The 56,087-nt window shown below is 37.6% G+C and carries 53 protein-coding genes and 2 riboswitches; of the genes, 34 read left to right on the top strand and 19 right to left on the bottom strand.

Annotated features, from left to right (window positions below; translation table 11 throughout):
* Window positions 1–646, top strand: a 646-nt coding sequence (locus AB1444_07540; protein MEW6526500.1) for a hypothetical protein, incomplete at its 5' end; no start/stop codon positions are given.
* Here AB1444_07540 and AB1444_07535 read toward each other — a convergent pair.
* Together AB1444_07535 and AB1444_07530 are read right to left on the bottom strand one after the other, a co-directional pair.
* Window positions 643–1,047 (bottom strand): hypothetical protein, encoded by a 405-nt coding sequence (locus AB1444_07535; GenBank protein ID MEW6526499.1) that lies wholly within the window; start codon window positions 1,045–1,047, stop codon window positions 643–645. The genes AB1444_07540 and AB1444_07535 overlap by 4 nt on opposite strands.
* Window positions 1,048–1,073: 26 nt before the next feature.
* A complete protein-coding gene (locus tag AB1444_07530; protein ID MEW6526498.1) occupies window positions 1,074–1,667 on the bottom strand; it encodes a hypothetical protein in 594 nt (197 codons plus the stop codon).
* A gap of 350 nt (window positions 1,668–2,017) precedes the next feature.
* Here AB1444_07530 and AB1444_07525 point away from each other — a divergent pair, with 350 nt between their 5' ends.
* From AB1444_07525 to AB1444_07485, 9 genes are all read left to right on the top strand, one after another.
* On the top strand, window positions 2,018–2,215 hold the full coding sequence (locus AB1444_07525; GenBank protein MEW6526497.1) for a hypothetical protein: 198 nt from the start codon (window positions 2,018–2,020) through the stop codon (window positions 2,213–2,215).
* Window positions 2,208–2,870: a hypothetical protein gene (locus tag AB1444_07520; GenBank protein MEW6526496.1), complete on the top strand. Its 663-nt coding sequence runs from the start codon at window positions 2,208–2,210 to the stop codon at window positions 2,868–2,870. Before AB1444_07525 ends, AB1444_07520 begins: the two co-directional genes overlap by 8 nt.
* Before the next feature lie 155 nt (window positions 2,871–3,025).
* Window positions 3,026–4,171 carry a trypsin-like peptidase domain-containing protein gene (locus AB1444_07515; GenBank protein MEW6526495.1) on the top strand — a complete coding sequence of 382 codons (1,146 nt, stop codon included), beginning with the start codon at window positions 3,026–3,028 and terminating at the stop codon, window positions 4,169–4,171.
* 54 nt (window positions 4,172–4,225) lie between these two features.
* Window positions 4,226–4,435, top strand: coding sequence for a hypothetical protein (locus tag AB1444_07510; GenBank protein MEW6526494.1), 210 nt, complete (start codon window positions 4,226–4,228; stop codon window positions 4,433–4,435).
* A 537-nt stretch (window positions 4,436–4,972) separates the two neighbouring features.
* Window positions 4,973–7,375, top strand: coding sequence for a PBP1A family penicillin-binding protein (locus AB1444_07505; GenBank protein ID MEW6526493.1), 2,403 nt, complete (start codon window positions 4,973–4,975; stop codon window positions 7,373–7,375).
* Window positions 7,376–7,514: 139 nt separating this feature from the next.
* Window positions 7,515–7,994 carry a CarD family transcriptional regulator gene (locus tag AB1444_07500; GenBank protein ID MEW6526492.1) on the top strand — a complete coding sequence of 160 codons (480 nt, stop codon included), beginning with the start codon at window positions 7,515–7,517 and terminating at the stop codon, window positions 7,992–7,994.
* 135 nt (window positions 7,995–8,129) lie between these two features.
* The gene (locus tag AB1444_07495) at window positions 8,130–9,131 is read left to right on the top strand and encodes a PIN domain-containing protein (GenBank protein ID MEW6526491.1); all 1,002 of its coding nucleotides are present in this window, start codon (window positions 8,130–8,132) and stop codon (window positions 9,129–9,131) included.
* Window positions 9,109–9,693, top strand: coding sequence for a flavodoxin family protein (locus tag AB1444_07490; GenBank protein ID MEW6526490.1), 585 nt, complete (start codon window positions 9,109–9,111; stop codon window positions 9,691–9,693). Before AB1444_07495 ends, AB1444_07490 begins: the two co-directional genes overlap by 23 nt.
* A gap of 11 nt (window positions 9,694–9,704) precedes the next feature.
* The gene (locus AB1444_07485) at window positions 9,705–10,949 is read left to right on the top strand and encodes a hypothetical protein (protein MEW6526489.1); all 1,245 of its coding nucleotides are present in this window, start codon (window positions 9,705–9,707) and stop codon (window positions 10,947–10,949) included.
* A 5-nt stretch (window positions 10,950–10,954) separates the two neighbouring features.
* Here the strand turns inward: AB1444_07485 and AB1444_07480 are convergent, their stop codons facing one another.
* Window positions 10,955–11,683 carry a hypothetical protein gene (locus tag AB1444_07480; GenBank protein MEW6526488.1) on the bottom strand — a complete coding sequence of 243 codons (729 nt, stop codon included), beginning with the start codon at window positions 11,681–11,683 and terminating at the stop codon, window positions 10,955–10,957.
* Window positions 11,684–12,156: 473 nt separating this feature from the next.
* Here AB1444_07480 and AB1444_07475 point away from each other — a divergent pair, with 473 nt between their 5' ends.
* Window positions 12,157–13,161, top strand: coding sequence for an AraC family transcriptional regulator (locus AB1444_07475; protein ID MEW6526487.1), 1,005 nt, complete (start codon window positions 12,157–12,159; stop codon window positions 13,159–13,161).
* Window positions 13,162–13,169: 8 nt separating this feature from the next.
* Here AB1444_07475 and AB1444_07470 read toward each other — a convergent pair whose 3' ends face one another.
* Both AB1444_07470 and putP read right to left on the bottom strand, forming a co-directional pair.
* The gene (locus AB1444_07470) at window positions 13,170–14,561 is read right to left on the bottom strand and encodes a CoA-binding protein (protein ID MEW6526486.1); all 1,392 of its coding nucleotides are present in this window, start codon (window positions 14,559–14,561) and stop codon (window positions 13,170–13,172) included.
* A gap of 241 nt (window positions 14,562–14,802) precedes the next feature.
* Window positions 14,803–16,254, bottom strand: coding sequence for a sodium/proline symporter PutP (gene putP, locus AB1444_07465; protein ID MEW6526485.1), 1,452 nt, complete (start codon window positions 16,252–16,254; stop codon window positions 14,803–14,805).
* 442 nt (window positions 16,255–16,696) lie between these two features.
* Here putP and AB1444_07460 point away from each other — a divergent pair, with 442 nt between their 5' ends.
* The 5 genes from AB1444_07460 to nadC all read left to right on the top strand — a co-directional run bounded on the left by AB1444_07460 (window position 16,697) and on the right by nadC (window position 22,198).
* A complete protein-coding gene (locus tag AB1444_07460) occupies window positions 16,697–17,026 on the top strand; it encodes an STAS domain-containing protein (GenBank protein MEW6526484.1) in 330 nt (109 codons plus the stop codon).
* 256 nt (window positions 17,027–17,282) lie between these two features.
* Window positions 17,283–17,386: riboswitch (SAM riboswitch) on the top strand.
* Between the two features lie 73 nt (window positions 17,387–17,459).
* Window positions 17,460–18,620 (top strand): homoserine O-acetyltransferase, encoded by a 1,161-nt coding sequence (locus AB1444_07455; protein MEW6526483.1) that lies wholly within the window; start codon window positions 17,460–17,462, stop codon window positions 18,618–18,620.
* Window positions 18,617–19,240, top strand: a complete 624-nt coding sequence (gene metW, locus AB1444_07450) for a methionine biosynthesis protein MetW (protein ID MEW6526482.1) — start codon at window positions 18,617–18,619, stop codon at window positions 19,238–19,240. Before AB1444_07455 ends, metW begins: the two co-directional genes overlap by 4 nt.
* Before the next feature lie 90 nt (window positions 19,241–19,330).
* On the top strand, window positions 19,331–21,337 hold the full coding sequence (uvrB, locus tag AB1444_07445) for an excinuclease ABC subunit UvrB (protein ID MEW6526481.1): 2,007 nt from the start codon (window positions 19,331–19,333) through the stop codon (window positions 21,335–21,337).
* Window positions 21,338–21,358: 21 nt separating this feature from the next.
* Window positions 21,359–22,198, top strand: coding sequence for a carboxylating nicotinate-nucleotide diphosphorylase (gene nadC / locus AB1444_07440; GenBank protein MEW6526480.1), 840 nt, complete (start codon window positions 21,359–21,361; stop codon window positions 22,196–22,198).
* A gap of 1 nt (window position 22,199) precedes the next feature.
* Here the strand turns inward: nadC and AB1444_07435 are convergent, their stop codons facing one another.
* The 7 genes from AB1444_07435 to AB1444_07405 form a co-directional block, all read right to left on the bottom strand.
* Window positions 22,200–23,039 (bottom strand): 3-hydroxyacyl-CoA dehydrogenase NAD-binding domain-containing protein, encoded by an 840-nt coding sequence (locus AB1444_07435; protein ID MEW6526479.1) that lies wholly within the window; start codon window positions 23,037–23,039, stop codon window positions 22,200–22,202.
* An 11-nt stretch (window positions 23,040–23,050) separates the two neighbouring features.
* The gene (locus AB1444_07430; protein ID MEW6526478.1) at window positions 23,051–24,016 is read right to left on the bottom strand and encodes a D-2-hydroxyacid dehydrogenase; all 966 of its coding nucleotides are present in this window, start codon (window positions 24,014–24,016) and stop codon (window positions 23,051–23,053) included.
* A gap of 56 nt (window positions 24,017–24,072) precedes the next feature.
* Complete coding sequence (locus AB1444_07425) at window positions 24,073–24,552, bottom strand: GNAT family N-acetyltransferase (GenBank protein MEW6526477.1); 480 nt, start codon at window positions 24,550–24,552, stop codon at window positions 24,073–24,075.
* Between the two features lie 67 nt (window positions 24,553–24,619).
* Window positions 24,620–26,248 carry a glycerol-3-phosphate dehydrogenase/oxidase gene (locus AB1444_07420; protein ID MEW6526476.1) on the bottom strand — a complete coding sequence of 543 codons (1,629 nt, stop codon included), beginning with the start codon at window positions 26,246–26,248 and terminating at the stop codon, window positions 24,620–24,622.
* A gap of 4 nt (window positions 26,249–26,252) precedes the next feature.
* Window positions 26,253–26,966 (bottom strand): FadR/GntR family transcriptional regulator, encoded by a 714-nt coding sequence (locus AB1444_07415; protein ID MEW6526475.1) that lies wholly within the window; start codon window positions 26,964–26,966, stop codon window positions 26,253–26,255.
* Between the two features lie 87 nt (window positions 26,967–27,053).
* Window positions 27,054–28,229 carry a galactokinase gene (gene galK, locus AB1444_07410; GenBank protein ID MEW6526474.1) on the bottom strand — a complete coding sequence of 392 codons (1,176 nt, stop codon included), beginning with the start codon at window positions 28,227–28,229 and terminating at the stop codon, window positions 27,054–27,056.
* Window positions 28,230–28,234: 5 nt separating this feature from the next.
* Complete coding sequence (locus tag AB1444_07405) at window positions 28,235–29,098, bottom strand: hypothetical protein (protein MEW6526473.1); 864 nt, start codon at window positions 29,096–29,098, stop codon at window positions 28,235–28,237.
* Between the two features lie 719 nt (window positions 29,099–29,817).
* Here AB1444_07405 and AB1444_07400 point away from each other — a divergent pair.
* From AB1444_07400 to AB1444_07390, 3 genes are read left to right on the top strand one after another with little or no spacing between them, the layout of a single operon-like run.
* Complete coding sequence (locus AB1444_07400) at window positions 29,818–30,738, top strand: M28 family peptidase (GenBank protein ID MEW6526472.1); 921 nt, start codon at window positions 29,818–29,820, stop codon at window positions 30,736–30,738.
* Complete coding sequence (locus AB1444_07395) at window positions 30,735–31,283, top strand: flavin reductase family protein (protein ID MEW6526471.1); 549 nt, start codon at window positions 30,735–30,737, stop codon at window positions 31,281–31,283. Before AB1444_07400 ends, AB1444_07395 begins: the two co-directional genes overlap by 4 nt.
* Before the next feature lie 4 nt (window positions 31,284–31,287).
* Window positions 31,288–31,491 carry a DUF6485 family protein gene (locus AB1444_07390; GenBank protein ID MEW6526470.1) on the top strand — a complete coding sequence of 68 codons (204 nt, stop codon included), beginning with the start codon at window positions 31,288–31,290 and terminating at the stop codon, window positions 31,489–31,491.
* A 12-nt stretch (window positions 31,492–31,503) separates the two neighbouring features.
* On the opposite strand, the gene AB1444_07385 is transcribed toward AB1444_07390, so the two are convergent.
* Complete coding sequence (locus tag AB1444_07385; GenBank protein ID MEW6526469.1) at window positions 31,504–32,397, bottom strand: LysM peptidoglycan-binding domain-containing M23 family metallopeptidase; 894 nt, start codon at window positions 32,395–32,397, stop codon at window positions 31,504–31,506.
* Between the two features lie 108 nt (window positions 32,398–32,505).
* The gene (gene nikR / locus AB1444_07380) at window positions 32,506–32,925 is read right to left on the bottom strand and encodes a nickel-responsive transcriptional regulator NikR (GenBank protein ID MEW6526468.1); all 420 of its coding nucleotides are present in this window, start codon (window positions 32,923–32,925) and stop codon (window positions 32,506–32,508) included.
* A gap of 333 nt (window positions 32,926–33,258) precedes the next feature.
* On the opposite strand from nikR, the gene AB1444_07375 reads away from it, so the two are divergent.
* From AB1444_07375 to AB1444_07345, 7 genes are all read left to right on the top strand, one after another.
* The gene (locus AB1444_07375; GenBank protein MEW6526467.1) at window positions 33,259–33,654 is read left to right on the top strand and encodes a hypothetical protein; all 396 of its coding nucleotides are present in this window, start codon (window positions 33,259–33,261) and stop codon (window positions 33,652–33,654) included.
* Between the two features lie 12 nt (window positions 33,655–33,666).
* The gene (locus tag AB1444_07370) at window positions 33,667–34,344 is read left to right on the top strand and encodes a DUF2148 domain-containing protein (protein MEW6526466.1); all 678 of its coding nucleotides are present in this window, start codon (window positions 33,667–33,669) and stop codon (window positions 34,342–34,344) included.
* Between the two features lie 173 nt (window positions 34,345–34,517).
* Window positions 34,518–35,168 carry a DUF2148 domain-containing protein gene (locus AB1444_07365; protein MEW6526465.1) on the top strand — a complete coding sequence of 217 codons (651 nt, stop codon included), beginning with the start codon at window positions 34,518–34,520 and terminating at the stop codon, window positions 35,166–35,168.
* A 15-nt stretch (window positions 35,169–35,183) separates the two neighbouring features.
* Complete coding sequence (locus tag AB1444_07360; GenBank protein ID MEW6526464.1) at window positions 35,184–36,797, top strand: AMP-binding protein; 1,614 nt, start codon at window positions 35,184–35,186, stop codon at window positions 36,795–36,797.
* A gap of 155 nt (window positions 36,798–36,952) precedes the next feature.
* Complete coding sequence (locus tag AB1444_07355) at window positions 36,953–38,197, top strand: acyl-CoA dehydrogenase family protein (protein MEW6526463.1); 1,245 nt, start codon at window positions 36,953–36,955, stop codon at window positions 38,195–38,197.
* Window positions 38,190–39,431, top strand: a complete 1,242-nt coding sequence (locus AB1444_07350; protein ID MEW6526462.1) for a thiolase family protein — start codon at window positions 38,190–38,192, stop codon at window positions 39,429–39,431. The genes AB1444_07355 and AB1444_07350 overlap by 8 nt, the downstream gene beginning before the upstream one ends.
* Before the next feature lie 18 nt (window positions 39,432–39,449).
* Window positions 39,450–40,259 (top strand): SDR family NAD(P)-dependent oxidoreductase, encoded by an 810-nt coding sequence (locus AB1444_07345; GenBank protein ID MEW6526461.1) that lies wholly within the window; start codon window positions 39,450–39,452, stop codon window positions 40,257–40,259.
* 10 nt (window positions 40,260–40,269) lie between these two features.
* On the opposite strand, the gene AB1444_07340 is transcribed toward AB1444_07345, so the two are convergent.
* Complete coding sequence (locus AB1444_07340) at window positions 40,270–41,814, bottom strand: glycosyltransferase (GenBank protein MEW6526460.1); 1,545 nt, start codon at window positions 41,812–41,814, stop codon at window positions 40,270–40,272.
* Between the two features lie 175 nt (window positions 41,815–41,989).
* On the opposite strand from AB1444_07340, the gene AB1444_07335 reads away from it, so the two are divergent.
* Window positions 41,990–42,640 (top strand): hypothetical protein, encoded by a 651-nt coding sequence (locus tag AB1444_07335; protein MEW6526459.1) that lies wholly within the window; start codon window positions 41,990–41,992, stop codon window positions 42,638–42,640.
* On the opposite strand, the gene AB1444_07330 is transcribed toward AB1444_07335, so the two are convergent.
* Both AB1444_07330 and AB1444_07325 read right to left on the bottom strand, forming a co-directional pair.
* A complete protein-coding gene (locus tag AB1444_07330) occupies window positions 42,634–43,215 on the bottom strand; it encodes a molybdenum cofactor guanylyltransferase (protein MEW6526458.1) in 582 nt (193 codons plus the stop codon). The genes AB1444_07335 and AB1444_07330 overlap by 7 nt on opposite strands.
* Before the next feature lies 1 nt (window position 43,216).
* A complete protein-coding gene (locus AB1444_07325) occupies window positions 43,217–44,074 on the bottom strand; it encodes a formate dehydrogenase accessory protein FdhE (protein ID MEW6526457.1) in 858 nt (285 codons plus the stop codon).
* Between the two features lie 141 nt (window positions 44,075–44,215).
* Window positions 44,216–44,340: riboswitch (molybdenum cofactor riboswitch) on the top strand.
* A gap of 161 nt (window positions 44,341–44,501) precedes the next feature.
* Here AB1444_07325 and fdnG point away from each other — a divergent pair.
* Both fdnG and AB1444_07315 read left to right on the top strand, forming a co-directional pair.
* The gene (fdnG, locus tag AB1444_07320) at window positions 44,502–47,501 is read left to right on the top strand and encodes a formate dehydrogenase-N subunit alpha (protein MEW6526456.1); all 3,000 of its coding nucleotides are present in this window, start codon (window positions 44,502–44,504) and stop codon (window positions 47,499–47,501) included.
* Between the two features lie 16 nt (window positions 47,502–47,517).
* A complete protein-coding gene (locus AB1444_07315; GenBank protein MEW6526455.1) occupies window positions 47,518–48,342 on the top strand; it encodes a 4Fe-4S dicluster domain-containing protein in 825 nt (274 codons plus the stop codon).
* A gap of 230 nt (window positions 48,343–48,572) precedes the next feature.
* On the opposite strand, the gene AB1444_07310 is transcribed toward AB1444_07315, so the two are convergent.
* Window positions 48,573–49,901: a family 1 glycosylhydrolase gene (locus tag AB1444_07310; protein MEW6526454.1), complete on the bottom strand. Its 1,329-nt coding sequence runs from the start codon at window positions 49,899–49,901 to the stop codon at window positions 48,573–48,575.
* A 217-nt stretch (window positions 49,902–50,118) separates the two neighbouring features.
* Between AB1444_07310 and AB1444_07305 the strand changes: the two genes are divergently transcribed.
* The 3 genes from AB1444_07305 (at window position 50,119) to AB1444_07295 (ending at window position 53,514) form a co-directional block, all read left to right on the top strand.
* The gene (locus AB1444_07305) at window positions 50,119–51,555 is read left to right on the top strand and encodes a diadenylate cyclase (protein ID MEW6526453.1); all 1,437 of its coding nucleotides are present in this window, start codon (window positions 50,119–50,121) and stop codon (window positions 51,553–51,555) included.
* A gap of 15 nt (window positions 51,556–51,570) precedes the next feature.
* The gene (locus AB1444_07300) at window positions 51,571–52,881 is read left to right on the top strand and encodes an ATP-dependent 6-phosphofructokinase (protein ID MEW6526452.1); all 1,311 of its coding nucleotides are present in this window, start codon (window positions 51,571–51,573) and stop codon (window positions 52,879–52,881) included.
* A 114-nt stretch (window positions 52,882–52,995) separates the two neighbouring features.
* Window positions 52,996–53,514: a hypothetical protein gene (locus AB1444_07295; protein MEW6526451.1), complete on the top strand. Its 519-nt coding sequence runs from the start codon at window positions 52,996–52,998 to the stop codon at window positions 53,512–53,514.
* Window positions 53,515–53,517: 3 nt separating this feature from the next.
* On the opposite strand, the gene AB1444_07290 is transcribed toward AB1444_07295, so the two are convergent.
* Window positions 53,518–54,675, bottom strand: a complete 1,158-nt coding sequence (locus tag AB1444_07290) for a 1-acyl-sn-glycerol-3-phosphate acyltransferase (GenBank protein MEW6526450.1) — start codon at window positions 54,673–54,675, stop codon at window positions 53,518–53,520.
* A gap of 406 nt (window positions 54,676–55,081) precedes the next feature.
* On the opposite strand from AB1444_07290, the gene AB1444_07285 reads away from it, so the two are divergent.
* Window positions 55,082–55,825 carry a TetR/AcrR family transcriptional regulator gene (locus tag AB1444_07285; GenBank protein ID MEW6526449.1) on the top strand — a complete coding sequence of 248 codons (744 nt, stop codon included), beginning with the start codon at window positions 55,082–55,084 and terminating at the stop codon, window positions 55,823–55,825.
* Window positions 55,803–56,087: TolC family protein (locus tag AB1444_07280; protein MEW6526448.1), on the top strand; the 285-nt coding region annotated here is incomplete at its 3' end. The genes AB1444_07285 and AB1444_07280, both read left to right, overlap by 23 nt.

The following is a 56,087-nucleotide window of genomic DNA, read 5'->3' as shown; positions in this document are numbered from 1 at the left end:
GGCGGCGGGGATGTACACTATATTCATTATGAAATTTTTTAAGGAATTATTGCTGAAATTTAATTATTTTTCCGATAGTATAGTGATATTAATCAATACAATTTACAATATAAAAGGTAAAGCTATGAGAGTACGTAATGTAGCGATAGTCATGTATATAAGTGTCATCATGGCATTGGGCATGGCCATGGGAATGGTGTATTCAAATGATAATTCACTTTTTTCTAATTTAGCGATAGCTCCTGAAGATGTGCCCCAGGGTTTTATATTTGGGAAAATACCTAATTTTGCAAAGAAGGTGTTCACGGGAAATCCATGTATTGTGAACCCGGATGGCATACGATTTCTTGCTTCCAAACTATATCCGGAAGGCAATGCCGCAAATATAAAGAGCATGTACGTTGCCATCATGGCTGCGGAATCAAGGCCTTATGGGGATGATCTGGTGTACTATCTGCTTGTATTCAAAGACAGCAAAGCAGCATCAGTTGAGATAAAAAAGCTTCAGGATTATTATCAATTTAACAAAGACAGGATAGTTCTCATTACAAAAGACAACATTGCACTATTGCTTTTTGCTGATGATGTTGATAATTATAAATATATTGCAGAGTTGGGCCAAAAACTGCAGGAAAGACTCAACTAATAAATATTTTTTGAAATGAGCATCTCTTCTAATTCATCAGCTTTTGCAGCAATATAAAACAGTGATTTCATAAATCGCTGTGGATCACAATCTTTCAGCAATAGTGAATTCCTAAGAATCAATGTATCATTGAGCAATGCCAGTGCGCCATAATCCAGTGTACTGTTGAGTTTCAGGGCAAACTTATACAGCTCAAATGATTCATTTTTTATTGTTCCAATAATCGAATAGTAATTTACAATCCTATCTCCCGACTCATCTTTGTTCAGAGTAATTAATATTTCCTGAGATCTGTCATTCTCAAATTCAACGGTTGTGGTATATGCACCCTCTTTTGTTTTATGAAATTTTAACTGAAATTCGGATGCAATTGCTGCAATAAATCCATCAAACAATTCCATACATCACCTTTTACTGTAAAAATTTTTCAGGCCAGCAGTTTTTGTATATGCTCATACTGTAATGGTTTATGAGCATAAAAAACCATGTTCTGATTTTGTTCAATAGCACTTTTTATAGCATTAATGTCTGGTTTTTCTGTACCTGCAGGCTGGCTTAAAGCCATGTAAATTTGTTTTTGTGTATTGTCAAGAATTTGTGCATGCGAGATGAGCGTTTCATGTATAGCTTTCATTGATGCTGTATCATTATTTTTTACTGCATTTCCCAATTGTTCAATAAGCTTTGTTGTTTCCTGCAATGTGTCAGATTGAGGAATATTTGTAACAGTAGCAGAACCCGGTGAAAGACGGGTAAAATAATTATTTATAGTTGCAATTTTTGCCAGGATTTCAGTGTGGTCTTGAGGTGTAAATGCTTTCTGTATAAGTTCATAGGATATGTTTATAGCCATGGTAACAAGCTGATGGGCTTGGCTAATAATGGTGTAAGCTGAAATAGCTTTTTTCAGTGAAGGATAAACCTGTATAGATTCCACAGGTTGTTGTATTTGTATACTACTTTTTTTGTTAGTAGCCAGCTGTGCTGGTGGTACTGCTGGGATAATATTGGTTATTCTCATAATCCCCCTCCCGATCAGATAAAAGAGTATAGTAGGTATACTATAATGTCAACAAGTATTTATTGTGCATGTTCTGGGCATATAGGTATTAGGGCTTTATAAGTGTCAGTCATATCTGTTGAAGATACTTTAATAGATGAAAATAATACTACAATATACAATGTGACACTTTTAAATTTAATTTTTTATTTTTAGAAAAATGTATAAAAAACAATATTGAAAAATAGGTAATGGTATTGTACTATTGTAGTAATGATGTATTATGGTATTTTTGATTTAAAAAATTTGTTTTCAATCACACTACATCCTTGCTGTATTCGGCTGGGGGCAAATAGTATGGTAAAGGAATTATGAAGAAATTAGTAATTATAATCTGCTGTCTATGTATGATATGCAGCATTTCATGCAAGAAGAAAGAAGAAAACAGAATACCCCGGGAGCAAATTCAGATTGATGGGTCACATGATTATTCTTTACTATTTAAAGATATCATAGACAAAGAAAAAAAGGAACAACAACGATATAAAAAAGGTCCTTTTGATGAATAAGCTCATTGAAATCCCTAAAGATAGATTAATTGCCTATTGTCTTAATACGCCATGGCCAGTGATGGAATCAGTTATAATCAGGGAAATTGTGAATCCTTTATGCAATGGTGATACTACATTGTATCAAAAGCACTTTTCGCTGTTTCATACATTATACAGCATAAAAAACAATCCTGATTATTTTACCTATATGGTACATATCCATCCAATGAATATAGTTATCAGGAACTATCCTGCATATAATAAATGCATTGACTATAATCCCTGGACAGATAGTTTTTGTGAAAATCAAACTGTGGATGGTACGTATTGTGCATTTCACTATAATTTTCATGCTCCGTTTAGAAGTGCTATGATATATGATCCACTGAATGAGTTTTATAGTGACCCGTACAATATTAATTATGAATTTTCGGATGAATTGAAAAAAGTATATAGTGGCTTTACAAAGTATCTTATTAATCGCAGGAAGGTTGAGCAGGCTCTATCTTTTTTTTCATTTAGTGCCATTGAATATTGTAATAAAGCATTACTACAAAAACGCTATCGTGAACTTGTGAAAAAGTATCATCCCGATCATTACCATGGTGATACAACAATGATTAAAGAAATTAATGCGCACTATAATCTTTTAAAAGAAATTTTTGTTGTTTGATACTACATGATGTGGCATTAATAAATATACATTTTTTTGTAGCATTTTTTATAGTAAGCATACTAATGAACTTATAAGAAGTATGTATTAAAACTTAATTGTTAATAAAATTATATAATGTGTAAGCGATAGTTACTACTAAAAAGGGGTATAGTATGAAAAGAAGAGCATTCCAGATTATTCCAGTGTTAATCCTGACAGGTGTAGTGCTTTTTGTGTTTAATAATTTTTCTTGTTCCAATAGCGGCCCATCTGTGTTTGGAAATAGCAGCAGTTCACCCCTGAAAGGGGACCAGGAAACAGCTCGGGCTGTTGAAATTCAGGATACATTTAGAAAAATATATGAACTGTACAAGGACAGGGTAGTGTTTATTACTACTGAACAGGTTGTTGAGTTACCGCCCAATCCATTCTTTGATGATCCGTTTTTCAGGCAGTTTTTTGGTGTACCTGAGCAGAAATCACGTAAGCAAAAACGAAGTGGTTTGGGCAGTGGATTTGTGCTTTCCAGTGATGGATATATTTGCACCAATTATCATGTTATAGCCAATGTTGACTCTGTTAAGGTTAAAGTAAAGAATAAGGACTATAAAGCTACCGTAATTGGGTATGACCAGCGTACTGATTTAGCATTGCTGAAAATTAATCCTGATGAAAAACTGGAACCTGTATTTTTGGGCGATTCTGATCAGGTAAAGGTTGGCGACTGGGCTATTGCTATAGGCAACCCTTTTGGTCTTGATAGAACATTTACGGTTGGAGTCATAAGCGCAACAAGCCGCAAAGATGTTGATATGATGGGAGGTTCTCAGTCACATTTACAAACTGATGCAGCTATTAATCCCGGAAATTCAGGTGGGCCGCTTGTCAATATAAATGGTGAAGTGATAGGAATAAACCGTATGATATATTCACAAAGTGGTGGGTATATGGGAATTGGTTTTGCTATTCCTATTAATACAGCAAAAGCAGTGCTTGAACAGCTTAAAAAATATAAGAAAGTAAAAACCGGTTACATTGGTGTACAGATTGTACCGTTGACCGAAGAGTATGCAAAGGAATTAGGACTTAAAAATATTGAGGGTGCTCTGGTGGGTGGTATCATGGAAGACAGCCCTGCTGAAAAGGCAGGAATTCAGCCAGGTGATGTAATACTTTCTGTTGATGAAAAACCCATTAAAACGTATGAAGATCTGGTGGATATAGTAAGCAAAACGCCAATTGGCAAAACCTTGAAAATTGGTGTATGGCGTAATAAAGCCAAAATATATCTGTTTGTAACCGTTAAGGAAAGGCCATAAATGCGTTATAGTTTGTGTGGTTAAGAATAAAAGCGATAGTTGATAGCATCAATCATGGATAAAAAATATCGTTACATAGTAATAATAGCAGGGATAGTAGCGATAGTGTATATAGTATTTCGCTATATTATCCCGCTATTATTACAATTATTGGGTATAATTGTAAGTTTTGTTGCGTATAGTATTGCTGTGGCTATAGCTATAGCAATTGTAATACTTATCATTGGCTATGTAGCACGTATCTATAAAACACATACTATGTAAAAATAGTTGACGTATGAAGGATAATAAGAAGAGAGATATCATGTATTTTTCTCCATGCGGGGAAATTATTGTTGATGATATGAGAGTAGAAAGTAAGTCTTACAAAATACAATAGCGATAATCGAGGGTGTCCCAAAACAAACAGTGGGGATCTCAATGATGTGGGTGCAAAGTCATTGCGAGAGTAGTACCTGTACTGAGTACTTCGACAGGCTCAGCAACCACTTTTCGGAGTGTGGCAATCTCAATTGTATAAGACAAGATTGCTTCGTGCCTGCGGCACTCGCAATGACGGGATTGGCCGATGTGTCATTGCGAACGAAGTGAAGCAATCTCAATGCCGCAGAAGATGAGATTGCCACGCGCCTGCGGCGCTCGCAACTATGGGATTGCTTCGTCACTTCGTTTCTTGCAATGATAGGAGGGTAAAAGTCATTGTAAAGCAATATCTTTGGGTTCCCTTTGATGTGGCAATAGATTCCAATTACAGCTTTGGAATGATATGTATGAAATTATGTATGATGCGGAGCATATAGTGTGAAAGAACAAATAAAAATCGGGCTGGATAAAACAAAGAAAATTTTGAATATATATATCAATGATGTGCGTACGTGGTTTTATGGTATCATTGCAGTTTCAATTATTGGAGGACTGCTTTTTGGATATATTGTAGCTCAGGTGCAGAATTGTCTGGGTATAGACAATTTAAAGCGGTTTCAGCCAAGTGTTCCCACAAAATTGTATGATGTTAATGGTGAACTCATTGCCGAGCTCTTCCAGGAAAAAAGAGATTTAGTATCTTTTGATGAACTTCCAAAAACGCTTATTAAGGCATTTGTAGCAACTGAAGACCAGGACTTTTATGGACATATTGGCATAAGCCCCATGGCTATGGCTCGGGCAATGGTGAAAAATATTATCTCTTTAAAGATTGTTCAGGGTGGTTCTACCATTACACAGCAGCTAGCAAAACGGCTTTTTACTTCTGGAGAGCGAACATTCACCAGAAAAGCACTGGAGCTTGTATTAACGCTGCAAATAGAAAAACGGTTCACCAAAGATGAAATTTTAGAGATGTACTTTAACCAGATATATTTAGGGCATGGCTGTTATGGTATTGCCTCTGCAGCAGAATTATTTTTTAATAAGGAAGTGAGGTTTTTAAGCTTAGCTGAAGGCAGTGTGTTAGCTGCGCTACCCTCAGCACCGGGAAGATATTCCCCTTTCATGAATACACGCAATGCCTATTACAAAAACTGGGATATATTAAACAGGATGGTTGATTGTGGCTTTTTAACAAAACAGAAAGCTGAAGCAGTCTATACCTCTTTCTGGCCCCACTATGTCGATGCAATCAAAACAGAATTTCCTACAAAAACAGCATATTCCAGAATAATTGATAACGCACCTTTTTTTACTGATTATGTACGACAGATTTTGATTTCTCGTTATGGCAAAGATGTGGTATATAATGAAGGGCTTCAGGTATATACTACACTGAATTTGAAGCGCCAGCGTGCGGGAGAAAAATATTTAACAGAAGGTTTAATTAAACAAAATGAGATATCAGCACGGGCAAACCAGTACATGTCAGGCGCCGTTGACAGGGGTTTATTTTCTGTATACCAGCAGTTGGGCCTGCTTTTCAATCTACCAAGAGTTATTGTAAAAAGTGACACCGAAACTATATTTAAAAAATTCATGGTAGATAACCTCCTTGATGAAATGGAACTTGTATCGTTATTATGCAATGCTGATGCCATACATAGTGATATAGAAAAATTTCATGTAGTGACCAGTGGCATTTCAACTTCATTAAAGGTTGAAGGTGCTTTAATTGCAGTAGAACCAAAGACTGGCTATATCACCACAATGATTGGTGGTTCCGAATTTGCCGTAAGCAATCAGTACAACAGGGCAATTCAAGCACGACGCCAGCCTGGTTCAGCATTCAAGCCTTTTGTGTATGGTGCTGGTATTGAGTCAAAACTGATTAATGCTGCCATGGCGTTGCCTGATGCGCCAATCGTGGATATTGATGCACAGGGAAGCACCTGGAGCCCTGACAATTATGAAGGTGAATTCTCGGGAATGGTGCACTTGCGAAGGGCACTTGCTGCATCTATTAATGTTATCTCTGTAAGGATTTACGATATTATTGGTGCTGATACCATCATAGATTTTGCTTCAAGAGTGTTAAAGGTTTCTCCAACACGATTTCATCCAGGACCTTCACTGGCGTTGGGTAGTTCGGAACTGACTCCCTTTGAAATGGTGACCGGATATGCAATATATGCTAATAGGGGTAGGGATGTTATACCGTTTGCAATACGGTATATTACTGACAGGGATGGTAATGAGATAGAAAATATTGAAGAGGATATTGGCAACATCATTGCTGCTAAAGAAGCAGATGGGTCAATACAGATAGTGCCTGAAAATGTTAACTATGTCATGACTTCATTATTGCTAAGCGTTGCTGAAAGCGGTACTCCTACGGAAGCATTACGCGTTGTGGCAAAATTTGATAAAAAATGTGCCGGGAAAACAGGAACAACGCAAAACTGGACAGATGCATGGTTTTGTGGATTTACGCCTGATATTGCCACAGTAGTATGGGTGGGGTATGATAAACCATTTATGTCACTGGGAAGGCATCAGGCAGGTGCTGCTGTGGCTGCACCAATATGGGGCCATTACATGCGTGAAGTTTATAATGGCATGCCCGATCCACAGTGGCCTGCTGCACCTAAGGATGTCTTCTATGGGGCAACCTGTAAATATTCAGGATGTGCCCCTGGACCAAATTGCCATGAACTTATTGGGGATCTTATGATACCCGGTGGTACTCCCCGGTGTGTATGTAATGGTGTTCATTACAAGATGAAATCAGTTTTTGAACGGTATATGGAAAAAGAAGGCCTGAAATACGAAGAATAGTTTTTTAAAAAAGGCAATAATGCTCCTGCCTATCGCATAAAAATAAATATTTTATTCTTGATTTTATAATTTTTATGTGCTACTATTAATAGCTTGTAGGTTATATTATTGCGGGTTAATTTACATATGAGGGTATCCTATGTTTAAAGTAGGTGATAAGATTGTTTATCCTTTGCATGGGGTTGGCATTATAGAAGCTATCGAAAAAAAAGTAGTATTAAGTAAACGGAATGAATTTTACATCATAACCATTATTAACAGCGGGATGAAGGTAATGATTCCCACTGAGAAAGCTGAATCAATAGGATTGCGCAGGGTTATTGCAAAAAAAGATGTAACCAAAGTATTGAACCTGCTGAAAAAATCAGATGTTGAAACCGAAGATGACTGGAAGATCAGGTATCAGAATAATGTGGATAAGATTAAAAGTGGGTCAATTTTTGCAGTAGCAGAAGTTGCGCGTGACCTGTACAAGCGGGGGAAGGACAAGGAGCTTTCTATAATGGAAAGAAAACTGTATGAAAATGCTTATCAGCTTATGATACATGAGATAGCCCTGGCAAAGGGCATTGATGTTGATGAAGCTGGCAATTTGGTTTCCGAAGCGTTATCCTCATAATCTGCCTGCAATACTGTAACTTGTATTCTCACAAATAGTTAGTTTTATTGTATCCTCCATCACTATATTGTTGTTATATTAATATCAGAGGATGGGTATACTATTATTTTAAAAAAATAAAGGAGTTCAAAGGCTATGATAGCTATTATACGGATGTTATTCATTGTCACATCAGCATTATTTTCAGGTTTGTTTTTTTTCCAGTATTCTCTTCAGGCAGCAATTATTGCCGTAATTATTGCTTCGGTTGCAGCACTGGTTTTTATTATTGCTGTTGAGTATATTTCACATACCATCTCTACACGTATGGTTATTGCTGCACTTGTTGGTGTTTTCATTGGGCTTATTTTTGCCCACCTTCTGGTGATAGCATTTGTTTCAATTCCACTTAATCTACAGCCATCAACAGTAAAGCTTATCAGTGCCATCATATACCATGTGGTGGGATATGCTACTGTTTTATTCTTTGTTATTAATTGTGATGATATTGCAATTTTTGATACGATAGTTCCGGTGAAACGGGAAGAAGGGCGTGATGGGGCTTCATATAAAATACTTGATACCAGCGTTATCATTGATGGCAGGATTTCAGATATATGCGATACAGGGTTTATAGAGGGTATACTGGTTATTCCAAACTTTGTGTTAAATGAATTGCAGATGATAGCTGATTCAGCTGATTCTATCAAGCGTAATAGAGGAAGAAGAGGGCTGGATATCTTAAATAAGATGCAAAAGGACCAGCGTATTCTTGTAAAGATATCCGATGTGGATTTCCCCGAAGTAAATGAGGTGGATGCAAAACTGGTGAAACTTGCCAAGCTTATGGATGCAAAAATTATAACCAATGATTTTAATCTTAATAAAGTTGCCGAATTCCATGGAGTAAAGGTACTGAATATAAATCAGCTTTCTAATGCATTAAAGCCCATTGTGCTTCCTGGTGAAGAGATGTCTGTTTCCCTCATTAAAGAAGGGAAGGACCCCAATCAGGCCATTGGATATCTGGATGATGGGACAATGGTTGTTGTTGAAAACGGAAGATCAAGGCTCAATTCCAACGTTGATGTAATTGTGACGTCAGTTTTACAAACAACTGCAGGGAGAATGATATTTGCCAGGATCAAAGAAGACTAATGCAACAATAGTTGCGTTGTGTGGAAGTCCCCATACACAGGGCAATACTGCTACTGCACTGCGGTTACTGTTTCATGAACTATCGGGTATATCAAAAAAAATATATTTTGCCTATAAGTTAGCTGTACATCCCTGCACAGGATGTGGGTATTGCAGCAGAGAATATGGTTGTGTTTTTGACGATGCTATGAATGAACTGTATGATGTCCTGCAACGTGCTCATGTAATCGTCATTGCTTCACCATTATATTTTTCACATCTTCCTTCACCGTTAAAATCCATCATTGACCGCTGTCAGGTTTTGTGGGAATATTACAATCGGGGGAATAAACCACTCCACCAGCAATATGGCTTTGCATTGCTGCTTGGTGCAGGCAACTATGGCAATATGTTTGTGCCATCGGTGATTACATTGCGACATTTTTTTAATTCACTAAACTATCGCTTTGATGAAAAAAAGTATTTGCTGTTGCCAGATATAAATAACAAAAAAGATATAAAAAATGACGATATTACTAAAAAGATTGCTGCTACTGCCAGCTATATACAAAAATTGCTATAAAAGAGGGAAGTATGAAATTATATGTTACACTGACCTTTTCCTGCACCAGCCAGGATCTGGCATTGTTCGTTAAAAAGGTGGTTGAATCGGGATGTGCAATCCGCAGTATTAATTATATATCTTCGGAAGGGAATTATGCTACCTATAAAGCTGATCTTATGTATACGGATAGAAAAATTTTTAAGGAAAAAATTTTAAGCTGGGTATCTAAGGAAATAACATTGATTGACTGTAGTGATATCATGTCAAAAGGTATTGAAGGCGGTTTGCTAAAGGTAGCAAGCACAATACCGTTTGATTCAGCTGGTGAATTTGAGGGTAAAATTCTTGGCTATATAGAGATTCTTAAAGATAATCTCATTACAGAAGAAACACGCAAACTTACAGGTATGTCCAGCAATTGTGGCATGATTATCCTGACAGAAGATAGTAAACAGATACAGCCAAGGGAAATATATCATTATATTCTGATTGAAAGGGATTCACTACTACTGAGCCATTGCAGTAAACTAAATCCGCAACCACTTTTGATGCGATACAGGACAAAAGAGGATATACTGAAAATTGTTGATTCCGTTTCCGCTAATTATGCTTTGATGCGGATTGCTATGCCTGATACATTTCAAGAAGTTTCACTTTTTCACCAGATGGATGAAATTCAGACTCTAGTTTTAAGCAGGGAATATGATGAGATTCCCCTCTATTGCCTCATTAAGGTTATGAATATTTTAAAACGCCATCATATATCACTGGCTGATTCAGTAATTGGGATTGTTGGGATTACAACCTCATCCCTTCGTTTAACTCGATTGGTATATGGCATTGGATGCAGCAAGGTACTGGGATTTGATACAAGTGAAGTGAATCTGTATCATTTTGAAAAAGAAAAAGGAATTGCCACAAACATTGATAATGTTTTTGAGAATGCGGATGTTGTGATTTTTATTTCGAATTGCTGTACCAGTGAAGATTTTTATAAGTTAGGGAAAGGTCAGATTGTGTTAATTAATCCAGCTATACATTATGATACGCTGGTATTTCAGGAAAGGGGATTAAAAGATTATGAATTACTTATTACCGAAAATTCTTACCTGCTGCTACCTGGCCTGGCTGAAAAAATGATAAAAGAACAGATACATTCTCCAAACGATGAGCAACTAATTGCCATAGGTAAAGCTTTATATGAAGCAAATCTTGATATTGACAGTGCTGAAAATATGTACAGTATCACAGAAACCATACAGAAAGTATTATAGTACATTTACGGATATAGTATATACCAGGTAATATTCTTATATTGTAACAAACTTATAGTATAATTTTTCCCGGATACATTAATTGATGATTTATTTAATTTATCTTCATCAAGCTTCAATGAACCTCTTTGTATTATATTGAAAATAACCTGGCCATTGGTTTCAGCAATGATTGAATCAGCGGGTAATATGTCATAAAACTTGTTCTGATTGATAAGCCCAATACAAAATCCCTTGTTTCTGTCATTTATTTGAATAGGGTAGCATATACAGAAACTGTAATTGCCTGACATAGGAGGATATTCAAAGGGTTTATATATGGCTATATCATCATATGGAAGATTTGAAACAAAGTAATGCAACATAGGAGATAGTTGCGATAATCTTCTTCCATAAAGATCAATGCTTTTCATAGAAAATAGTATTGTATAAGAGCTATTGATTATAATCATATCTTCATAGAGTTGTTGTGTGACATTACCAATCATCTCGTTTATGTGCTCATATTCAAGCAGATAATACTTACGGCCACCATTATCCATAGTCATAAGATGTGTAAGATTGGCTATAAGTTCATGTTTTTGTATGATAGTAACAGCATTACTCATATCATTAATATAAGGGGCAAACAAAGCTGATATAAGCCGCACATCAGATTTTGTTGTTATTTTTGTGCTGCAGGATGATAGATATAAAAAAAATAATACAGGTATAATTAGGTTTTGTATCTTCATAAAATTGTAATTCATGGATATTGCAGGTTACTTTTTTTAGAGTTCTTATATAATAATCGGTTTGTATGTGGTTAATCACAATTATAAAATAAGGGAACATCTGAAAATTATTTTTTTGGATGTTCCCTTGTGGGCACAATATTTAGGTTAAAACTGATTTCGATTATATAAATAATTTTGGAAGAAAGCAGTTTTTAGAAGTGCCCAAAATTTTTTACCATAAATACATTAGAAATTTTAATAATGTGTTATTTATGGGTATTTTAAAGTATAAAGCATTGCGACGGTGTGAAGGTTGATATTCTGATAAATATTGTAAAAATATTTGACATATTATATAAAGTGTATTGCATTAGCTTAAAAAAAGATAATAAACAGATTATTGAAAACAGAGAAAATTAAAATAAAAAAAGAAAGAATAGAAAACGTTGCAATAGCAATGTTTTAAAAAATAAAAGGAAGGAATTGTTGTCATGGTTAAAGATATTATTGTTATTTACTATCTCCCAATAAGCATTTTTATTTCTTATTGTTGCTGCATTATAGTTACAGCTACTATCTATACAATAAAGAAAGACAAAATAATTGTGCCAGTTTTACTATTATGTGTAGCACTGATGTTTGTTTCGTTAATTTATGTATATCCTCTTTCTATGTATATTTTTATACCCCATTATATGGTTGCCCTTGTTATAATTTTTATAGGTATTTATTGTTTGATGGTGGCAGAATCCCCTTATAGGGATAGAAGTAGTTATTTTCATAGAAATATGTACTCGGTTGTTGGTAAAAGTATAATCATAGTATTTTTTATTCTATTTTCAAATAATGTTTATGATCATCAAAAGATTATAATTCCTGGCGTTGATATGATTCTTTCTTTCAGTATTTTTTTTGTAAAACCAGTGAATTTACCATGTTTCAAGGTACATTTCCCTTACAGGGAATCATTCCTGATCTTAGTACTATTAACCATTGGTTATTGCATACTGGTTATGGATAGTTATATAATGATGTCTTCACTATTTGTTTTTGCTGTGATATCGGTATCTATAATCAGTTTTATTGCAAAATTTTTAATCAGTTTATATAATGATAATCCCATAGATTATATTGCAATAGATAATGAGTTATTATATACAACTGAAAAATATAAAACATTGATCAAAATAATTAAAGAACATGTCAATGAGTACTATAATTCACCTATTGATAGGTATACCATTGCACTACAATGCGAAATGCATCCTGATTATATATCTAAAGTCTTTAAAAGTGAAGAAGGTATAACCATAAATAAATATATACAAATTGTACGCCTGGAAAAAGCGCGTCATTTATTATTATATTCTGATAAAAAAATAATTGAAGTTGCTTTTGATGTAGGCTATGAAAATTTAGCCACATTTTACCGGCAGTTTGTAAAGCACTTTAAAAAATCACCTCAACAAATGAGAAAAGAACGACCCAATGGATGAAATAACTATCATACACCAGCACTGGTTTTTGATTTGGTGAATGACCTTTTTTGACTGGCGCAATAATATTGATATGATATCTGTAAAGCACGGACCGCTTCTTCAGGTGATTCAAAACTGGGAATAGAATATGCGGTGCGTACTTTTAGTATACGATCAACAGCATTAGGTATGTATATACCTGCCGGTTTGTCATATTCTTTACACAACTTCATTAATTCAAGAATACCATCAATAACAACCTGCTGCCATACGTTGGGTACTGCACAGATGCCATCAATTTCATCTGAAGACAATAATGTAGTAAAAATATCAATAAATGTTTGCAGTGATAATGTAGGCCCTAAATCTATTGGATTTGAAACATTATAGAGTTTACCACACTGTGCAATTCTTTGCTGAAGTTGGCCTGATAATGTAGGTATTTCAAAACCAGCTTCAACCAGCAAATCAGATGTTATACCGCCAAAAGCACCTGAATTGGTAAAGATTGCAATGCGTTTGCCTTTGAGTAGAGGCATGGTGGTAAAAATCTTTGGCATGGAATGCAATTCACTTATGGCTTTACAGCGGATAATACCCACCTGTCTGCATGCTGCATCAAAAATGGTATCGTTATTTGCCATGCCAGCGGTATGCGACATAGCAGCCTTTGCACCTTCATTAGTCCTGCCAACTTTGTATACAAGGATGGGTATTGATGAGCGTTTGGCAGCTTCAAGAAATCGTTTGCCATTCTTGATGCTTTCAAGATACATGCCAATAACTTTTGTACCATCAGTGTTGAAGTAATCAATGCAGTCAGCTTCGTCGATATCTTCCTTATTACCTATACTCATCATTTTATTAACATTGACAATGTCACTACGCAATGAGTCCATTATAAGCACGCCAACTCCTCCACTCTGGATAACGTAAGAAATATCACCAGGGCGTTCAAACACACCATCATATTCACCGGGACGAGCACCAAAAAAACAACAGAACCTGTTATGTGCATTTAATGTGCCAAGACAGTTTGGGCCTATGAAACGTATAGTATATCGCTTAGCAATTTCATTTACCTGTTTCTGTAACTGCTTCCCATATTGACCTTCTTCAGTAAAGCCAGCAGTTTCAATGATAACTGACTGTATGCCTTTTTTTCCGCAATCTTCTATTACATCAGGTACGGTAGGAGCAGGAGTTAGGATAATGGCTAAATCAACATCATGAGGAATTTCTAAAAGGCTTTGGTATCCCTTACAGCCTTTAACATCTTCGCCTTTACGGTTTATGGCATAGATTTTTGCATCATAATTAAGAAATGTGAGGTATTCACAGATTGTTGCACCTAAATTAAATGGTTTGTTTGAAGCACCTATTATGGCAATTGACCGTGGGTTAAAAAAAGCATCCATAGATAGCTCCATCATTCTTAGTATTTGTATGACATCTTACAAAATATGGTATTTTTATCAATAAAAAAAAATATAGTTATTTTAATTAATATTTTATAATTATTTATTAAAGAAATTCGTAAGTTAATACAATATGTATCCTCAAAATTTTTTAAGGAAAAAAGCTATCTATTATCTCCTCCGCTATAGACTTTGGAGACATATTATTCATTATTTTACAAAAAAATACTTTTATGAATTATTAGGATAGCATCTCTTTTGTCATTTTTTCAAATTCGGCATTGATTGTGGAATTTTGTGGAGGATAGATTCTGTTAAGAACAATAATGGTTATCACATTTGCAATAAATCCGGGAACTATCTCATAACAATATTTACTTAAGCCTAAAAAATTCCATGAAACCAGTGCAATTGTCCCTGCAAGCATTCCCCCCAATACGGATTGCCATGAGGTATTCTTTGAAAAAAGTGCAAAAAGTACTATAGGGCCAAACGCAGCACCAAAACCGCCCCATGCATAGGCTACCAGTCCCAGAACTGTATTTTCAGGATTCATGGCAAATAGTGCCGCAATGGCTGTAATAAGCATTGTGGTAATTCGACCAATGTGAATTAATTCTTTCTGTGATGCATTGCGTTTAATAATACGCTGGTAAAAGTCTTCAGTTAAAGCTGCTGAACACACCAAAAGTTGTGAATCAGCTGTGGACATGATTGCCGAAAGTATTGCTGCAAGAAGTATTCCACCCACTAAAGGTGTAAAAAATTTCTGTATCATAAAGATAAAAACTTTTTCGGCATTGTGTTCCGATAGCTGTGGAAATAGATACACTGCTAGTATCCCAATGAAGGAGGCACCACATAATGAAATAGTTACCCATGTCATTGCTATCTGACGGGCACTCTTGATATCATGGTGTGAATGTATTCCCATGAATCGTGCCAGTATATGCGGCTGACCAAAATAGCCAAGCCCCCATGATACCGTAGAGATTACAGAGAGTACTGTTACTGATGTAAATGGGTTAATAGGTATGGATGATTTTTGCATGACACAAGTTATAGCATTGAAGGAACCAATGTGCTGCATGGCAACAATGGGAACAACAACAATGGCAATAAACATAAGTGAGCCCTGTACAACATCGGTAATACTGACGGCAAAGAACCCTCCCAGCGATGTGTAAAAAAGAATAATGGCAGCACCCACCAGTACTGCAATGTGATATTCTATGCCAAGCATTGACTCAAACAGTTTTCCCGATGCAACAAATCCAGAAGAAAGATAAATGGTGAAGAAAATAAGAATTATCAAAGCCGAGATAATACGGAGCAGCCCTGTGGGGTCTTTAAAGCGGTCTTCAAAAAAGGTTGGCAGTGTAATAGAATCAGTAATTTCAGTATAAACACGAAGCCGTTTTGCCACAAATTTCCAGTTACAGTATGTCCCAATTAAAAGTCCCACAGCAATCCATATAGCAGGCATGCCTTTGGTATACAGCGCACCAGGTAATCCCATGAGCAACCAGCCACTCATGTCACTGGCCTGTGCAGATAGTGCCATGACAAATTTGCCTAATTTCCTGCCACCTAGTATAAAATCAGAGATATCATGTGATTTATTGTAATAATATACTCCAATTGCCAGTAACAAAACCAGATATAATCCAAAAGTTATGAAGGTTGTTATCATAGTCTACTATCCTATATTAAATGAAAAGAAAGTAATCAAAAATTGCCATGTATAGCATTGATTGTCAATGTACTATCAGTATGTATTAATTACCTTTTTTTAAGGCAAGAAATATTTTACCACCCGTGTTACCATAGTAACCGATGATATATGTTTCATTGCATTATACTAGAAGGTATTTTTAAAAAATTATGGGCACCTTAAAAAAACTGCGTTCTTCCGCAATTATTCATATAATAGAAATCGGTTTTATCATATGTATGGGCCCACAAGGGGATATCCAAAATTAAAGTTTTTAAAAGTTCCCTTTTTTCTCATGGAATGTATAAAAAAATAATATGGAAATTAACAGGTGAAGAAATCAATTTTTTTATTGACTAAAAGAAATCGCTGTGGCTATTATTTCAAATGATTGAGCACATTACATAAAAAGGTGAGCGGTATGATAGAATTAACAGATAAAGGAAATGGTACATTCGTTGTAAAGATAATTATGCAGGAAGTACATACATTAGATGTTCCAGACCTTAAAGAAAAGCTTCAGCAGGCTATAGTCAACAAAGGAATAAAGCGTATGGTTGTTGATCTTTCAGATGTGAAGATGATTACCAGCTCCGGTATAGGTATTTTCTTAAATATTAATCAGAATCTTAAATCACAATTCAGATTAGCTGCACCCACTCCAGAAGTTCAGAAAGTGTTAGAATTAACAAAAGTTACGTCAATGATAAAAGTATTTAATTCAGTTGAAGCAGCTCTTCAGAGTTTTTAAGTACATGAAATTATATATACTCATACTGCTGAAGGCAGCAGGGGTGGATACGTTAATAATAAATTATATATATAATGTGAATACAATGTATCCTTTGCTTTACATGTAGGTATTTCATTCTGATTACATGGCATATTAAAATTTATTTTATCATTACTTAATAATGTGCTATATTTGTGCTAAATTAGTATATTGATATATTCGATATAGTATTTTAAGTTTGTATTATAGCACGATTATAAATTTTAATCGTACTATCTTATCAAGAGTGGTGGAGGGACTGGCCCTGTGAAGCCACGGCAACCGGCACGGGTAAAAGTCGGTGCCAATTCCAGCGGAAGAAATTCCGGAAGATGAGATAGGCAACTGGCAACCGCTTATTCCAACCTTCCGGTAAGCGGTTTTTTATTTTTATAAAGGAGTTACAATATTCATGAAAAGTGAAATTACCTTAGATACATCCGTAGGCATAGTTCAAACGCAGTACTATACGTTTGCAGAACCACATGAAATGGTACTTGTTTCAGGTAAAAAACTGGGACCCATAACCTTAGCGTATGAAACATACGGCTCATTAAATGAGAGTAAAAGTAATGCAATATTAATTCTGCATGCTCTTTCAGGGTCTGCACATGCTGCAGGATATCATACTGAAGCTGATGCCTACCCTGGGTGGTGGGATCACTATATTGGTCCTGGCAAAGCATTTGATACCAGTAAATATTTTGTCATCTGTTCCAACGTCATTGGTGGCTGCAGTGGTTCCACCGGCCCTTCGTCAATAAACCCTAACACAGGGAAAGAATATGCTCTGGATTTTCCCATCGTAACCATACAGGACATGGTAAATGCCCAGAGACATTTAATTGATTATTTGGGAATTGAAAAGCTTCTGGCAGTTGCCGGTGGCTCAATGGGTGGCATGCAGGCTTTGCAGTGGTCAATATCATATCCGGACAGAGTGCAATCGGTTATAGCTATAGCTACTGCAGCTTCTCTATCAGCACAGGGTATTGCGTTTCATGAAGTTGGCAGGCAAGCCATCATGCGCGATCCAAACTGGAATAATGGAAATTATTACCATGCAACCAATCCATCCAATGGATTATCGCTTGCCCGAATGATTGGGCATATCACATATCTTAGTGAAAAGCTTATGCACGAGAAATTTGGGCGAAGGTTACAACAAGCCGATATATTTAAATTTCAGTTTGACTTAGAGTTTGAGGTTGAATCGTACCTGCACCATAAGGGAAATGATTTTGTCCAGAGGTTTGATGCAAATTCATATTTATATATTACCAAAGCCATTGACTATTTTGATTTAAAGAATGATTTTGGAGGTGATCTGGCAAATGCATTTGTGCATGTCAATTCAGATTACCTGGTTATAAGCTTTTCATCTGACTGGCTATATCCAACATCGCAGTCACGTGAGATTGTTAGGGCACTGCGTATGAACAGCAAAAATGTAGTGTTTACTGAAATTCAAAGTGATAAGGGGCACGATACATTTTTATTGCCCAATGAACAGCTTGAACATAATATTGCTAACTTTTTAAAACGGGAATTTGAGAAGGTTTATAATAAATGAAAGAATACCGTGTGGCCTATGATCTGATACTTGATTTAATACCTGCTGGTTCGCGAGTGCTTGATTTGGGATGTGGCGATGGGCTTTTATTAAAGCTACTACAGGAAAAAAAGAAGGTAAAAGGCTTTGGAGTGGAGATATCTCCGGGAGGAGTCAGCCAGTGTGTGGAGAAGGGGCTGTATTGCTATCAGGGTGATATAGATGAAGGATTGTCGGACTATAAAGACAACTCTTTTGATTATGTTATTGTTAACCAGACATTGCAGAGCACAAAGAAACCGGATATTGTTATCCGCGAGTCGCTTAGGATTTCACTGAATGCGGTTTTCAGCTTCCCTAATTTTGCCCATTACTCATTGCGGTTATACCTATCACTGTATGGAAGGATGCCAAAAAATAAACTGTTACCCTATGAATGGTATGAAACACCTAATATTCACCTTTTGACAATAAAGGACTTCAGAGATTACTGCAGTGATTTTAAATACCCCATAAAAAAAGAAATGCATTTTTCAACAATTCGGTCCCGTTCGGTCATTATTCCGGCAATGCCTAATCTTTTTGCAGAATATGGTTTTTTTGTACTTGATGGCCAACCCTTTACCTCGGCAACACTTTAAGTATGATTGGTTCCGCTTGTAGTATTTTCTTGTATTTTTTAATGTAGTATAGCTACATTGTATATACTATTATAAAATCAAAGGTGAAGCATGCCTCAATTTAAGGTGGTATCAGCATATAAACCTTCAGGTGATCAGGCACAGGCAATAGAAAAATTGGCAGAAGGAATTGCCAGCGGTTATAAATACCAGACACTGCTTGGGGTTACCGGCTCAGGAAAAACATATACCATGGCAAAGGTGATAGAAAAAGTACAGAAGCCTACTCTGGTACTCACCCATAATAAAACGCTTGCCGCTCAGCTTTACCGTGAGTTTAAGGAATTCTTTCCCAATAATGCTGTTGAGTATTTTGTGTCATATTATGACTACTACCAGCCTGAAGCTTACGTCGTTTCACAGGATTTGTATATAGAAAAGGATGCAAGCATTAATGATGAGATAGACCGCCTGCGCCTCAAAGCTACATCATCACTGGTTGAACGGGAAGATGTGATCATTGTTTCGTCCGTATCATGTATCTATGGCATTGGAAATCCGGAAAGCTTTGAAAAAAATCATATACGGCTAATTTTGGGGGATATGGTTGATCGTCAGGATCTTTTAATGAAGCTTGTGTCAATCCATTATGACCGCAATGATATAGCGTTTACCCGAGGTACATTCAGGGTGCGCGGTGATACGGTTGAGGTATTTCCTGCCAACCTGCAGGATGCATTGCGTATAGTGTTTTTTGGCGATGAAATTGAGGCACTGTACAAAATTAACCCGGTGACGGGCGCACGTATAGAAACGCTTGAAAAGGCGTACATTTATCCAGCCAAACACTATGTTTCCAGTAAAGAAGAAATGGAAGAAACCATACGCATGATTGAAATTGAACTTGAGCACAGGATAAAGGAATTTGTGGATGCAGGAAAGCTCGTAGAGGCACAGCGGTTAGAGATGCGCACACGCTATGATATTGAGATGCTTAGGACTGTTGGGTATTGTAATGGCATTGAAAATTATTCACGGATCATTGACCACCGAGAGCCAGGCCAGCCACCGCATTGCCTGCTTCATTATTTTAAAAGTAACTATCTCATGTTTATTGATGAGTCCCATGTAACAATACCACAGGTACGGGGTATGTATGAAGGCGATAGATCCCGAAAAGTGAACTTAGTTGAATATGGTTTCAGGCTGCCATCAGCACTTGATAACAGGCCATTGAAGTTTCACGAATTTGAAGAAATGATAGATCAGGTGGTGTTTGTTTCCGCAACCCCTGCTGACTATGAGATAGAAAAATCCCAGCAGGTGGTTGAGCAGGTTATACGACCGACAGGTTTAATTGACCCTGAAATTGAAGTAAGGCCTGCAACAAATCAGGTTGATGATTTAATTGGCGAGATTAAAAAACGCGTTGCTGCCAGTGAGCGGGTGCTGGTTACAACGTTAACGAAAAAGATGGCAGAAGACCTAACTGAGTACCTGACAGAAGTTGGATTGAAGGTGCGCTATCTTCATTCGGAAATAGAAACAATTGAGCGTGTTGAAATAATACGAGATTTACGAAAAGGAGAATTTGACTGCCTTATTGGGATTAACCTTTTACGTGAGGGGCTTGATATACCTGAAGTGTCACTTGTTGCCATACTTGATGCGGATAAGGAAGGATTTTTACGTTCAACGCGTTCACTCATTCAGACTGCAGGAAGAGCAGCGCGCAATATTAATGGAAAAGTCATTATGTATGCCGACACTGTTACCCGTTCAATGCAGGAAGCAATTGATGAAACCAACCGGCGTAGAACATTGCAGATGGATTTCAATAAAAAACATAAGATTACACCCAGGAGCATTTCCAAAGAGATAGTTGACATAATTGAACGTGAATATCATTCTGACGATGTTTTTGCCGATGTAATTGCAGAATATAAAGAGAGCTATAGGACTGGCAATATAGAAGACTTGAAAAAGGTTCGCGATAAAATAAAGCATGATATGCTTGAAGCGGCTGACAATCTTGAATTTGAAAAAGCAGCAATACTTCGTGATCAGTTATTTGATATTGAGAAGAAGATTGGACTGTACAGCAAGGTGGCACATTGACAGTTATGCGAGGAATAATATATGGAAATACCTTCATATGATGAGCTATCGACACTTATTGAAATGGCATTGAAAGAAGACATTGGTAGTGGCGATATTACCAGTAACGCAATTTTTGATGAGTATCAATTTGCACGTGCGCGGATTCATTCCAAAAGTGAAGGTGTTTTTTGCGGCGGATTTTTGATTGAATATATATACCATACCATGGACCCATCGGTGTCAGTGACGCTGTACCGCAATGAAGGGGCACCGGTAAAAGAAGACGATGTCGTTGCAGATATTGAAGGCAATGTACGGACGCTTCTTTCGGGAGAGCGCACAGTACTTAATTTTTTACAGCGAACCTGCGGAATAGCTACACGTACTGCCAGAATGGTTTCGATTGTGCGTAATACCAATATAAAAATACTTGATACACGGAAGACATTACCAGGTTTTAGACTCCTTGATAAATATGCAGTATGGTGTGGTGGTGGTACCAACCACCGTATGGGGCTGTATGATATGGTTTTGATAAAAGATAATCATATAAAGGCAGCAGGTGGAATTTTGCAGGCAGTTGAAATGGTTAAAAAGGCGTATGATAAACAGTTTGTTATTGAAGTTGAGGTTGAAACACTGAATCAGGTGCAGGAAGCGGTTGAAGCAGGGGCTGATATCATCATGCTGGATAACATGTCAAAAGACCGAATTGCATTAGCGCTATCAATCATCAATGGGAAAGCAAAAGTTGAAGTATCCGGCAATATGGATGAACATAAATTAAAAGAATTTTCTGATTTGCCCATTGATTATGTATCAATAGGTGCACTAACCCATTCAGTTAAGGCATTTGACCTTTCAATGCGTTTGCTGTAGTTTAATAGGAATAAAATCCTCTTCCCGTCTTTTTACCTAAATAGCCAGCCTCAACATATTTTTTTAGAAGCGGACATGGCCTGTATTTTGGATCGCCAAAGCCTTCGTATAATTCTTCAATAATAGCAAGAACAACATCAAGCCCAATCAAATCTGCAAGCTGTAATGGGCCCATTGGCAAATTAAGGCCTAACTTCATGGTTTTGTCGATAGTTTCTGCAGTAGCAGCTCCTTCATACAAAGTAAAGATTGCCTCATTGATCATTGGCATAAGGATTCTGTTTAACACAAAACCAGGGTAATCTTTTGATTCTACAGGTGTTTTGCCTAAGGATTTTACAAAACTTTTTGCCGATTCAATTGTTTCACGGGTTGTAGCAATACCACCAACTATCTCCACCAGACGCATTGCGCGAGCGGGATTCATGAAGTGAATACCAATGACATATTCAGGGCGTCGTGTGGCGGCTGCAATGCTGGTAATGGGCAGTGATGATGTATTACTTGCAAGTATTGTACCTGCTTTACATATAGCGTCCAGTGACTTAAAAACATTTTTTTTGAATTCAAGATTTTCAGGAATACATTCAATGATGATATCAGCTTTATGTAGGTCTTTAATGTTTTTATGTAATTTTAATTTGGAAATTATCTTTCCCCGTTGTGACTGCTCCAGTCGTTTTTCTTCAACATATCTGTCAAGGCGACCTGTTATTGTTTCATATGCGTGTTTCAATTGTGATTCATCAATATCGTGAAGAATAACATCAAAATTATTTTCAATGGCTAAATGTGCAATGTCTGTACCCATTATGCCTGCACCAACAATTCCTAGTAACATATATACCTCCGTTATACGGTTTCGTTAACTATATTTCTTTTTGTGCCATTCAAAAATGCTTTGATATTTTGAGCAATCTCATTAATAAGAGCCTGCCTGGTTTCTCGAGAAGCCCAACCAATATGTGGGGTTATAATACAGTTGGGTGCTGAAAGAATAGGTTCATTGATATCAGGTGGTTCCTGTTCAAGCACATCCAGAGCTGCACCGGCAATCACGTTATTATGGAGTGCATGCGCAAGCGCTTTTGTATCAACAATAGGGCCTCGTGCCATATTTATTATATACGCTGATGATTTCATCATAGCAAGAAAATCTTTATTGACCATATGGTGTGTGGATTCATTCAGCGGCATGTGGATAGATATGAAATCAGCCATTTTACAAAATTCTTCAAGGGGATATCGTTCAACTGCGGTATCGGTATATGAGTTTTCCCGTTTAAGCGCAATGACCTTCATGCCAAACGCTTGTGCCAGTTGTCCCACTCGTTTCCCAATGTCACCGTAGCCCATGATGCCTAACACTTTATCATTGATGCACATGGTGGGCCAGTTCCCCATAGTAAAAATGGGTGAACGGCTCCAGCTTCCATCATGAGTGGCAGTGTTGTATTTAACAAGATTCGTTGCCAATGCCAGTATAAAACACATGGTGAGCTGTGCAACTGCTTCTCGTGAATAACCGGGAACATTGGCAACGGCGATGTTTTTATTCTTTGCTTGCTTAATATCAATAGTGTTGTAGCCAGTTGCTGCAACAGCTATAAGTGAGCACTTATGCAATTGAGCTATTTCATCAGCATAAAAGACAACCTTGTTGGTGATAATAATATCAGCATCCTTGCTTCGCGATATGGTTTCATGTGGTTTTGTGACGGGATAGGTAATGAATGTTCCCAATGATGCAATGGGACTAAAATCAATATCGCCAAAATCAACCGTTGAAGCATCTAAAAATACAATTGTTTTACTCATACGGTGTTTCCTTTCAACTGTATGTATTGCATTATCATGGACCTGTCAATAGTTTATTACAGATTAATATACATAATTGTGGTCAGTTTGCCATCGTTATCAATAGCCTCTTCAAGTATTGAAAATCCACGTTTGGTATAATACTGGATAAGATTGACAGTATCATTGTGTCCTTCAAAAAGGTATAGTGTTTTGTATCCCAATTCTTTTGTTTTAGCGATTATTGCTCTAATTATCCTGTCGCCAATTCCCTGGAAGCGGTATTCGGGGACAATATACAGTGATGCAAGCCACGGATTGAGGTCAGTACGGGACCACAGGTCATTATTTTTTAGTGAAGCCATGCCTACGGGAAGCTTTTTATCATTAATGGCAACCCATGCCAGGGGTACCGTTGTATTGCGGGCGCGTTCTATATATGACTGAACCAGCGCAGTGAAAGGTATATCCCTTTTACTGTACCATTGATTATATGACCAGTATGCCAGCACTGGCGCATAACTGGGAAAATCGTTAAGCGGGTGTATCTCAACCATTGGTGCTACCTCATATTATTTTTTACGTATTACCAGAGATAGCACCAATAGGTATTGTATGCAATAATTATTTGGGAAGTTGAAGCCGCTGTTGTACGCTTTTAAGCTCTCGTTTTAATTCTTTTTCATCCCATTTAAGTTCTTTTGCTGCGGTTTCAGCAACCAATTTGAGTATATCATTGCCAGGATTTCCCGCAGTACAGATACCTGTTCGCCTGAAAACGATATCGGATAGAGTGCGTGCCATCTCATGACGGATTGCATAGATAACTTCTGCAAGAATTTCCCCATCATGAGTAACTATCTCCCTGTACTTCTTGTTTGAAGTAGCTATGTTCATTAATGCATCCAATTCTGACCCGTAATATTTTGCCAGGACTGTAAGGGTGTTTTTATTAAATGAAGAATATGAAGTGTACACCTTGTTAAAAAAGGCATTAAGGTCGGTTATCTTGCATCCTGCTAAATATTGTGTATGGGTAACTGAAGGAGGAAGTTTGCGCTGAATTTTCTTTTCTACAAGCTTCATGACGTTAACGGCAAGGTTGCGGCTGGTAGTATATTTACCACCTTCAACAGTAATCAGGCCATTAACACCTTCTTCAGCATTATCGTAAATTTCATATCGCCGTGATGACTGGTATGTGCCTTCTACCTGATCTTCAACCAATGGTCGCAATCCGCCATAGGCAAATGTAATGTCTTTAAATGAGAGGTTGCCATCACCAAAAGCACTGTTTACATCATCAAGCAGTTCCTGTATACTCTGTTTTGTGACGGTGTACTCATCGGGGTTGCCAATATACTCTTTATCAGTGGTTCCAATGAGAGAGTACCCTCTCCAGGGAATAAGGAAAAAATGCCTTCCTTTCCGTGGCATAAGTCCAACAGCATATTTATTTACCATTGGTTTTGTGATTATGTGAATCCCTTCTGATCGCCGTATCTGATGCTTTGTGTTTCCATTTTCTGCTTTTTTCAGGATAATATCAGCCCATGGTCCGCCGCAGTTAATGATGAGATTGCCTTTGATGGTTACTTCCTTGCCAGTAAGCCTGTCATGAACAATAACACCTGTAATGAAATTATTGGTGTATACAAAATTCACAACCTCAGCATAATTAGCAACTTTAGCGCCATACTGTACAGCAGATTTGATAAATGCTAAGGTTAAGCGTTCTGGAAATATACTCTGGCAGTCATAGTATACTGTAGCAGCAGTTAAACCTTCAGGTCTGATGTTTGGTTCTTCCTGCAGGGCTTTTTCTTTGCTTAAAGTAAAGTGCATGGGAATATTTTTTGATTTATCCCAGGTAAAGCCTTTATCATAGGATAGTATATCATACAGTATCATTCCAATTTTAAGAACCCATCGGTTGTTTTCCAGTCTGTTATAATTGGGTATCATGAATGGGAAAGGATACACAAGGTTTGGCGCAATATTTTCAAGTATCCTGCGTTCACGAAGCGATTCACGAACAAGTCCAAATTCAAAATAATTCAGGTATCGCAATCCCCCATGAATAAGTTTTGATGTTGCTGCAGACGTTGCCCATCCAAAATCGTTTTTTTCAAGAAGTGCAACATTTAAGCCCCGTGATGCAGCCTCATAGGCAACAGCAGCACCGGTAATGCCTGCCCCTACAATGATGCAATCAAAGTGTTCTTTAGTATTTTCTTCAATAAAACGTTTCATAGCATTACCCCTTATTGTTATAGATTTGCGAATAGTATGCATAAATTCTTTTTTCAGTGTATTCCAGTACTCTGTGCGTTATAGTATATGCCTTTTTGCTGTTTTTAGTTTTAAAGGCTTCCAGAAGTTCACGGTGAAATATTTCAGAGCGTTTCTTGTTATCAGGATTTTCAAAATACAGATAGCCAAAATCCCTGAATATCTGGTTGAAGAAATTTAAGATAAATATATAGAGCATATTCCTGCTTGCTTTAGCAATGAGTTGATGAACAGCTAAGTCTTTTTCCAGGATAGTATCCTGACCGGTTACTATCGCTTCAAATTGCTGTACCTCTTCTTTGGTGATGTTTTCTGAAGCATTGGCTGCCATCTGGGGTACAATAATTCTTCGGATCTCAAGAAGGTTTTGCAGTATTGAAAGCGGAATAGTATCATTAAGGTATATCAGCATTTTGAAAAGTTCCAGATTGCCGCTGGTCAAGTAATCTTTAATAAAGATGCCTTCACCATGACGAATTTCAATAAACCCCAATGTCTCCAGTTTCTTCAATGCTTCACGCACAGTTGCCCTGTTGACATCTAAATCAGCAGCAATATCGCGTTCGGATGGCAGTTTATCACCAGGCTGCATCTGATTAATAATGCGTTTTGCCAGCAGGGAAACTATCTGCTGGTGAAGGGTGTTTTTCTGTATTTTTCCTAACGTATTTTTTTTCATAACGCCACCTTTTATAGTGGTTCAGTGGTTCAACCACTAATAGTATACCATTAGTTTATTGTAAATCAAAATATTTGTACAATTTTTTTATTCAATACGGTGGGTTCCGTCTTGTATACTGCATTCGTAAATTTCAGGGGTTCTATTTTCTTTCTTTTTAAATTTCTGGGCGATAGCTCTTGTAAAATGTTCTACTGCGTATAATGCCACCATGCTGATAGTACAACCACCAAATCCCCCTCCCATAAGCCGTGAGCCGTACACTCCATCAATTTGAGATGCCCATTCTACCATTTCATCTATAAGAGGGATGCTGACTTCATAGTAAACACTTAAGCTTTCATGAGATTTATAGAGCAATTCACCCGCTTTCATTAAGTTATAATTTTGGATTTCCCTTGCAAATTGATGTACGCGATGATGTTCCGAAATAGCATGATATGCACGCTTATATTCAGTTGGAGATAGGATATTATGAATTGTTGGAAGGTCATCGATACTACAATCACACAGATATTGTATGCCAAAACCTGCTTTTTTTAACATCGCGGTAGCGCGTTCACATTCTTGTCTCCTATCATTGTAGCCTGATTCACGCAAGCTGTGTTTAACGTCACTGTTGACAAGGACAAACCTGACAGCTGATGTATCCACAGGGATAAAGTTATAATTCATAGTTTGAGTATTGAGCAGTATTGCATTGTCTTTCTTGCCATTAATAATTGCCATCTGGTCCATAATGCCACATTTAACCCCTGCAAAATCCCATTCAACCCTTTGAGCTTGCAAAGCAATTTCAGTATTTTTTATTTTTTTGTTGTATAGTGAATAGAGTGCATACAGCGTTCCCACCGTGATAGAAGCTGAACTTGACATCCCAGCACCTACGGGGAGAGTACTGTAAAAACTAAAATCAAGACCATAGTCAAATTCAATATCACTGAGTGCACAGGCGCCATAGGGATATACCCACCACGTATGTGCTGCATGGGTCTTAGTTTGTGGAGAATGGAGATTGTTAATTGCTACTTCACCTGTTTCTTTGTGATTTGCAGATACAAAGCGGATAATGCCATCATCATTTCGGGAAACACATATGTATATGTGTTTGTCGATAGCAGCCGGGAGAACAGCCCCACCATTGTAGTCAATGTGTTCACCAATAATATTGATTCTGCCAGGAGAAGCAAAGAGTGCACAATCAGTTGAATGTGGGAAATGTTCTTGATGATGGGCTATAACGGTATCGATGATTGAGGACATAGTGTTTACTGGGATATCAAATGTACAAGATGATATGCAGTATTGGTTAAAGCTATTGTGACGGGCATATCCGCAGCAGTATGAACGTATTCAATAATGCCAAAAAAGGATAACCATGTAATAACAGAAAAATCAAGAAGGGATATGGCAAAAAGGTCATAAGGATTTGCAATGCCGGTTAGTTCAAAATATGTATGGGCTATTGAATCTAACTGTACAGGTTTATTTGAAGAAAGAAGAATATCTAATAAAAGCTGCCGGTTATTTTTAATATCATTTGAAATATAACCACCTGAAGGGAACAGATTTTTCCAATTACATTTATTCCAGAATGCTGAAAATAGCCTGCGGTATAGATCTACTACGTTCACTGTATCAACTGAATGTTCATTAATAATTCCTGCTGTCTTTAGCATGATAACTGTTTGCTTGCAGTAAATAACAAGTAAATCAGGATCATACTGGGATAATGGTCCCTCTAAAAGCTTATCCACGCATAAAGAGTAAAAATTTTGTGGTAATGGTTTATTTTTTTCAGGATATATGTCAAAACGCTTTATTGTCTGGATGATGCATTGAGCCAGTGTAATTGCGGTTGTGGCTTCTATTGTTTGTGTGTATTCGTCCTTTACTTCTTTTATAATAATTGAGTTTTCAAATGGTAGGGTTGAATCCCACACTAGTCTATAACATGATTGAAGAACATCTTTCATAATTTTATCTTTTTTGCCTGTTTTTTTCGTTGCAAACCGTTTTTCAATTTCGCGAGCAATCAGGTCATTGGTGAGCTCATGTTCAAGTGCATACAGTGCCAGATTATTAATTGTTGATCTGAACCGATGTGATGTCACATCAGCTGAATGTTTCATTGTTTTCTTTAACCCCATTGAAAATTTTACGATATAGTAACTGGCAAAAGTATATGATATTTGAATGCACTGTGTGAGCAACTATTGCTATGAAATTAATTGATAAACATACTATAATAAATTAATTTTTAGTCAATTAATATTTTAATAAAATAAAAAAAAGTTTAAACCCCAAAAAAATACTGCACATTTATTTGCTTTACTAATATTAATATAAAGTGTATAAATCGATACAGCAATAATTCCTTAAAAAATTTCATAATGAAAATAGTGTACAGGGGGTATCCCAAAACAATCCGTGGAGTTCTCAATGACGCGGGTGCAAAGTCATTGCGAGCGTAGCGCCAGTGCTGAGCTTGTCGAAGCAAAGCAATCTCAATGCCGCAGAAGACAAGATTGCTTCGTCACTTCGTTCCTCGCAATGACAGTATGGCAAAAGTCATTGCAGAAGATGTCTTTTGAGACAACCCTGGTGTACACTATTTTATATTTTATTCAAATTTCCACATTTAGGAATAATTAGTGAAATCGATAAATAATTTTTAGTTACTAAAACATATAAACTCACTGAATTTTGTTCAGGCTGTATAATTGTATATAGTATAAAATTTTTTTTGAATTTGCTTGCATTAATATCTTGTAATTTTGTATTACTCATCTAATAAATGAATAGCAGGTTTTAATTGCTACTATAGATAGATATATCAAGAGGTCGTGGGATGTGGTTATTATCATTAATAGATGCAACACATAATGATGTAAAAGAGATACAGGAAAATTCCAGGGATATTTTACATTTTTTAGCAGAAGAGATTGGTGAACGCACATTAAGGAGATATGATAATTTAGATCGTACACGGCAGTATATTCATGATTATTTAAAGAAATATAATGACAGGGTATATGAAGAAAAATACCTTGTGAATGGCATGGAAGTTGGCAACGTCATTGCTGAAATTCCGGGTTTTGAGGATAATGATGAAATCATCATTATCGGGGCGCATTATGATACTATTGAAGATACTCCCGGTGCAGATGATAATGGTTCAGCGATAGCTGGATTATTGGAACTTCACAGGTTACTATCGCATTACAGTTTCAGAAAAAAATTGCGTTTTGTAGCATTTACGTTAGAAGAACCTCCTTTTTTCTCAGGACCCTATATGGGTAGTATGGTACATGCAAAGGGTTGCAAGGAAAGAGACGAACATATTGATTTGATGATTTGCCTGGAGATGATTGGCTACGCTGGTAACAGGATGCATCAGGATTATCCGTTGAGCAGTATGCAAAAAGAGTATCCTCCGTATGGCAATTTTCTGGCTGTTGTTGCGTTGCCAAGTTATGCTCCCTATGCCTATAAATGGAAACGGGAGTATAACAGGTTTGCAAAAAATAAAATATTTGATATGATAGGCCCTGCTTCAATACCTGGTATTAATCTATCCGATCATTATTCATTCAATAAGTATAGTTTTCCAGCTATAATGATTACTGATACCGCTTTTTATAGAAATAAAAATTATCACACGGAAGGAGATACCTACGCGACTATAAATTTTAAATTTCTGGCAGAAGCTATATTTAATACATTTATGGCAATAAAAACAATAGCAAATGAAAGGGATATCCTTGAATGAGTGATTTTATTACTATTCCAATTCAGGATGCACATCGACTGGTTAATGCAGGTAATGTTATTTTAGTATCTGCTCAATCACAGGAAAAGAAAACGGTAACCACTGTTGCATGGCATATGCCGGTTTCAAGTCAACCAAAGCTATTATCATGTGCCCTGGCAAATAAGCGCTATAGCCTTGAACTAATTAAGGAATCCAGATGTTTTTGCATAAATATCCCTGAATTTAAACTGCTAGATGCTGTTGTCTTTTGTGGCACCTATTCGGGCAGGAAAGTTGACAAATGTAAAGAAGCAAATTTAACTGCTGTGCCGTGTTCTAAAATACATGGGTTTTACATTGAGGATTGTGTTGCCCACATTGAATGTGAGTTATATTCAATGATTGAAGCAGGGGACCATACCATTGTGGTTGGTAATGTTGTTGGTGCTATGGCACAGAAACATCTTTTTACCCCGGATGGAGTTATTGATATTAACAAAGTACAATTAATTCATCACCTGGGTGGTACTCATTTTGGAATATTAAAATCACAGGAAAAATAATGCCATGGAATGTAAAAAAGAACGAAATCTTTCACTGTGTACCTGCAGTTATGATCCCTGTTCACGAAAGGGGTTATGTTGTGATTGTATTGCATATCATCTGAAGAAGCGGCAGCTTCCTGGATGTGCTTTCCCCAAAGATGCTGAAAGAACCTACGACAGGTCATTTGAGCACTTTGCACGGTTGGTTCAAGCCGGAAAAGTATAATCAAAGTATAATCTATTTCTGAGATAGATAGTGCAAAGGATCTAATGGCTTGCCAGAGTGGTTTATCTGAAAGTGTAGTGACGGGTTGCTATCGCTTAAAAATCCAATTGTTGTGCCCCGTATAACGGACTGGCCTTCCTTTACAGTAATTGCATCCAGCTTAGAATAGATGGTATAAAAGTCCTTTTTATGCATGATGACCACAAAGTTTCCAAATCCTCGCATAGTCCCAATTTTTGCTATAGTGCCTTCAGCACTTGCAACAACTTTGCTTTTTGGCCTGCTGGTTATAATAATGCCTATGGGGTGGACTCCACCCTGATCGCGAGTGTATGTAATAACAGATGGTACTGGCCAGATAAAAGAAAAGCTACTGTCAAATTTTTTTGTTGGTATTTGATCTGCAGAAGATTTCTTTGTTTGAGAATTATTACCTGAAACATGAGAAGGAATAAAAATTTTTTGTCCAACCTTTATTGTGGTGAAATCTTTAATATTGTTTGCATCACAGATTGCCTCAACAGTAGTATTGTACTGTTTGGAAAGTCGGTATAGTGTTTCTCCTTTTTTAATACTATGCCATTTGCCTTTTGCTAGCGATTTTCTACTATTATTATTTTCGTTTGATTGACTATTTTGATAGACAGGATTGCTTTCAACCTGAGCTGTTTCATAGTACACTGGTTGTGTTGTATAGGATTCGTTTTTAATGTAATATGTATTCTCGTCAGGGATAATGGGGGTATTATCGTCTTCGTTATAATTGAACTGCTGGTATATTTTTTGTGTGCTGTTTTTTTTGTTAATATCCTGTGTATGACGATATGCAGGAGGAACACATCCCATATGGAATATTAATAAAATTATGATAAAACGTATGTCATTGGCACTCATCCATGAAACCATGGAACATCTCCTTATGTTCCGTTTAAACGCACATTTACCAGAAAGGATATAAAAACCCTTATCAGATTATCGGAAGATTTGGCTGGATAGTTGAGTAATTAATTTTTTTTATTCATGATAATCAACAGTGGTGGTGATAGTTAATTTTCCATGGCGTACGTTTTTTATGGCCAATAAATTATCAGCTATCTTTTTAACCTGTGATGATGTGCCACGTAATAGCAGAACTTCCAGGCAGTTATGTTCATCCAAATGTACATGGACTGATGAAATTATGTATTTGTAATTATCATGCTGAAGGTCATTCAGTTTATCAGCTATCTCGCGAACATCATGGCTGTATACAAGAGTCAGTGTCCCTATGACTTCCGCATTTGGGTCAGTGATTTCTTCTTTCACCAGCATATCTCGAATAAGATCGCGTATGGCTTCAGAACGGTTTACGTATCCCTTTTCATTAATCAAGGCATCAAACCTGTCCAACAGTTTTTCATCTATTGATACGCCAAAACGTATTACATTATTCATGCTCTGACCTCATATGTTGTATAGTATAAATCAATAATGCTGTGGCATTTTGCAATATGCAAGTAATTTTTATAATTATTATCAAGTTACAATAGATAACAAGTTTGATAAGTCGTAGATTCAAGAATAAAGAAAAATTGAATTGACAAAATTGGTGTTGGTTGTACAATCAACCAACTATAATAATTTTATTTTTGTAAGGAGGTGATTGCCAAGAAACTTAATTAGTTGTAAAAATTAAACAAACGATATAATCTAATTAGACTTTCCACATAGATGCTTGCATTCAGCGCTCAGATATAAAATTAACAATAACTTAAATGGAGGTTAGCCATGCCAGTTTTTTCAAATACTGAAAAAATGTATGAAGTATTGGGTGAGCTGTTTAATGCTTTATTAGGTGATACAACAGCCAGAGAAAAATTTTTAGAATCAGACATTATTATAAAGTTTGATATTCATGATCCTGCTGGTCAGATATGGATATCAAATGAAGATGGGGGCAAGGTTATATGTGGCTCGACACAGTTAAAGCCAACGATCGAAATGACACTTTCAGGTGATTCATGCCACAAATTCTGGCTGCAGGAATTAACGATGCCTGTTGCATTGGCCAAAGGGTTAATAAAGGCAAAAGGACCCATGCCCAAAGTCATTAAACTCCTTCCACTTCTGAAACCTGCATATGCGGCATATCCTGAAATTGCTAAAAAACATGGGCTGGTGTAGAGGAGGGTGCAGATGAGTATTGAACGAAGCATGAAGCAATTTGAGGAAGATAGAAAAGCAGCCGTTAAGATAGCAGCACACTTGTTACTGGCAAGTGCAACCACAACACCACGTGTAGGAGGTGTGGGGGAATGTACTGTTCACATAATTGATGATGAATGTAAAATTGAGGATTTATGCCAGGCAATCGAAAAGATGGCAAAAGAAAATGAACGCTGGGCTTTTTTTAACCGTGATGCCATGATGCTTAGAGATGCTGATGCAGTGCTAATTATTACATCGCTACGATGTTATACAGACCCTGCAGATACTAACTGCAATATGTGTGGAAAGCTCACCTGTGAATATTTGAAAGAAAGTGAAAAATTACCTGATGATCCGGGTATTGCTTACAAGGGCCCGTTATGTATATTCAGAGCTAATAATATTGCTTATGCTATTGATGGTATAGTGTCACTGGCTCGCAATTTAGGTATTGATTATGGAGTCTTCTGGTCAGCAGGTGCAGCAGCTATGCGTATGGGTATAGTGCCAAAGAATACTGGCTTTTGTTTGGCTGTTGGGATATCAGTAACAGAAAAGAGCCCATTCAGGGATATCCCATTGCGGTATGATGAAATAAATGAAAAAACTATGAATGACAGGATCATCAAGCGATTATGGCCTCAGTTCAGGTCTATTTACAGTTAATAGTGCATCACGGCTTCATTATAAGGGAACTTCTAAAAAACTATTTTTTCGGATGTTTCCTTTTAGGCACACTATATAGGATAAAACTGCTTTCTATTATATAAATAATTTTGGAAGAAAGCAGTTTTTAGAGGTTTTCATAATATATAACAAATAGTTTATGGAGGTTTTTTATGCCAGCAATAGATATGAATGAGCTTATACAGAATGGATTAAATAGGGCAGTTGAGCTTATGGCCTTAGCTGCCTATAATTCGTTTAGATTTGGCAAGCGCAATACCATAAAAATGGTAAGCCTTTCTATTGATGATTTAAAGGATATAGCTGAGTTTTGCTATTCCTTAGGGGACATGTCGCCGTTGGCTGCACGGGATGGAAGGTTTCTAATGGAACTGGTAAAAGAGCCATGTGCAGTGCTTTTAATTGGTGATAAACGAAAATCGGATTTTAATTATAATTGCGGAGCCTGTGGATACAGAACCTGTGCTGAACTGAATAAAGCGGAGGAAGTTGAAGCATTAACCGCACGTGGACCAAGCTGCCAGTTTAAAAATATAAATATTAATATAGCTGCTGGTGCTGCTGCATCAATGGCATGGCGTTTGGGCTTACATTGTAGGGTGTTCAGTACAATAGCATTTGCTGCTTTTGCCCTCAATAAGCTTGAAGGTATTGATATTGCAACGTCAGTTGCAGTGAGTGCTGCAAAAGCTGATCCTTTCTTTGATCGACATCAGTATTGGACAAAAGAACACTGGGATGAAATTTTTGCAAAGGAATTCCCAACTTTCACAAGAGGATTTATAGGAGCTATCGAAGAATAAAATATGGAGGGGAGTATGGCAACAAAAGCACATCTTAATCCAGTTATAGCTTCACACCTGGTTGAAATTAAAGCAGATGAAAATCCTGATACTCTGGTTTATATTTTTGAACAGGGTGAGATGGGAGATGAGCGCTGTACGTATAAAGACCTTTATGAAAATTCAAATAAAATAGCACGGCTATTCCTTAATAATGGAATAGATAAGGGGGATACATTTGCTGTCTTTATGAAAAATTATCCTGAATTTGTCTATGCTCTGCTAGCAGGAACTACGATAGGAGCCATCATGGTGCCAATTGATCCGCGAAGCAGGGGTGATAAACTACGGTTCCTTTTACACAATTGTAATGCGAAAGCAGTGATAGTTGAAGATGAACTGCTAAGCAGTCTGGAAGAGGTATTGCCTAATCTACCGGCTATAAAATTAATCAGTGTGCTATATAAAAAAGGACATGCTGTACCAGTTCTTGATAAATACCATGCATTGAATGAAACAATTGAAAAGAATACCTGGGATACAGTTGATCAGATGATAATGGATGTTCGTCACCCAATGCAGATTATATACACCTCGGGGACTACTGGCGATCCAAAAGGGGTGGCAATCAGAAATAATAGAACTGGATTGTTTAATATCTTAAATAGTATTGTGTGGCGCTACCAGAAGGATGATATCCTATATAATGGATTATCACTGACGCATGGAAATGCACAGGCAGTCACTCTATTTCCAGCACTTTCTATGGGAATAACTGCAGTATTCAGCCCGCGATTCACCAAAAGCAGAATATGGGATATATGTAGAAAGTATGGGTGTACATCATTTTCACTTTTAGGTGGAATGATGGCAGGAATATACAATGAGCCGGAAAAACCGGATGATGCCGATAACCCTGTCAAAGTGGTCATTAGTGCCGGCACTCCTGCATCAATTTGGGAAGCATTTGAAAAACGATTCAATGTTAAAATACTTGAATGGTATGGGTCAGTTGAAGGTGGCTTTGCGTATAAACCTATAGGGAAAGGGCCCATTGGTTCTTTTGGCAAACCTGTACCAGGTGTTATGGAATTTAAGATAGTGGATGAAAACGACAATGAAGTTCCAGTGGGGCAGACGGGGGAGTTAATATGCAGATTATTGAAGGGTGAAACAAAAGTTGATTATCTTGGTAAACCTGAAGAATCAAAAGAAAAGACACGTGGCGGTTGGCTCAGAACCGGTGATATGGTACATAGGGATTCAGAGGGCTGGTATTATTTTGATTATCGTAAAGGGTCAGAGCTTAGAAGGTCTGGTGATTTCATCCAACCAGAATATATTGAAACTATCATTGGTAAACACCCGGATGTATCAGAAGTGTCGGTGTATGGTGTTCCTGCTGCTTCTGGTGCCCCTGGCGAAAGTGATCTTGTAGCTGCTATTGCCTGTTTTGAAGGGAAATCAATTGATCCAAAATTATTTTATGATTATCTGAAAAAAAACCTGGAAGCAAATTTTATTCCTTCATATTTGCAGATTGTTCCGGAAATTCCCAAAACAATTACCGAGAAAGCTTTAACACGTGTTCTTAAAGAAGATTTCTTAAAAGGTGTTGGGACAATATATGCATTTGAGGATTATAAATAATAGGGGGACTTTAAAAAATATTTTTTGAATGTTCCCTTGTGGGCACACTATTATAGAATAAAACCGCTTTCTATTATATGAATAATTTTGGAAGAAAGCAGTTTTTGAAAAGTGCCCAAAATCTATAGAAATAACATGTACTTACGGAGGTTCATATGCTGTATACAGAACTCAATATAGAACTAACGGATGAGCATCAACATCTTAAAGAGCAGGTACATAGGTTTTCTATGGAAGTATTGCGGCCTGCTTCTCTGGAATTAGATAAACTTCCGGCTGATGATGTTGTTAAAAAAGGCTCAATTTATTGGGATTGCATGGCAAAGATGTACAAGAATGGCTACCATACTGTTTTGATTTCTGATGAATATGGTGGATTAGGGCTTGACCCATTGGCTGTTCATATCTTCTGGGAGGAGCTGGCATATGGTAGTGTGGGATTTGCAGTATCATTAGGCTGTAGCTGCTTTGCTGCATTTTATGCTACTATGTTGGCTGAGGACAAGCTTATAGAAAAGTTTGTTATTCCGTTTGTAAATTGCAAGGATGCAAGCGTCATGAGTTGCTGGGGAATTACTGAGCCTGATCATGGAAGTGATAATTTAGCTCCACGAACCAGCTTTTTCAAAGATGCTTCATTGACACAACAGGTCAAGGCACATAAAAAAAATGGTGAATGGATCATTTCCGGGCAAAAATCAGCATGGATTTCAAATGGCCCTGTTGCTTCAAACTGTGCATTATTTCTGAACCTTGACCCTTCAAAAGGTTTGTCTGGAGGGGGTATTTGCCTTATTGATTTAAATCAGGATGGTGTTACCCGAGGTAAGCCTCTGGATAAAATGGGGCAGAGAGAACTCCCCCAGGGCGAGATATTTTTTGATAATGTTATCTGCCCTGAAGAGTATATGATAGTAGATCCGGAAAGTTATGAGGCAATGACGGAATTAACATTGGGGCACGCTAATGCAACCATGGGTGCCTATTTTACTGGACTTGCTCAAGCAGCATATGATATGACATTGCAATATTGTACTGAACGCATACAGGGTGGGAAGCGATTGTGTGACCATCAGTGGGTGCAGAAAAAATTATTCGATATGTTTGTAAAAGTTGAAACAGCTAGAGCATTTTCCCGCGCTGCCATGATATACAATATGAATACTACACCACCCGATGTTAAATATTCTATTGCCTCTAAAGTATATTGCACTGAAGCAGCATTTCAGGTAACCAGTGATGCCATACAGCTATTTGGCGGTTATGGGCTATCGAAAGAATTTACCATTGAAAAACTGTTTAGAGATGCCCGTGCAGGGATGATTGAGGATGGCTCAAATGACACGTTATCAATGACAGCAGGAAATATTATTGTTAAGGAGAAATTGGGAGATGAGTAATGTCTACATAATTGGATCCGGTATGATACGGTTTAACAAATATCCTGATGAAACAGTCAGGTCAATGGCAGAAAAGGCTATAAAGCTTGCGCTGGAAGATGCTGGAATAGATAAAAAAGATATCCAGGCAGGATTTTTTTCAAATACTTTCTGGGGCATGTTCTCAGGACAGCATTCCATACGGGGGCAGGTTATTTTCAGGGGAATGGGAATTGATAAAATTCCTGTTGTTAATGTAGAAAATGCCTGTGCAGGTGGTTCTTCAGCATTGCATTTAGCATATACTGGCATAAAAGCAGGAATGTATGATGTGGCAATAGCTGTTGGCTCAGAAAAAATTACCAATCCTAATAAGGCACTGTCGCTGGGTGCTTATGCATCGTGTATGGATGTTGAAAATTTTGAGAAGCATATAAACATGATAGTTGAAGTGAGTAAGTCATTCAAAATAACCATACCGCATGATGAAAGCAAGCCAGGTGAAGGCCGTAGTGTATTTATGGATGCATATGCTGTCGGAGCGCGATGGCATATGGACAGGTTTGGATCCACACAGTATCAGTTAGCGGTTATCTGCTCTAAGAATCATTTACATGGATCACTCAACCCTTTGTCACAGTATCAACACAAAATGACAGTAGAAGAAGTATTGGCAGATAAGCTGGTTGCATGGCCACTGACTCGTGCGATGTGTGCACCGGTTGGCGATGGTGCGGCTGCCACAATTATATGCTCTGAAAAGTTTTTAAGAAAATTGTCTGGAACTCGCCCCGTAAAAATTATAGCATCGGTTATGGGACAGGGCGAGGATAGGGACCTTGATGCGCCGGATATTGGTGAGCGATTATCAAGGTTAGCGTATGAGCAGGCTGGCGTTGGTCCTGGTGATATAAGCTTAGCAGAACTACATGATGCTACAAGCTGGGGTGAGTTACATCAAACAGAATCAATGGGTTTTTGCCCAGTTGGCGAAGGCGGTCCTTTTGCTGAAAGTGGAGCAACAACATTAGGTGGCAAAAAGCCCATTAATACCAGTGGGGGGCTGGAGTGCAGAGGGCATCCCATAGGTGCATCTGGCCTTGCCCAGATTCATGAACTTGTACAACAATTGCGGGGGGAGGCCGGAGCACGCCAGGTTGAAAATGCACGGTTGGGACTTGCAGAAAATGGTGGGGGCAATATTGGCGTTGAAGAAGCAGCAATGTGTATTCACATCTTAGAAAAGGTGCGATAGTTACTTACAAAGTAATCAATGGCTATTAATTTTAACAACAGGTGGGTGGTCATCACAGGAGCCTCTTCCGGCATAGGAAAGGCGCTGGCAGAGTGCTTTGCCAGGGAAGGGGCTCATCTTATATTAGGCTCTCTACCCAGTGAAAAATACATACTTGAAGGCATTAAAGATCATCTTCAAAAGCAATATGCTATTCAAGCAGTTACTATCTATCAAGATTTTGCAAAGCCGGATGGAACAAAAAAATTTTATGATCAATGTAAAAAGCTGCAAAAACAGGTTTATTGCCTTGTCAATAATGCTGGTATAATAGCCTATGGTTATTTCCATGAACTATCGCACAAACAACAGCAAACATTAATTTCTATTAACCTTATGGCATATTTTTCCCTCATGCGATTATTTATTGAAGATATGATACAACAAAAGGAAGGAGTTATCATTAATATATCGTCTGTGTCAGCATTCCAGCCAACTCCGCACCATGCTGTCTATGGAGCGGTTAAAGCGTTTGTGCAGAGTTTAAGCGAAGCTGTTGATCAGGAGTGTAGGGGTACCGGTGTTAGCGTGCATACAATAAATCCATCCTATACGGATACGCCGTTGCTTAAAAAAAATAATTTTCCAGATAAAATCTGGTGGTACCATATTTCAGGGCTGGCAAAGCCTGAAGATATTGCACGCAAAGCAATCAAGGCAGTAAAGAAAGGAAAAAGATTGTATGTGCCCGGGCCCTTGAATACATTGATTCATCTTTTCTTGCCACGATTGCTTCCACGAAAACTGTCTAATATAATAGCAAATATTGTTTTACAGCAGGAAAGATAAATCCTGCCTTTTATTCATTTGCCAGGCCTCTGCGAAAAATACTGAAGTACATGAGTACCTGATGTGTTATGCTGTTTATGATGGTAAACAGTGATGTATACAAGTATCCAACCTGAAACAGCATAATCAGCGGAATGGATATATACAGATTTTTATCAAATGCAAAATACACAGCTAATGTCATATAAAGCCCCAACACAAACTCAATGATGGATACAACATTAATGGTATGCAGGCTATATTTGTTTTTTAATAGTGTTTTCACATGGTCTATTGCATTAATACGATTGAGTGCCACCACATTGTATTTTGGAGTTCTGTTAAAATCACTTTTTTTATCAAGCAATGCTTCTATGACAGCTTTACTGTTATTAATGGATAAACCAATGCCCAGCGAAAGGACCATGGGCAGGTAGAGTAGAGGTTTAATCTTTGAATCATAAAGGTTTTTGTTTTGATAAAGAACAATAAGCTCGGTAAAATAGTAGAAAATCATGACTGAAAGTGTAGCAAGAAGAAATATTGGTAGGTCAAGATAGGCAAATTTTTTAAATCCCCCGTAATAACGAACCCATAACGCTACAGGCATAAGAAGTGTCAGAAAAACCATGAGAAGATATGCAAAGTTAGCCCCCAGGTGCATGAATGATTCAAGCTTAACTTTAAGGGGCAAGTGTGAATGCAGGATAGTTTTATATAATTTTCTAAATACCTGAATGGATCCCTTTGCCCATCTAAATTGCTGAGCCTTAAATGCTGAAATCTCAATGGGGAGTTCTGCAGGCACGGTAACATCAGGAAGATATAAAAACTTCCATCCTTTCATCTGTGATCTGTAGCTTAAATCAAGATCTTCGGTTATGGTATCATGTTGCCAGCCGCCACCATCAATAATTGCCTGCCTTCGCCATATGCCAGCAGTGCCATTGAAATTAAAGAAGCGGCCTGAACGGTTGCGAGCGGTATGCTCTATCATAAAATGACCATCTAACAAAATGCTTTGACATTCAGTCAGCAAAGAATAATGACGATTAATATGATCCCAGCGTGTCTGAACCATTCCAATCTCAGGGTTGGTGAAGTAATGGATAGTTTTTTGCAAAAAGTCAGGATTGGGCAAAAAATCTGCATCAAAGACTGCTAAAAATTCGCTATCGGTAAGTTTAAGCCCGTTTTCCAGTGCACCTGCTTTGAATCCTGTTCTGTTGGTTCTGTGAATATATTTGATGTTAAATCCTTCCTTGCGTTTGAGTTTGCATATTTGTTCGGCAATAATCGAGGTCTCGTCGGTTGAGTCATCAAGTACCTGAATTTCCAGCTTCTTTTTGGGGTAATCTAATTGTGTTATAGTGTTGATAAGGCGCTCAACAACGTACTGTTCATTGAAAATAGGAAGCTGAACAGTTACTTTAGGAAGAGTTTTAAACATAGATTTAGGTTGAATTTTCTTTTTGGCGTATTTTAGAAAAAGATACAATGTATAATATCTATGTGCACCAAAAATTGATAGAAGTAAAAGTATTAATCCATAAAAAATAAGAATAAACAGCTTCATAGGGTATATCTTCCTTAAATATTAAAATATTATTTAGTACGGTATCATGTAGTATTTGAGCAAATTTATTATATTGATAGAGAACTATACCACATAAAAAAATATTTGCAAAAATTAATAAATGACATACTATGTCAAGTCATTTGTATGTCAATATTAATTACTGGAGGTTTGTATGACACAGGCAACTGTTCAGGCGTTTCAGGGTTTGCGTGATTTATCCATGGTCAAATGGTATAGTATACCGCTACTGGCTATTGTATTTTATATTTATACAAAGGAAATCAAGGAAGCACGTAAAACTGGTGACTGGAATGCAGTACTTGCGGGTGCTACTATTTTTGGTGTGGATTTTTTTAATGAAACATGGAATGGATGGGTGATGTATCTAACACAGCGCTCTGCAGTATGGACTACACCGGGCGATACAGCACTACGCACCATGGTTGGATGGAATATTGAGATAATGTTTATGTTTGCATTGTTAGGGATCATCTTTTATCACACACTCAGTGGTAAAAACATTAAAATCCTGGGCATTCCTGAAAAATGGTTTTGGGCTATCGTGTATTCAGCATTTTGCGTATTTGTTGAGTGCCTGCTTAATATTGGTGGCCATTTAGTGTGGGAATATGAATACTGGAATCTTTCACTCAAAGGAGTGTGGCTTATCTTCTTATTTGGATATTTTCATTTCTTTTTCTTTGCTATTATTGTGATAGGGCTATCGACAATTCAAAAAAAGATTATTGCTGTATCGTGCATCTATGCGGTACCTATCATCATGAATATAGTAGCATTGGGAATATTGGGCTGGAATTATTGAAACGAAGGTGGGATATCGCTTTGTTTATTGATGTTATAAAAAAGCTCTGAAGGGTCATCGGCATAAAAGATAAGCTCATCGTCCATGATATAGCGCATCTTTACTTTTTCAAAAAGGAAACTGATTTTGTAATTTTTTCCCTCTATAAGTTTTTCAATATAAGGGATGCATTGTTTTGAATAAATTGCATGCAGTGGCTCAGTGTTACCTGCCCAGGAAGGAATTATGCAATCATACATGTGCGGAATTTGCAGCATAAAAGCAATAAATTCCTGATTTAAAAATGGCATGTCGGCAGCGCATACAAAAATGTAATCTGTTGCTGAACGCTTGAGTGCAGTATAAATACCGCCAAGTGGGCCAAGACCAGGTATTATATCAGGATATACAGGTATTGTGAGATAGTTATATTTATTAGAATCATTGGCAATAATTGAAATTGTGTGAAACAGTGGTTTGAGTGAGTGTAACACATGTTCAATAAGTGGCCTACCATTGAACAGATGTAAGGTTTTGTCACTACCAAAACGGCTGCTTTTGCCACCTGCAAGGATAAATGCCTCTATTGCTTCCATATTACTGGCGTGTGTATCCCATCTGTAATGCTGAAGCATCCAGAAAATTAGTAAAGAGATTTTCTACAGTCAGGTCAAACTGTGATTCGTCATGCTGTTTTGTTATGCGGATTGTTTTTATGTATGTGTTGCATTTGTTGCAGTAATCAAAGCGGTATTTTTCATCAGGTTCATAACTGTAATACCCGAGTGTATTGATGTTTTCGTTTCCACAGGCAACGCATTTAACGCGTTTGTATTCCCATTCGCATTCGCACAGAGCACAGTGGAGAAATCGTTTGTTGGTCTTTGACTCAACAATTTTAGCCATATCAGGTAAAAATCCGCAAAAGGGGCACAAGCTTTTAGTGTAATCAGGGAATTGGGTTATATCCTGCAATACTGCCTCTTTAAGAGCAATAAATAATGGCTTGTATGCATTAATTGTCATGAATATCAGTTCATCGGTATCCAGTTTATTATTACGAGCTATCGCCTCAAATGTGCTGTCTTTTGATAATAGCGCTATGATTATGTCTTTATAGAGCTCAGGATTGCTGTCAAGGTTTGCAAGTAATGTGTCAAATGAGTAAGCGGTTTGAAACTGAGTAATAAGAGAAGCTATAGTATAAAATATTTTCTTTATGATAGTAATGATTTCATCAGTGAACCGTAAAGTGTGTGGCTGGATCATTGGGTATTGCGTGGTATCAACAATAAGCTTTGAAGCCGTAATGATTGATGCAAGGTGCTGAAGGCTTTGAAACTGCAATGAAAAAAGTAAATGATACAGGGTAAAAAGGTCTTCTGAAAATGAAGAATTATTCACCAGCGTTTCTTTGTGCAGTTCAAGATGTTGTGTATGATTGATCCATGGCATACTTATAATTCCTGCTGTTTTCTTCAATTGAAGCTATAGTCCTCATTGTGACATATTTGTCAATACTTTACAGTTATTTCTTATAAAGTTTTATAGGAACATAACCAATTATGTTTGACAATTATATACAATAATTTTTAATGTTAGAGGTTTCTTCGAACCCTGTTTTCTAAGGCTTATGTAACGCTATGAATGCAGGGTCGAAAGGGTAAAAAGAGAAATCTTTTTGCCTCCCATTTTTGGAAAGAAGAAATAGATTCCCTTTCTGCAAAGGGCAAGGGATTTCTTTATACTTTTTTTTGTATTATATGGGAGGCTTCTATCACGCCAAAATTTAATACAATACCGTTTATTATTAAAGAGGCAAAACTTTACAGTATTGCATATTTTCTTAAGAACTAATGTTTACTTTTTATAGGAGGTGCTCATGCCGGTTACCAGAAGAGATTTATTTAAGTTAACAGGAGTCACTGCAGCGGGTTCTTTTTTAGGTGGAGTAACCTTCTTAACAGGATGTAAATCCACTGACAAGTTAAGAGGTGCAAAAGAATCTACCACCATATGCCCGTTCTGTGGTGTTGGTTGTGGTATTATTGTATCATCGCGGGATGGCAAAGTAATAAATGCCGAAGGCGATCCAGATCATCCAATTAACGAAGGAGCTCTTTGTTCAAAGGGGATGTCATTATACCAGATAGCAGTAAATCCGGTAAAACGGCGTCTTGATAAGGTTTACTATCGCAAACCTTTTGGTGAAGAATGGGAGACGTTAAGCTGGGATGATGCTATCAAAATGATAGCTCAGCGTGTAAAAGAAACCCGTGACCGAACATTTGTAGAAAGGGAAAATGGCATTACAGTAAACCGTTGTGATGGCCTGGCAGGATTTGGTGGTGCAGCACTGGATAATGAGGAATGCTATGCATGGTCAAAGTGTTCACGTCTTTTGGGCATTACACGGTTAGAACATCAGGCACGGCTTTGACACAGCTCAACTGTCGCCAGTTTGGCGGCTTCATTTGGTCGTGGCGCAATGACAAATCACTGGATTGATATTCAGCATGCAGATGTTATCATGATCATTGGAAGCAATGCTGCTGAAAACCATCCAATATCATTTAAGTGGGTTCAGAAGGCACGTGATAAAGGTGGCAAGCTCATCAGTGTTGATCCGCGGTTTACCCGTACCTCATCGCTGGCTGACCTTTATGCGCCAATACGTCCCGGTACCGATATAGTATTTATCAATGGTATAATAAACTATGCTTTGCAGAATGACCTGATTCAGAAAGAATATGTAGTAAAATATACCAATGCTGCATATCTGATAGATCCGGGTTTTGCTTTCAATGATGGTATCTTTAGTGGATATAATGCTGCTGAACGTAAATATGACAAAAAGACATGGAAATATCAGCTGGATGCTGATGGTATACCGCTCAAGGATGAATCATTGCAAAATCCTCAGTGTGTCTATCAACTTATGAAAAAATTTATGTCGCGCTATACACCTAAAAAGGTTTCGGCAGCTACAGGATGTCCTGTTGATGTATTTTTAAAAGTTGCTGAACTGTATACCAGCACACATAAGCCTGATCGTGTTGCTACAATACTATATGCAATGGGTGCAACGCAGCATACCATTGGTGTACAGAACATCCGTGCTTATGCTATTTTGCAGATGCTTATGGGCAATATGGGTTTGGCAGGTGGTGGCATTAACGCACTGCGTGGTGAATCCAATGTTCAGGGCTCCACTGACCATGCACTGCTGTGGCATATATTACCGGGGTATCTGGACGCTCCCAAGGTATTTGGTCCCAAGAAGGACACTGACCTTAAAGCATGGATAGCTAACAACACTCCAACCACCAAGGATCCAATGAGTGTTAACTGGTGGCAGAATAAACCAAAATATATGATTAACTTACTTAAAGCATGGTTTGGCGATAATGCCACTAAGGAAAATGATTATGGGTTTGACTGGCTGCCAAAAGCATCAAAGCCACACTCACACGTTCACATTTATGAAGAACTGTATGCTGGGAGTAAAATAGAAGGTGTCATTTTAATGGGTACCAACCCTGTTGTTGGCGGGCCAAATTCGATGAAAGAAGCTAAGTCGCTTGAGAAGCTTAACTGGCTGGTATGTGCTGACCTGTGGGAAACAGAAACTTCTATTTTCTGGAAGCGCCCGGGTGCAAATCCTAAAGCCATTAAGACGGAGGTATTTTTATTGCCAATGGCATCTTCCGTTGAAAAAGAAGGAAGTGTATCCAATTCAGGAAGATGGGCACAATGGCGTTATAAAGCTCAGAATCCACCAGGTGAAGCTATCACCGACCTTGAATTTGTTGACAGGCTATTCAGGACTGTAAAAAAATTATATGAGGAAGATGTTAAAGCAGGCAAGAAAGTAGCCAACCCTGATCCAATACTGAAAGCATACTGGAATTTTACCCCTGAAGGTCATCATGAACCTGATCCTCACATGGTTGCAAAGGAGATCAATGGTTTTGAATGGGAAAAGAATGGGGAACATGGCGATCAGGTAGAAAACTTTACCAAGCTTACTGATGATGGTAAAACTGCATGTGGGTGCTGGATCTATAGTGGCAGTTATAATGAAGATGGCAATAATATGGCTAGACGCAGCAAGAAGGATAAAACAAAGATGGGCATGTACCATGGATGGGCATGGGCATGGCCAATGAATAGAAGGATCATCTATAACCGTGCCAGCGTCAACATGAAAGGAGAACCATGGAATCCCCAAAAGCCGGTAATATGGTGGGATGGTGATGAATGGAAAGGTGATGTGCCAGATGGCCCAGCACCGGCAGGTAAAAAATTGCCATTTATCATGATTCCGGAAGGTGTTGGACGGCTCTTTGCCCCAACCCTCAATGATGGTCCATTCCCAGAACATTATGAGGCTGTGGAGGCAGTAACACGGAATATATTCAATTCACATCAGTATAACCCGGCTGTATCACTGTATCCTGGCACTCAGGGTGAGTTTGGTACAAGTGCACGGTTCCCGTATATTGGCACTTCATATCGTGTAACCGAACATTGGCAGGCTGGAGCAATGACACGTAACCTTCCATGGCTTGATGAGCTAGTTCCGGATATGTTCTGTGAAATAAGCCCAAGTTTGGCTGCAAAGAAGGGAATTAAGAATGGCGATAAAGTTATCATCTCATCACAGCGTGGTTCAATTGAAACCTTTGCGCTGGTTACCGATAGAGTACAACCACTACAGGTAAACGGCCAGATGGTGGAGATGGTTGGTATGGTATGGCATTTTGGCTATGGTGGGCACGCTTCAGGTTCTACCTGTAATTTCCTGACGCCACAGTGTGGTGACCCCAATACATTCATACCAGAATTCAAAGTATTTCTGGTTGATATACGAAAGGCTTAAGTGAGGAGGTGGAACTATGTCAGAAAAAGCGTTTTTAGTTGATATATCAAAATGTCAGGGTTGCAGGGGCTGTCAGGTTGCCTGTAAGCAGTGGAACGGATTGCCCGGTGAAAAAACCACCTTCTTTGGGGGACCCGAGTATACCAATCCTGCAAGCCTATCAGCTTTAACATGGAACCATGTAGTATTTTATCCACTGGATAAAAGTAAACCTGAACGGCCAGTGTGGAACATCAAGCATACTAAATGCTATCACTGTTCGGAAGCTAACTGTATTGCAGTATGCCCACAAATGGCTATTTCTAAAGTTGATGGTTGGACAGTTATTGACCAGGAAAAATGTATTGGATGCGGTGCCTGTGTGAGTGCCTGCGTGTATAAAGTACCTGGCTTAAGTGAAATAAACCATAAGAATGATATGGGACAGCACATTATACATAGGGGAAAATCGCATAAGTGCAATGCCTGCACTATGAACAAACGTGATATACCTGCATGTGTTGCAACATGCCCATCAGGAGCATTACAGTTTGGTCACAAACAGGCAATAATCAAAAAAGCTTTAGCACGGGTAAAAGAGCTTAAAAAAGATTTCCCTAATGCAAGCGTTTATGGGCTTGAAGAGTTTGGTGGCCTTGGTGTGATATCTGTTCTTAGGGATAAGCCTTTAAAATATGGATTGCCTGTTGGCAAAGATGCGCAGAAGATTGACCTTTCACATTATGAATCAATCAACAGTATCTATCACACATTGTCTGTATTTACTATGGGAATTCCATATTTGCAGAAAAAAGCATATACTGTTGCAAAAGCTCTGGCAGGTGCTGAGAAGAAAGCATAAGCAAACACTACTTTTATAAGGCAATAGAAAGGGGCCGTCTCAAAAGAAACTATAGGGCATGCAATGGCGTGAGCGCAATGTCATTGCGAACGAAGTGAAGCAATCTCAATGCCCCTTAAAAGCAAGATTGCTTCGTCACTTCGTTCCTCGCAATGACAGGAAAACAAAAGTCATTGCAAAGAGGTGTCTTTTGGGACGCCCCTTTTTTTTATCAGTAACTATCGCACATATTAAAACGTAGGCCTGTAAATGTCTTCAGGAAATTTTTTGAGTATTGAAGAAGGAATGGCATTTGCCTTTGCTATCTGGGCGTATAGTTTACCACTGGGTTTTATTGTTCGTTTTTGTGTTTTAAAATCAACCGCAACAAGACCAAAGCGTGACATATAGCCTTGAGCCCATTCAAAATTGTCAATAAGTGACCAGTGGAAATAGCCTTTTATGTCAATGCCTTCCTGTAATGCTTTATGCATCATCTTTAAATGGTCTATGAGTACATTCTGTCGCCAGCTATCATCATCGGTGCCAATGCCATTTTCGGTAATGTACAAGGGAAGGTTGGGGAAGGCATTATGCATTCTTTTAATTGCAAGGTAAAAGCCTTCAGGATAGGGCTCCCAGCCAAGGCCAGCACACAGTTTATCTGTGCCACAGAGCGGGTTGTCCGTTGCTGATGTTGCAAGGTCTTTGAGTTTTAGTGATACTCTGATAAAATTATAGAAATTAAGCCCAATAAAATCGTTTGAATTAAGAAGTTCATTATGCCGTGAAAAAAGCTGGAAGGGAAGCTTACCAATTTGTAATGCCCGTATAACAGCACCGTTAAAAAGGTAATCAACAAATTTTGCTAAAAGATTATCCATGATACATTTCGTATTGTAGGGTATAGGAATCTGAACATTATGGACAATACCAACCTTAGCAGTGGGGTCAACAGATTTTATTGTATGGTAGGCAATAGCATGCATAAGCATCACGGTACCTAACGCTTTAATGGCCTTAACTATATTTTTTTCACCAGGGGCAAACATATCGGTAAGGTAGCCTAACATTACGATGCTTGGCTCATTGATAGTATTGTAGAATTTGACTTTGCCTTTAAATGTAGTTGCCACAACGCGGCAGAACTGTGCAAAATGTTCTAAATGTTCCCTGTCACGGTTAAGGAGCCCACCCTCATTACACCACCATAGGGGCAATGTAAAATGAAAAAGCGTTACAAATGGAGTAACTTTTCGTTTTATAAGCTCATCAATCATTGTAACATAGTGGTCCAGTGCCTTTTTATCCAGCGTTCCTGCTTTAGGAAAAATGCGCGACCATTCAATGGACATACGATAGGCATTGCAGTTTAATTTTTTTAAAAGGTCAAAGTCCTGTTTATAACGATTCCAGTGATCGCACGCAACAAGAGCGCTATCATTATTTTTTATTTTCCCGCTTTTTTCAAAAAGCCACCAGTTATTATTGGTGTTGCCACCTTCTATCTGATGTGCGGCAGTTGCTGTTCCCCATAAAAAGCCTTTGGGGAAATGTATGTCGTTTGATTTTGCTGGCATACGCAGTCTCCTTTTACCTATACTATAAATTATGAAGATATAACCGTATCTATGGCTTTTAGTAAAAAAGTACCAGTATGAAAAATCAATAAAAAAATAAGTATAGGCGATAGTTACTGTAACAAAATTCTTATGTTTGAATCATAGAGTAAAAAAAAGTAATTGCATAAAATTACATTTACATACAATACATTCTATAACAAGAAAGAAAATCATTATGAGTATTCAGACACTGATAACATTATTTGACTGGCGCAGTTTAATAGATATTCCCATTTTGTCATTTATCGTATTTTTGTTTTATACAACCCTGCGTTCTTCCGGGTCATGGCGTATTGGGTTGGGTATCATCGTTGCGGTGTTATTTTATCTTGTGGCACGATTTATACGACTTCCCGGGGTTGAATGGGTTTTCAATAATGTAAGTAATATTGCGTTAATTGCGTTAATCGTAATCTTTCAACCTGAAATTCGAAAGATATTTGAAAGAGCAGCATCAGCGTTTAAGGTTAAGAAACTTCTTAAAGAATCATCGGGATTTATTAGTGAGATAGCAAAGGCTGCGTTTATACTGGCTGAACGGCGCTGGGGTGCAATCATCGTTATACCGGGAAAAGATGAGGTTACAAACAAAATTAATGGCGGCTTTATCATCAATGCCGAGGTAAGCGTGCCGCTTATCGTAAGCATATTTGATCCTCATTCACCAGGCCATGATGGTGCCCTTGTATTGGAAAACGGTAAAATTGTGGGCTTTGGCTACAGGCTGCCACTATCATCATCTGAGAAGTTAGATTACCGGTTTGGAACACGCCACCATGCGTCATTGGGCTTATCTGAAGCGTGTGATGCACTGATTATCACGGTATCTGAAGAACGAGGGACTGTATCAGTTTTCCATTCTGGTTCATACATGCAGGTTGACAGTGAGGAAAAATTAGAAAATGAAATTAAAAACCACCTGCAGCATATCAGTTCTATTTTTCCAGTATCATCAAAACGAAGAGCCAGAAGCATTCGTATAGCCGAGGTTTTTTTAAGCCTGATTGTTGGGTGCTGTATCTGGCTTGCTATTGCCATTAATGCCAGTCAGGTAGTGCAGCGTACGTATACCATACCGGTGCAGTATACTTTACCCCCTAACATGGTGATAATTGGTGAAAAGCCACAAACGGTGCGTATATCAGTATCAGGCTCGGCCAGCGAAATAGAAAGTATTAAGGCCTATGAACTGAAAGCTTTTATTGACCTGACCAATGTATCACCTGGTGAGCATTTGGTGAATTTGCAGCAGAAAAATTTTAATATCAGTAATGATGTCCATATTATTGATATAGAGCCGCCTCAGGTAAAACTTGTACTGCATACAATGCAACAGCGTGATGTTGAAATAAAACCTCAGCTTGTTGGTTCATTGCCACCGGGTTATGAAATTACTTCTATAGATGTAAGCCCTTCAAAAATACCAATATTGTATACAACAGATCTTGAAAACCCGGAAGATATTTATTTGACTACAACGCCAATATATATTAATGGTATTCAGCAGAGTCTTAAACTTACTACAAAGATAGTAGCACCAAAGGGTGTGTATCCCCTTGATGCATCAAACTGGCCGGATGTAACGGTGATCATGTATGTTCATAAAAAATAGTTTGGGGAGCTGTGTATGCCAACAACAATAAAAAATTTAGGGCCATGTACTATTGATTCACCATTGTTAAAAAAATACAGCCAGCGTGATGCAGCATTTGTAGACGATACTATACGAGTCCGCCTTAATGCGTTTATTGGGAAAAACCCACCTAAAGGCGGGGAACATATTGAAAGCTTTGAGGCAGCAGGGCCACGAGAAAAGATTTTCTTTGATCCTGAAAAAACAAGAGTTGCTATTGCCAGTTGCGGGGGATTGTGCCCTGGCATAAATGATGTAATACGTTCCCTGGTAATGGAGTCATATTATGGGTATGGGGTAAAGAATATTATTGGTATACCTTATGGATACAATGGTCTTAATCCGGATTATAATTATAAACCCGTTGAGTTAACTCCTGATTTTGTTAAATCAATTCACATGCAGGGGGGAAGTATATTGGGCTCTTCACGGGGTGGTACTAAGGATATGGACAAGTTAGTTGATACTCTTGAAAGGCTCAACGTCAAAATATTATATACCATAGGTGGTGATGGTACACTAAGAGGTGCACATGACATTGCAATGATTGCAGAGAAAAGAGGCCTGAAGTTAGCAGTTGTTGGTATACCAAAAACCATCGATAATGATATAAGCTTTATACAACGTTCATTTGGCTTTGAAACTGCATTTTCCATTGCAGTGGATGCAATTTATGCAGCGCATACCGAAGCAGAAGGTGCACCCAACGGGATTGGTTTGGTAAAATTAATGGGGCGCCATTCAGGATTTATTGCAGCAAATGCAGCACTTGCAAGCAATGATGTCAATTTTGTTCTGGTGCCTGAAGTCCCCTTTGAACTGGAGGGACCAAATGGGCTATGTGCACATTTAGAAGAGCGCCTGAAAAAAAGAGGGCATGCGGTTATCTGTGTAGCGGAAGGTGCAGGGCAGGAGATTTTGCAAAAAGATTCAGAAAAGAAGTACGATGCATCGGGTAATGTAAAGTTGGCTGATATAGGTATCTATCTTAAAGAAAAAATACAGGAATATTTTAATAAAAAGGGCATAGAGATTAATTTAAAATATATTGATCCAAGCTACATGATACGAAGTGCACCTGCTGTTCCCAATGATTCAATCTACTGCACATTGCTGGGGCAAAATGCAGTACATGCAGGCATGGCAGGCAAAACTGATTTAGTCATTGGCCAGTGGAGCAATATCTATACGCATGTACCTATAGAGGTTGCTATCTCACAGCGCAAACGTATTGATCCTCGTTCACGCTTTTACAGCAGTGTACTTGATGCAACAGGCCAACCATCTGCGATGATTAATGAATAAGAGGATATATTAATTTTTGTTGCTACTAAAGGATTTTGGTTGTTAACAATATAAAAATAATACAAATAGTTAAAAAGATTTTGGAATTTTAACGTTTAGATAAGGAGGTTTGCCGTGGCAAAAGAATACCAGCACGCACCAATTGTTTGTGGGAGTATTACAGTAATTGCTGTTATAGGTTGTGTTATTGGTATATGGCTATCTATGCCAATAGTAATAGTATTGAGCATTATCCCCGCTATTATCTATGAGATATACAGGACAGAAGGTGTTTTTACTAAAATAGCATCGTGGTTAGCACTGCTGGTGACAATCGTTGCATTATATGTTATATATAAAAATGTAATGATTGATAGTATACCCTTTATTACAAAATTTATCAGTATGCCTGTGAGTGTTAAACTTGTGCCAGCAGGATTAATTGCACCGGTGGTGCTGGTAATCATAGCTGTGTTTCTTTTCAAAAGAACGGCTGGTATTTACACACGATGGTTAGCGCTGGTGATTTTACTTACATCGATTGCCCTGTTTTATAGCCTTGACCCTGCACTTATAAAAAGTTTATTATTTACACCAGAGGTTCAGCATAATATTAAAGAAGGCGTTAAAAAGGGGTTACGAACAATTCATTAGTTGCTACAAAGCAGGTGCTGAAATAGATTTGAATCTATTACAATACTTTTCGTATACTGCAATGAGAACGTTGTAATTAATTGATAATAATTCATTTGCTGAAAAACCAATGGGATTTTCCTTGCGGTATGATTTAATGGGGAATGATGCCAGCACTTTTTTTGTGTTTATAATAAAAGAGCCATTTCTTTTCTCAATATAGCCTTTGTTTATACAAAATTTTAAAAAACGTTTTAATTTTTTATGGCGATAGTTTTTGTCATTGAGATATTCATCAATATTGGGAAGCCTGCCTTCTTTCACCAGAGCCATAATATCGGCGATAATAGAATCAAGATGTGATACAATTTCTTCTTTTTTAAGAACAATTACCCTATCAATTTCCTCAACAGCCATAGACAAACGCTGCATGTATACTGACGCAATCTGGCTGAAGGTAATGGTATGCAGATCCTTTAATATCTCTGAAACCTTGGCTAAAAATTTTTCCTTTTCATCAAGAATGAAAACTGGTTTGCCAACATTAATAAAAATATCTTTTTTCCCTACCATACATCGGTCAACTTTGACGTTAATGGGAAGAATATAGAGCTTTTTTTGAAAATGACGAAAGGTGCTATCAACTAACTGAAAAATACCACTTCGTAGATTTTTAAGACCTCCAAAGCCCCATGTGGTGCCTTCAGGGAAAATGAGTGTGGAAAACCCACTGTGAATTGAGCTTTTTAATTTTTCCATCTGAGCATATATTTCTGACTTCATTGCTTCTTTGTTATTGAAATCCTCTATAAATGGGCGCGGGATATCAATCAGTTTCATTTTTTTAAAAAAAGCTTTTGGAAGCCCTGTTTTGTCCAGAAAATAAAATAGATAATAGGCTAATTTGTTTTTTTTGCCAAAATTTGATGACAGATAGTTACCGCTTAAAAAATCCTTTTTAGCCATAATAACGAAGTGAGGACGTGGCTTTAATGCGTAATATACTTTTGAAAGCGAGGGAACTTCAAAATAGCTGTCATGGGTTGGTGTAAATATTACTAAATCAGGTATGTGTTTTAGATATTCTTTGCCTTTAAGATGAGGTCTATGACGCATCATAATGGAGGCAACTTTAAAACAAAACAAAAAAAATTCGTAAATAATGCCATTAGAGTGCTGCATAGTTTATCCTCCACTTTTGATAATTAAAAAATAGTATATGAATGGTTCTCTGTCAATCTATTTATACAAAAAATGAATTTTGATGATTGTGACACTGTAGATAAGTTTAGTTTTCCAAAATAAATCAGCAATAATTCCTTAAAAATTTCATGATGAATATAATGTACACACCCGCCGCCAAAGGCGGCGGGGGTGTACATTACTTTATATTTTATTCAAATTTCCACATTTAGGAATAATTAGTGAAAATAAATCTTAAATAAAAAAATTTTTAAAATTTTGTAATAAAAATATTGACGCTTTCAGCAAGATGCAGTATTTTAACTAAATAGTTAAACTTTCTAATTAAATCAAATGGTTAATAGTATGAGCTATCGCTCATAAAAGTTTTAGATTAAGGGACAACATGCAATCATTCAAATATTCCAAGGAAACCCATGATGTAATTCTGAATGCTGCAAAAAAGGAGTTTGCTGAGCGCGGCTACAGTGGTGCACGGATGAGTTCTATTGCAAAACGAGCAGGGGTTAATCAGGCACTTATTCACTATTACTTTTCTAGTAAAGAAAAGCTATACAGGGAGGTTCTGGAGTTTTTATTTCATCATGAAGAATCACGTATAATTGAAGAATATTTTAAAGAAGATGTGCTAACTCCACCTGAAGCATTGTATGTGGCCATCTATATTCTGGTGTACCTGCATCATGATGCAATTGATCCTGAAACAAACCGCATAATTTCTTGGGAAATTGCTGAAGGCGGTGAAACATTTAAAAGGCTTTTAATAGAGTATCTTTATCCACGATTGGATAGAATTACATTAATAATCCAACAGGGTATTGAACAGGGATATTTTGAAACCAGCGACCCATTTTTGATAGTTTTTAATCTGGTAAATTTTATTATCTCCTTTGAAAATAACAAGCAGTATCTTAAAGATACTCTATGGTATGGCCGTTTTTATGGTGGTGATGATGGAAGAAGATTGTTTGAATATACACTAACAGCCACCTTTAAGGCTCTGACCCCAAAGGGGAAGGTATTTGCTTTGCCTCACATAAGTAATGAATTACAACACAAATTACATACAATTATTGATAAGCTTAAAAGTGCTCAGGGAGAACGATATGCATTGTCAAAAGATTTATAAATATTTGTTTCAAAAAAGTGGTGTTCTTTCATTCATGACAGTGGTTATTATTTTCAGTGTATCGCAGGTAAACGCTCAACCGCTTACACTGCAACAGGCAATTACTACTGCCATACAAAATAATAATACCTATAAGGCTGCTCTTTTAAAAGTGGAGGAAAACCGCTATAAAGTACGTGAAAGCTGGGGAATGTTGTGGCCACAGCTTTCCACTGATGTTGCCTATACACGGCAATGGTATGAAGCAGGTTTTCAGTCGCAG

This window comes from Spirochaetota bacterium, assembly GCA_040756435.1.
Taxonomy (GTDB): Bacteria; Spirochaetota; UBA4802; order UBA4802; family UB4802; genus UBA4802.
The sequence above is the reverse complement of the archived record's forward strand: the minus strand, read 5'-3'. Positions and strand labels throughout refer to the sequence as shown.

Coding starts and splice junctions, on each gene's coding strand:
- AB1444_07535 (MEW6526499.1), bottom strand. CDS start 1,047: ATGGAATTGTTTGATGGATTTATTGCAGCAATTGCATCCGAATTTCAG.
- AB1444_07530 (MEW6526498.1), bottom strand. CDS start 1,667: ATGAGAATAACCAATATTATCCCAGCAGTACCACCAGCACAGCTGGCT.
- AB1444_07525 (MEW6526497.1), top strand. CDS start 2,018: ATGAAGAAATTAGTAATTATAATCTGCTGTCTATGTATGATATGCAGC.
- AB1444_07520 (MEW6526496.1), top strand. CDS start 2,208: ATGAATAAGCTCATTGAAATCCCTAAAGATAGATTAATTGCCTATTGT.
- AB1444_07515 (MEW6526495.1), top strand. CDS start 3,026: ATGAAAAGAAGAGCATTCCAGATTATTCCAGTGTTAATCCTGACAGGT.
- AB1444_07510 (MEW6526494.1), top strand. CDS start 4,226: ATGGATAAAAAATATCGTTACATAGTAATAATAGCAGGGATAGTAGCG.
- AB1444_07500 (MEW6526492.1), top strand. CDS start 7,515: ATGTTTAAAGTAGGTGATAAGATTGTTTATCCTTTGCATGGGGTTGGC.
- AB1444_07495 (MEW6526491.1), top strand. CDS start 8,130: ATGATAGCTATTATACGGATGTTATTCATTGTCACATCAGCATTATTT.
- AB1444_07485 (MEW6526489.1), top strand. CDS start 9,705: ATGAAATTATATGTTACACTGACCTTTTCCTGCACCAGCCAGGATCTG.
- AB1444_07480 (MEW6526488.1), bottom strand. CDS start 11,683: ATGAAGATACAAAACCTAATTATACCTGTATTATTTTTTTTATATCTA.
- AB1444_07475 (MEW6526487.1), top strand. CDS start 12,157: ATGGTTAAAGATATTATTGTTATTTACTATCTCCCAATAAGCATTTTT.
- AB1444_07470 (MEW6526486.1), bottom strand. CDS start 14,561: ATGGATGCTTTTTTTAACCCACGGTCAATTGCCATAATAGGTGCTTCA.
- putP (MEW6526485.1), bottom strand. CDS start 16,254: ATGATAACAACCTTCATAACTTTTGGATTATATCTGGTTTTGTTACTG.
- AB1444_07460 (MEW6526484.1), top strand. CDS start 16,697: ATGATAGAATTAACAGATAAAGGAAATGGTACATTCGTTGTAAAGATA.
- AB1444_07455 (MEW6526483.1), top strand. CDS start 17,460: ATGAAAAGTGAAATTACCTTAGATACATCCGTAGGCATAGTTCAAACG.
- metW (MEW6526482.1), top strand. CDS start 18,617: ATGAAAGAATACCGTGTGGCCTATGATCTGATACTTGATTTAATACCT.
- uvrB (MEW6526481.1), top strand. CDS start 19,331: ATGCCTCAATTTAAGGTGGTATCAGCATATAAACCTTCAGGTGATCAG.
- nadC (MEW6526480.1), top strand. CDS start 21,359: ATGGAAATACCTTCATATGATGAGCTATCGACACTTATTGAAATGGCA.
- AB1444_07435 (MEW6526479.1), bottom strand. CDS start 23,039: ATGTTACTAGGAATTGTTGGTGCAGGCATAATGGGTACAGACATTGCA.
- AB1444_07430 (MEW6526478.1), bottom strand. CDS start 24,016: ATGAGTAAAACAATTGTATTTTTAGATGCTTCAACGGTTGATTTTGGC.
- AB1444_07425 (MEW6526477.1), bottom strand. CDS start 24,552: ATGGTTGAGATACACCCGCTTAACGATTTTCCCAGTTATGCGCCAGTG.
- AB1444_07420 (MEW6526476.1), bottom strand. CDS start 26,248: ATGAAACGTTTTATTGAAGAAAATACTAAAGAACACTTTGATTGCATC.
- AB1444_07415 (MEW6526475.1), bottom strand. CDS start 26,966: ATGAAAAAAAATACGTTAGGAAAAATACAGAAAAACACCCTTCACCAG.
- galK (MEW6526474.1), bottom strand. CDS start 28,229: ATGTCCTCAATCATCGATACCGTTATAGCCCATCATCAAGAACATTTC.
- AB1444_07405 (MEW6526473.1), bottom strand. CDS start 29,098: ATGAAACATTCAGCTGATGTGACATCACATCGGTTCAGATCAACAATT.
- AB1444_07400 (MEW6526472.1), top strand. CDS start 29,818: ATGTGGTTATTATCATTAATAGATGCAACACATAATGATGTAAAAGAG.
- AB1444_07395 (MEW6526471.1), top strand. CDS start 30,735: ATGAGTGATTTTATTACTATTCCAATTCAGGATGCACATCGACTGGTT.
- AB1444_07390 (MEW6526470.1), top strand. CDS start 31,288: ATGGAATGTAAAAAAGAACGAAATCTTTCACTGTGTACCTGCAGTTAT.
- AB1444_07385 (MEW6526469.1), bottom strand. CDS start 32,397: ATGGTTTCATGGATGAGTGCCAATGACATACGTTTTATCATAATTTTA.
- nikR (MEW6526468.1), bottom strand. CDS start 32,925: ATGAATAATGTAATACGTTTTGGCGTATCAATAGATGAAAAACTGTTG.
- AB1444_07375 (MEW6526467.1), top strand. CDS start 33,259: ATGCCAGTTTTTTCAAATACTGAAAAAATGTATGAAGTATTGGGTGAG.
- AB1444_07370 (MEW6526466.1), top strand. CDS start 33,667: ATGAGTATTGAACGAAGCATGAAGCAATTTGAGGAAGATAGAAAAGCA.
- AB1444_07365 (MEW6526465.1), top strand. CDS start 34,518: ATGCCAGCAATAGATATGAATGAGCTTATACAGAATGGATTAAATAGG.
- AB1444_07360 (MEW6526464.1), top strand. CDS start 35,184: ATGGCAACAAAAGCACATCTTAATCCAGTTATAGCTTCACACCTGGTT.
- AB1444_07355 (MEW6526463.1), top strand. CDS start 36,953: ATGCTGTATACAGAACTCAATATAGAACTAACGGATGAGCATCAACAT.
- AB1444_07350 (MEW6526462.1), top strand. CDS start 38,190: ATGAGTAATGTCTACATAATTGGATCCGGTATGATACGGTTTAACAAA.
- AB1444_07345 (MEW6526461.1), top strand. CDS start 39,450: ATGGCTATTAATTTTAACAACAGGTGGGTGGTCATCACAGGAGCCTCT.
- AB1444_07340 (MEW6526460.1), bottom strand. CDS start 41,814: ATGAAGCTGTTTATTCTTATTTTTTATGGATTAATACTTTTACTTCTA.
- AB1444_07335 (MEW6526459.1), top strand. CDS start 41,990: ATGACACAGGCAACTGTTCAGGCGTTTCAGGGTTTGCGTGATTTATCC.
- AB1444_07330 (MEW6526458.1), bottom strand. CDS start 43,215: ATGGAAGCAATAGAGGCATTTATCCTTGCAGGTGGCAAAAGCAGCCGT.
- AB1444_07325 (MEW6526457.1), bottom strand. CDS start 44,074: ATGCCATGGATCAATCATACACAACATCTTGAACTGCACAAAGAAACG.
- AB1444_07315 (MEW6526455.1), top strand. CDS start 47,518: ATGTCAGAAAAAGCGTTTTTAGTTGATATATCAAAATGTCAGGGTTGC.
- AB1444_07310 (MEW6526454.1), bottom strand. CDS start 49,901: ATGCCAGCAAAATCAAACGACATACATTTCCCCAAAGGCTTTTTATGG.
- AB1444_07305 (MEW6526453.1), top strand. CDS start 50,119: ATGAGTATTCAGACACTGATAACATTATTTGACTGGCGCAGTTTAATA.
- AB1444_07300 (MEW6526452.1), top strand. CDS start 51,571: ATGCCAACAACAATAAAAAATTTAGGGCCATGTACTATTGATTCACCA.
- AB1444_07290 (MEW6526450.1), bottom strand. CDS start 54,675: ATGCAGCACTCTAATGGCATTATTTACGAATTTTTTTTGTTTTGTTTT.
- AB1444_07285 (MEW6526449.1), top strand. CDS start 55,082: ATGCAATCATTCAAATATTCCAAGGAAACCCATGATGTAATTCTGAAT.